Annotated in this window: 44 protein-coding genes and 2 pseudogenes (1 of these 46 running past the window's edge); 24 read left to right on the forward strand and 22 right to left on the reverse strand. The window is 45.0% G+C overall.

The features are described from left to right. A partial coding sequence (locus tag RIC07_RS02400) for an RRXRR domain-containing protein (RefSeq protein ID WP_446393117.1) occupies window positions 1-567 on the reverse strand: 567 nt, incomplete at its 3' end. A 772-nt stretch (window positions 568-1339) separates the two neighbouring features. Here RIC07_RS02400 and RIC07_RS02405 point away from each other — a divergent pair. Beyond that, on the forward strand, window positions 1340-2032 hold the full coding sequence (locus RIC07_RS02405) for a hypothetical protein (protein ID WP_446393118.1): 693 nt from the start codon (window positions 1340-1342) through the stop codon (window positions 2030-2032). A 151-nt stretch (window positions 2033-2183) separates the two neighbouring features. Here the strand turns inward: RIC07_RS02405 and RIC07_RS02410 are convergent, their stop codons facing one another. Next, window positions 2184-2393: a hypothetical protein gene (locus RIC07_RS02410; RefSeq protein ID WP_446393119.1), complete on the reverse strand. Its 210-nt coding sequence runs from the start codon at window positions 2391-2393 to the stop codon at window positions 2184-2186. 186 nt (window positions 2394-2579) lie between these two features. Here RIC07_RS02410 and RIC07_RS02415 point away from each other — a divergent pair, with 186 nt between their 5' ends. Further along, window positions 2580-2972, forward strand: coding sequence for a hypothetical protein (locus tag RIC07_RS02415; RefSeq protein WP_446381089.1), 393 nt, complete (start codon window positions 2580-2582; stop codon window positions 2970-2972). Between the two features lie 212 nt (window positions 2973-3184). Here RIC07_RS02415 and RIC07_RS02420 read toward each other — a convergent pair whose 3' ends face one another. Beyond that, window positions 3185-4078 (reverse strand): hypothetical protein, encoded by an 894-nt coding sequence (locus RIC07_RS02420; protein WP_446393120.1) that lies wholly within the window; start codon window positions 4076-4078, stop codon window positions 3185-3187. A gap of 545 nt (window positions 4079-4623) precedes the next feature. Between RIC07_RS02420 and RIC07_RS02425 the strand changes: the two genes are divergently transcribed. After that, window positions 4624-6768 (forward strand): cellulase family glycosylhydrolase, encoded by a 2145-nt coding sequence (locus tag RIC07_RS02425; protein WP_446393121.1) that lies wholly within the window; start codon window positions 4624-4626, stop codon window positions 6766-6768. A gap of 20 nt (window positions 6769-6788) precedes the next feature. Then, the gene (locus RIC07_RS02430; protein ID WP_446393122.1) at window positions 6789-6917 is read left to right on the forward strand and encodes a hypothetical protein; all 129 of its coding nucleotides are present in this window, start codon (window positions 6789-6791) and stop codon (window positions 6915-6917) included. A 327-nt stretch (window positions 6918-7244) separates the two neighbouring features. On the opposite strand, the gene RIC07_RS02435 is transcribed toward RIC07_RS02430, so the two are convergent. Continuing rightward, window positions 7245-8504 carry an FGGY-family carbohydrate kinase gene (locus RIC07_RS02435; RefSeq protein WP_446393123.1) on the reverse strand — a complete coding sequence of 420 codons (1260 nt, stop codon included), beginning with the start codon at window positions 8502-8504 and terminating at the stop codon, window positions 7245-7247. An 81-nt stretch (window positions 8505-8585) separates the two neighbouring features. Here RIC07_RS02435 and RIC07_RS02440 point away from each other — a divergent pair, with 81 nt between their 5' ends. Beyond that, the gene (locus tag RIC07_RS02440; protein WP_446393124.1) at window positions 8586-9617 is read left to right on the forward strand and encodes a PstS family phosphate ABC transporter substrate-binding protein; all 1032 of its coding nucleotides are present in this window, start codon (window positions 8586-8588) and stop codon (window positions 9615-9617) included. A gap of 229 nt (window positions 9618-9846) precedes the next feature. Further along, window positions 9847-10830, forward strand: coding sequence for a hypothetical protein (locus RIC07_RS02445; protein WP_446393125.1), 984 nt, complete (start codon window positions 9847-9849; stop codon window positions 10828-10830). Window positions 10831-10837: 7 nt separating this feature from the next. Here the strand turns inward: RIC07_RS02445 and RIC07_RS02450 are convergent, their stop codons facing one another. From RIC07_RS02450 to RIC07_RS02465, 4 genes are all read right to left on the reverse strand, one after another. Next, window positions 10838-11185: a hypothetical protein gene (locus RIC07_RS02450; RefSeq protein WP_446393126.1), complete on the reverse strand. Its 348-nt coding sequence runs from the start codon at window positions 11183-11185 to the stop codon at window positions 10838-10840. Between the two features lie 96 nt (window positions 11186-11281). After that, the gene (locus RIC07_RS02455) at window positions 11282-11413 is read right to left on the reverse strand and encodes a hypothetical protein (protein WP_446393127.1); all 132 of its coding nucleotides are present in this window, start codon (window positions 11411-11413) and stop codon (window positions 11282-11284) included. Further along, complete coding sequence (locus tag RIC07_RS02460) at window positions 11406-12602, reverse strand: helix-turn-helix domain-containing protein (RefSeq protein WP_446393128.1); 1197 nt, start codon at window positions 12600-12602, stop codon at window positions 11406-11408. Before RIC07_RS02460 ends, RIC07_RS02455 begins: the two co-directional genes overlap by 8 nt. 366 nt (window positions 12603-12968) lie before the next feature. Then, window positions 12969-13250, reverse strand: a complete 282-nt coding sequence (locus RIC07_RS02465) for a hypothetical protein (RefSeq protein WP_446381096.1) — start codon at window positions 13248-13250, stop codon at window positions 12969-12971. Between the two features lie 342 nt (window positions 13251-13592). On the opposite strand from RIC07_RS02465, the gene RIC07_RS02470 reads away from it, so the two are divergent. The 7 genes from RIC07_RS02470 to RIC07_RS02500 all read left to right on the forward strand — a co-directional run bounded on the left by RIC07_RS02470 (window position 13593) and on the right by RIC07_RS02500 (window position 24029). After that, window positions 13593-14747 (forward strand): hypothetical protein, encoded by a 1155-nt coding sequence (locus RIC07_RS02470; RefSeq protein ID WP_446393129.1) that lies wholly within the window; start codon window positions 13593-13595, stop codon window positions 14745-14747. Further along, the gene (locus tag RIC07_RS02475; RefSeq protein WP_446393130.1) at window positions 14737-15729 is read left to right on the forward strand and encodes a pentapeptide repeat-containing protein; all 993 of its coding nucleotides are present in this window, start codon (window positions 14737-14739) and stop codon (window positions 15727-15729) included. Before RIC07_RS02470 ends, RIC07_RS02475 begins: the two co-directional genes overlap by 11 nt. Before the next feature lie 131 nt (window positions 15730-15860). Continuing rightward, complete coding sequence (locus tag RIC07_RS02480) at window positions 15861-19886, forward strand: hypothetical protein (RefSeq protein ID WP_446393131.1); 4026 nt, start codon at window positions 15861-15863, stop codon at window positions 19884-19886. Window positions 19887-20094: 208 nt separating this feature from the next. Then, window positions 20095-20655, forward strand: a complete 561-nt coding sequence (locus tag RIC07_RS02485; protein WP_446393132.1) for a Uma2 family endonuclease — start codon at window positions 20095-20097, stop codon at window positions 20653-20655. Window positions 20656-20775: 120 nt separating this feature from the next. Continuing rightward, a complete protein-coding gene (locus tag RIC07_RS02490) occupies window positions 20776-21633 on the forward strand; it encodes a hypothetical protein (protein WP_446393133.1) in 858 nt (285 codons plus the stop codon). Window positions 21634-21635: 2 nt separating this feature from the next. Beyond that, window positions 21636-22904 (forward strand): ATP-binding protein, encoded by a 1269-nt coding sequence (locus RIC07_RS02495; RefSeq protein WP_446393134.1) that lies wholly within the window; start codon window positions 21636-21638, stop codon window positions 22902-22904. A 12-nt stretch (window positions 22905-22916) separates the two neighbouring features. Further along, on the forward strand, window positions 22917-24029 hold the full coding sequence (locus RIC07_RS02500; RefSeq protein WP_446393135.1) for a phosphoribosyltransferase-like protein: 1113 nt from the start codon (window positions 22917-22919) through the stop codon (window positions 24027-24029). 14 nt (window positions 24030-24043) lie between these two features. Here RIC07_RS02500 and RIC07_RS02505 read toward each other — a convergent pair whose 3' ends face one another. From RIC07_RS02505 to RIC07_RS02515, 3 genes are read right to left on the reverse strand one after another with little or no spacing between them, the layout of a single operon-like run. After that, window positions 24044-29815 (reverse strand): DEAD/DEAH box helicase, encoded by a 5772-nt coding sequence (locus RIC07_RS02505; protein WP_446393136.1) that lies wholly within the window; start codon window positions 29813-29815, stop codon window positions 24044-24046. Further along, window positions 29808-31163 (reverse strand): hypothetical protein, encoded by a 1356-nt coding sequence (locus RIC07_RS02510; RefSeq protein WP_446393137.1) that lies wholly within the window; start codon window positions 31161-31163, stop codon window positions 29808-29810. The genes RIC07_RS02505 and RIC07_RS02510 overlap by 8 nt, the downstream gene beginning before the upstream one ends. Window positions 31164-31186: 23 nt before the next feature. Then, window positions 31187-32869 (reverse strand): hypothetical protein, encoded by a 1683-nt coding sequence (locus RIC07_RS02515; protein WP_446393138.1) that lies wholly within the window; start codon window positions 32867-32869, stop codon window positions 31187-31189. A gap of 169 nt (window positions 32870-33038) precedes the next feature. Here RIC07_RS02515 and RIC07_RS02520 point away from each other — a divergent pair, with 169 nt between their 5' ends. From RIC07_RS02520 to RIC07_RS02530, 3 genes are all read left to right on the forward strand, one after another. Continuing rightward, a complete protein-coding gene (locus tag RIC07_RS02520) occupies window positions 33039-33191 on the forward strand; it encodes a hypothetical protein (RefSeq protein WP_446393139.1) in 153 nt (50 codons plus the stop codon). Window positions 33192-33395: 204 nt separating this feature from the next. Beyond that, window positions 33396-34766, forward strand: coding sequence for a GNAT family N-acetyltransferase (locus tag RIC07_RS02525; RefSeq protein ID WP_446393140.1), 1371 nt, complete (start codon window positions 33396-33398; stop codon window positions 34764-34766). A gap of 1 nt (window position 34767) precedes the next feature. Continuing rightward, window positions 34768-35601 (forward strand): hypothetical protein, encoded by an 834-nt coding sequence (locus tag RIC07_RS02530; RefSeq protein WP_446393141.1) that lies wholly within the window; start codon window positions 34768-34770, stop codon window positions 35599-35601. On the opposite strand, the gene RIC07_RS02535 is transcribed toward RIC07_RS02530, so the two are convergent. Continuing rightward, window positions 35593-35802 carry a hypothetical protein gene (locus RIC07_RS02535; RefSeq protein WP_446393142.1) on the reverse strand — a complete coding sequence of 70 codons (210 nt, stop codon included), beginning with the start codon at window positions 35800-35802 and terminating at the stop codon, window positions 35593-35595. The genes RIC07_RS02530 and RIC07_RS02535 overlap by 9 nt on opposite strands. Window positions 35803-36357: 555 nt before the next feature. Between RIC07_RS02535 and RIC07_RS02540 the strand changes: the two genes are divergently transcribed. Beyond that, complete coding sequence (locus RIC07_RS02540; protein WP_446393143.1) at window positions 36358-36993, forward strand: type I restriction endonuclease; 636 nt, start codon at window positions 36358-36360, stop codon at window positions 36991-36993. 136 nt (window positions 36994-37129) lie between these two features. On the opposite strand, the gene RIC07_RS02545 is transcribed toward RIC07_RS02540, so the two are convergent. The 3 genes from RIC07_RS02545 to RIC07_RS02555 form a co-directional block, all read right to left on the reverse strand. Then, complete coding sequence (locus RIC07_RS02545; protein WP_446393144.1) at window positions 37130-41953, reverse strand: WD40 domain-containing protein; 4824 nt, start codon at window positions 41951-41953, stop codon at window positions 37130-37132. A 99-nt stretch (window positions 41954-42052) separates the two neighbouring features. Continuing rightward, window positions 42053-43423, reverse strand: coding sequence for an ATP-binding protein (locus RIC07_RS02550; RefSeq protein WP_446393145.1), 1371 nt, complete (start codon window positions 43421-43423; stop codon window positions 42053-42055). A gap of 191 nt (window positions 43424-43614) precedes the next feature. Beyond that, entirely contained in the window at window positions 43615-43821 is a 207-nt protein-coding gene (locus RIC07_RS02555) for a hypothetical protein (RefSeq protein WP_446393146.1), read from the reverse strand. 448 nt (window positions 43822-44269) lie between these two features. On the opposite strand from RIC07_RS02555, the pseudogene RIC07_RS02560 reads away from it, so the two are divergent. Then, window positions 44270-44740, forward strand: a pseudogene (locus RIC07_RS02560) (DUF72 domain-containing protein); the annotation flags it as partial. 226 nt (window positions 44741-44966) lie between these two features. Here RIC07_RS02560 and RIC07_RS02565 read toward each other — a convergent pair. From RIC07_RS02565 to RIC07_RS02575, 3 genes are all read right to left on the reverse strand, one after another. Beyond that, entirely contained in the window at window positions 44967-45281 is a 315-nt protein-coding gene (locus tag RIC07_RS02565) for a DUF1816 domain-containing protein (RefSeq protein ID WP_446393147.1), read from the reverse strand. A 304-nt stretch (window positions 45282-45585) separates the two neighbouring features. Beyond that, window positions 45586-46158, reverse strand: a complete 573-nt coding sequence (locus RIC07_RS02570) for a ferritin-like domain-containing protein (RefSeq protein ID WP_446381101.1) — start codon at window positions 46156-46158, stop codon at window positions 45586-45588. A 186-nt stretch (window positions 46159-46344) separates the two neighbouring features. Continuing rightward, window positions 46345-46860 (reverse strand): hypothetical protein, encoded by a 516-nt coding sequence (locus tag RIC07_RS02575; RefSeq protein ID WP_446389877.1) that lies wholly within the window; start codon window positions 46858-46860, stop codon window positions 46345-46347. 322 nt (window positions 46861-47182) lie between these two features. On the opposite strand from RIC07_RS02575, the gene RIC07_RS02580 reads away from it, so the two are divergent. The 4 genes and pseudogenes from RIC07_RS02580 (at window position 47183) to RIC07_RS02595 (ending at window position 50007) form a co-directional block, all read left to right on the forward strand. Further along, entirely contained in the window at window positions 47183-47854 is a 672-nt protein-coding gene (locus RIC07_RS02580; RefSeq protein ID WP_446393148.1) for a BON domain-containing protein, read from the forward strand. 225 nt (window positions 47855-48079) lie between these two features. Then, window positions 48080-48208: pseudogene (locus RIC07_RS02585) on the forward strand (alpha/beta hydrolase); the annotation flags it as partial. 247 nt (window positions 48209-48455) lie between these two features. Next, window positions 48456-49676, forward strand: coding sequence for an L-lactate MFS transporter (locus tag RIC07_RS02590; RefSeq protein WP_446393149.1), 1221 nt, complete (start codon window positions 48456-48458; stop codon window positions 49674-49676). A gap of 28 nt (window positions 49677-49704) precedes the next feature. After that, the gene (locus RIC07_RS02595; RefSeq protein WP_446393150.1) at window positions 49705-50007 is read left to right on the forward strand and encodes a hypothetical protein; all 303 of its coding nucleotides are present in this window, start codon (window positions 49705-49707) and stop codon (window positions 50005-50007) included. 153 nt (window positions 50008-50160) lie between these two features. Here the strand turns inward: RIC07_RS02595 and RIC07_RS02600 are convergent, their stop codons facing one another. Beyond that, a complete protein-coding gene (locus RIC07_RS02600; protein ID WP_446393151.1) occupies window positions 50161-50610 on the reverse strand; it encodes a response regulator in 450 nt (149 codons plus the stop codon). A 305-nt stretch (window positions 50611-50915) separates the two neighbouring features. Between RIC07_RS02600 and RIC07_RS02605 the strand changes: the two genes are divergently transcribed. Next, window positions 50916-52109: an aminotransferase class V-fold PLP-dependent enzyme gene (locus RIC07_RS02605; RefSeq protein WP_446393152.1), complete on the forward strand. Its 1194-nt coding sequence runs from the start codon at window positions 50916-50918 to the stop codon at window positions 52107-52109. Window positions 52110-52243: 134 nt separating this feature from the next. Here the strand turns inward: RIC07_RS02605 and kaiC are convergent, their stop codons facing one another. From kaiC to RIC07_RS02620, 3 genes are all read right to left on the reverse strand, one after another. Beyond that, window positions 52244-53803 (reverse strand): circadian clock protein KaiC, encoded by a 1560-nt coding sequence (gene kaiC / locus RIC07_RS02610; RefSeq protein ID WP_446393153.1) that lies wholly within the window; start codon window positions 53801-53803, stop codon window positions 52244-52246. A gap of 93 nt (window positions 53804-53896) precedes the next feature. After that, complete coding sequence (kaiB, locus tag RIC07_RS02615; RefSeq protein ID WP_044210886.1) at window positions 53897-54211, reverse strand: circadian clock protein KaiB; 315 nt, start codon at window positions 54209-54211, stop codon at window positions 53897-53899. A gap of 117 nt (window positions 54212-54328) precedes the next feature. Further along, on the reverse strand, window positions 54329-55246 hold the full coding sequence (locus RIC07_RS02620) for a circadian clock protein KaiA (RefSeq protein ID WP_446393154.1): 918 nt from the start codon (window positions 55244-55246) through the stop codon (window positions 54329-54331). Between the two features lie 304 nt (window positions 55247-55550). Here RIC07_RS02620 and RIC07_RS02625 point away from each other — a divergent pair, with 304 nt between their 5' ends. Next, window positions 55551-57671, forward strand: partial view of an ATP-binding protein gene (locus RIC07_RS02625; protein ID WP_446393155.1) — the 5' portion only. Its footprint extends 1260 nt past the window's final position; the window shows 2121 of its 3381 coding nt (coding positions 1-2121); its start codon is at window positions 55551-55553; its stop codon lies beyond the right edge, outside the window.

Genomic DNA, 57671 nt, shown 5'->3' on the forward strand with positions numbered 1-57671 from the left:
CACCATAACTGGAGAGAATCCGACACTCCTACGAGCCGATTTACGACCACTGGTTCTATCCACATCAGCCATGACCAATTCATAGTGAATGGTACTAATGGGGAACAGCCTAAACAACTCTTTAACTACTCGTAGCTCTAACTGTCTATTGGCTCGAATTGAGGGAGGTAGTTTAGCTTGTTTCCGGTTATCAAATCGCTTTTGACGATGGCAACGTTCAGAGTAAGGTAGCTTCCGATTAATCCGTCTACCTCTCCTTGCTCGACGCATAATCCGCCGTAGTTCCATCCGTTCCTTGACCGTTTTGAATGGTAGAACTAGATGAGACATCCAGAGGGTAGTGAGGCTTGATTGAACCCCGATCCCTGAGTAGCATTTGCCTGGATCTATACCCACGGCTATAGGTTGCGCTTCCTCTCCTGTTTCAAAGGTTAGTTGAATGGCAAAGCATCCTAAGTTGTTGTGTACGATTTTGGCTTTACCGTCTCTTAGCCAACGCCTAGCACGGCTGGGTTTAGTCGGCATTAACGGCTTGCCTGATTTCGATAGAACTGGTACTCGTAGCATGGTGATAAACCTCACGAGTGAGTGTATAGTCCCTTCCCGCCATCTCGGTTAAGATGTCTTGACTTAACAACAGCCCAACAAAAGGCTTTAGATTTAATCCGGACTAGGGAAGCATCCAGGTGTCTGTACCAAACCGAGACTCTATGCGGTATTCAACGGTTTAAATTGTAATTTGTTTTACAATCCCCACGCTCCACGTTAGTAGCGTGGGGTTGTTGAACAGCCGATCTCCAGGGATTGCTCGGTTGGGTGTGATTGTAGCAATGAGGCAGTGGCGCTAGTTGGCTCTACCTAATTAATTAGGGTAGCTCAGTTCGAGCTGAATGAGGGGTTAACCGTCTAGATGACTCTCGCCAAGAGGCTGGGTTCCGTCTCAGTTGCACTAGTTTTTTTAGACAGGACTTACGCAGATACGCCATCCATAGCGGGAATGGTGGGTTACGCTGCGTTAACACACGATGGCGGCGTGACATAGCTAAAATGGTATATTATAGCGATCCTAAATTGGTTGTGGCAATTTTGAAAACTGAAACCCTTGCTATACCTGGGTTTCAAGCCGCTCACTTGTTGCATCCTATTTAGGCTTGCTATAGTAGGGGCGCACCGACGTGCGCCCAATTTAACCGATTTAATTGTCAAATCTATTCCATAATTTTAGTTGTGTCAATCCACTACTGGCGTGACCCAAAGTATTAACTTTTGTATCAATTTCCTGTTTCAACCACAGACCATCGAATAGTTATGTAAAATCTCCCTTTTAGAAAAAGGGAGAGTGTCAAAAACAAAACATCAAGAGGTAAAAATGCTATTTCATATATTTCATATTAAGAACGGATGGACTATCAAATTTTTGTTGATGGTTATATCCTTACTAACAGTTTTATCTTCTAAACCTGCTTTTGCTAATCAGGCATGTTCTATTGTTGAATTTAATGGTTCGGATGCCAAGCTTCGTTATACTAATATACAAGGTAATGCAAGTATCAGGACACTTTCCCAATCTAATTCAGTGAGAGGTTGGAGTTATAAAGGTCGTCTAGCTAGTTACGTTATCTTCAACGGTAGTGAATCAATTGTCATTGTACAGGAATTTAATCCAGACACAGGACAATTTGGTCGTAAACTAGCAACTATTAATATTTCAAATAGTGATAGCATTCGCGGATGGGATTGGGATGAGTCAAAAGGAATAGCATCATTTTTGTTCGTAAATAGCTCAGGTACTTTCGTAGCTGTACAAGAGTTTAGTTTACAAGGATTCGGTTCTCGAATAGCAACCGTAAAACTTTCTAATAGTGCTTTAAGTAAATTAGGTTCTTCTTGGACATGGAATGCTACCTTAGCTGAATACACTTTAAATGGTCGAACTAAAGTACAATATTTTGATAGTGATTCTTTTGGTTCTGTACTTCCTAACGAGAGCCGACATGTTGGGAATAATATAGTTGGAAGAAGTTGTTACTAAGAGCCTTAAAAAAGTCAGATACAGACATTGGTGAGGGTGCATGTTAACGCAAGTAGGTTGGCCCCTTGGAACGAAACAACTCCCTTGGTTAACTTGAGCATTTTGTGCCAACCTGATATGCTCCCCATTGGTGACAAGTTAAAACTGGAGTTTAGACTAATTCAACGGAACCGGAAACTTGCTTCATGGAAATAGCCTCATTGATGGACTCAACTGAAACTGCCTCTGCCTGGGCATTCGAGTAGTTTTTCAGACCACATTGTCCATAGCTTGTGCTATGAGGTATAGCAACCGCCAAGACGGTTAGGACACCATGGATTTGTAGAGACGTTCCGGCGGAACGTCTCCATACAGTGCTCATACTGTCCCATGTAGAGATATTACCGACAACGCCTCTACTCGTTGAATTTCCTGAATTTTATTTTTTGGAAAATTATCCTGTCCGCAATTATACGCTATTTGGGGTAGATAGGCTCGACAATCTTTAAGAAAATTTGATTAAATAGGACAAAAATCATCCACATCCAGATAATCAATGGGCAATCTTATGCAATCACAGGCAGCTTCCTCCCCCAATAGTCGCCCTTGGTATGAAAAAGAGGACGGTACTTGTACTATTTTAGAACCAACCCTCGTTGATATTGGAGCCAATCAACCGCCTCACCTGATGTTCCCAGTCCACTGGGCTAAATCCCTGGAAATTTTGCCCAAAGCGAAACAGATAGCAGACGAACACCAAGCCATGTTAGTTTTACTGCTCCACGGAGAGGCATCAAACAGTGAAATTATGTCGCTAGTCTTACAATTAGCCGAGACTCAAGTTTTACCGTTATGGATTGGCGAGCAAAATCGCCGGAAAGTGGGTCAAATTATTTCCATGTTGTCTAACCAGCTTCAAGGAAATCCTAACCGGGCAGAGGGGAATGCCAGTCCGTCTTAAACGGTTCTGCATTTAAACCTTAATGTCAATCATGGCGAAATCATTGTATGTAGTGCGAGCATCTTGCTCGCTACTAAAAATCTTTCTCCCTACTAATACCCAATTTAAATGCATGACGGCTTAACCGAAAGTAGCTCGCTTGCCAAGATGTTGAAGTTTTGGCGATTAACTCAAATAAGCGATAAAATCGGTGTCAAGACATTGGCGACTCCCTAGGAAATCTTTTCCACCGACCAATTTTTAATCACGCGCAGTTGGGTTGGGTGTGCTGTTCCTGAAGCATTGGGTACATCCTGCTGGGCTTGTATTGCCTTGTTGAGAAATTCCATTTGCTCTTTAATCTGTTGGAATTGACTTTGCAGTTTTTCCAAGTCTGAGGGAGTCAGTGCAGGGGTCACATTCTGCGGTTGGCTTGGGGCTTTTTTGGACGCATAAGCCATGTAAGTTTGGGCAGAAGCAAACTTGGCGGCGGCGGATTGCACGGTGGCTGGAGTAGAACTCTCAGAGGGCGTCGTCGCCAGTGAAGTATTAATTACAAAGGGAGGAGACGACGGTGCAGGTGCTGGTTTGACCTCTGGCTGGGGAGTCGGTGCAGGTTCCGGTTGAGTCACTTGGGGTCGTGACAATGCAGGTTCCGGTTGACTCTGTTCAGGTGCTGGTTCTGATGCGGATTGAGCTGGCTGCTCCTCTGGAGACGGCTGGACTCCAGTTTGGAGTTCTTCATCCAAAAAGGAGGTTAAGCCAGAGGCGGTTAGTCGAGATTCTTCGGCTTTGAGAGACTCTAATAATTCGTCTCGTTCTTTCAAGTTTTGCTCCAAACTGGAGAGTTGTGCTTCCGTCTGTGCAGATTTACGGGCAGACTGACGCCAACCGGTTATGGCGATGCTAGAGGCTCCTGCTGTCAAGCCGAGTACAGCCGCTAAACCTAGGTAAGGCATCGCCACATTAGGATCTCGAAGTTCCCCATGAAATATAGGTTCGTCTTGGAGTTGAATGGTAACTGGCTGATCCCCAAAGATAGCCAGAGGTAATGTCAAGACACCAAAGACGGCGGTCGAGATAACGGCGGGTGTAATTAAGAATCGTTGTAGTGGAGAGCCCGTCATAATTTGTAGTTCCTAGTGACAATTTCCAGTTTTCCAGTGTTCGTCGTACTGCTAATTACTATTAAACGTTGGCGAGAGAAATTCCAATTGGCAGGAGGACTTTCAGGGGGACTGTTTTAAGGTTAATCTTTGTGACAAAAAATGTCCATATAGTTTTATAAAGTTACGATTAAGAATCAGAGGCTAATTGCGTATTTTTACGTAAACTTTATAAACCTATAATCTCTTTACAATTAAAGCTCAAAGAGAGAAAATATTACAAGAGACGAGGGAACATCAGATAGAGACTTCGGGTCAAACTCGACAGGGTGAGGAACAGTCTTGACCCAAACAAAACAAGCTCTCTCCGGTGCTGACAATTTTGGGCTCATTTCTTAACTCTAAGCCAGTTGGCTATACCCCCTAGACTTTATCTAGAATACTGAGTAGACAGGAGAGCGATCGCTTGGAGGAGTCGATTGGGATAAACGTCTGTCACAACTCCCAGGAATTGCCAAGCCCAGTTTGAAATCGTCACAGTTTCTGATTCGGATATCCACAGCACTATGTTTAACGTTTTCCAAGACCTGCTCTTACCCATTAGCCACATCCCATCCCTATTGCTACGCCGGATGAGGAAGCCCTTGACCCAAGCCCAACAGCGGGCAGAAGGTAGATGGCATAAGGGATTTATCCCGATGCCAAAGGCATCAGCTTGGGCGCGATCGCCAGGAAGCAAGGATTTGTCGCCCCCACTGCAAAACAATACCCAGGAACGAAGGCGAAAAGTCCGGGGCTTACGCCGAGGGATTTGTTTCCTCTTAGCCTTCCTTTTATCACTGGTGATGGGCGTCGATTGGGCAACAGATTTACCCGTGGCGGCGACGAACAATCCCATCATTACCGTTACCTTTCCCCTTTCGACCGAGGGAGCAAAAATCGTGGATGCGACAGGTAAACCTGTCATTCTGCGAGGCGTAAACTGGTTTGGTATTGAAACCGAAATGCACGCCCCTCACGGGTTGTGGAAACGGGATTATAAGGAGATGTTGGCTCAGATTAAAGCATTAGGATACAACATGATCCGACTTCCTTATGCCGTAAAATCCCTGAGATCTCCAGAGGTGACGGGTATTGACTACAGCATTGGTGCAAATGCAGAACTGGAAGGGAAATCGCCCCTACAGGTGATGGATATGATTATCCAAGAAGCCGATCGCCAAGGGTTAATGATTCTGTTGGACTCTCACCGACTCAACGATGAACGGATTCCCGAATTGTGGTATGGTGATGGCTTCACTGAAGCCGATTGGATTGACACCTGGAACGTGTTAGCCAGACGCTACAAAAATCAATTAAACGTGATTGGGGCTGACCTGAAAAACGAACCCCATGGGCGTGCCAGTTGGGGAACTGGGGATTTGGAAACCGATTGGCGACTGGCGGCGGAACGGGCTGGGAATGCGATTCTGGAGATTAACCCGGATTGGTTAATTGTGGTTGAAGGGGTAGAAAATAACGTTCCCGGTCAACAACTGGATATTCATTGGATGGGCGCGAATCTAGAGGGTGTGGAACGCTTCCCCGTGCGATTGTCCCGTCCTAATAAAGTGGTCTATTCCCCCCATGAATATGGTCCGGGCGTCTTTGATCAACCCTGGTTTTCTGAACCGAGTTTTCCTCAAAATCTCACCCGGCGCTGGGAAATCGGCTGGAATTATATTGCCAGAAAAGGAATCGCCCCCGTCTTTATCGGGGAGTTTGGCGGACGACAAGTTGATTCCCAATCCAAGGAAGGCGTTTGGCAACAGAAACTGGTTAATTTTGTGCAGAAAGAGGATTTGGGTTTTGCCTACTGGAGTTGGAATCCCAATAGTGATGATACCGGAGGACTGCTCAAAGATGACTGGCTGACGGTGCAGGAACCGAAGCAAGATTTACTGCAAGGAGTCCTAATTGCCACTCGGTTTGCCCACAAACCCGCCATGGCATTCATTCCTGATATTAAACCTAGTCCATCCCTAGGGATGAATCCCACCCTCAAACCCCGTCCCCGTCAACCGGAATTAAAAGTCACCTCAACGATGCGATCAGATTGGCAAGATGGGTTTTGTATGAGTATCGAGGTGATCAATCCCACGGATCAGGCGGTGAGGGATTGGCAAGTGCAGTTCCAGATGAATCAGGCGACAATTAGTCAGACCTGGAATGGGAACTTTAAAGCCCAGGGTTCAGAGTATGTCGGGAAACCCGTGGACTGGGGACGTGCGATCGCACCAGGAAAAAGCCGCGAGTTAGGATTTTGCGCCAATAAGCAGGGTTCGGATTACCAACTACGAGAACTGTCAGCCGTGGCGATTAGAAGTGACGCTGAGTTTCCTCCCTCCGTCAGGATTCCCACCACTCCACCGCAATTGAAAGTCATGTCTAATCTACAATCGGATTGGCAAGAGGGATTTTGCATGAGTTTAGCGGTTATTAATCCCACGGATAACCAAGTGCGTGACTGGCAAGTGCAATTTCAGATGAATCAAGCGGCGATTAATCAGAGTTGGAATGGGAATTTTCAACAGAAAGGATCAGAATATATTGTCACACCGATGGATTGGGGACGGGTTATTGAACCGGGACAAAAGCATGATTTGGGATTTTGTGCGAATAAGCAAGGTTCCGACTACCAGCCTCAGCAACTGATGGCGTCGAGTCGATAATCAGATATCAAGCCCTGAGGGTGACAAGGGACTTGAAGGTACTACTGGGTGTCGGGTGTCGGGTGTCGGGTGTCGGGTGTCGGGTGTCGGGTGTCGGGTGTCGGGTGTCGGGTGTCGGGTGTCGGGTGTCGGGTGTCGGGAAAAATTGACGCTTCGACTCCGCTCAGCGCCAACACTGAGCGGAGTCGAGGTGTTGAACTTTACTCAGGGAGTCACCAAAAACTCTATTGTTTATTCATTTTGACCCTGAAGTCCTTCCAGTTGACGGCGTTGCCTCGCCTGGAGAGCGCTCGCTCCTTACCCTATCTCCTCTTATGGGCTTTTGTGTTCCTTACCGACAAGCCCACACCCCACACCCCACACCCCACACCCCATATCCCACACCTACCCCACACCCTATACCCCATACTCCACACCCCACACCCCATACCCCATACCCCATACCCCACACCCCACCTACCTTTGACGCGAGCTTGTCACCCCTTCAGGAATAATGCTGTACCATAAGCTGCTTCTATGTGTCTGGGGGGTTGAATGGCAACCTGTAGCTGACGTTGGCGAATCGCTGTCCATGTCGTATTTTTAGCACCTCCTCCCGCCGTATAGACACAGGTGAGGGGAGTCGCACCGAGTTGTTGTAATAATTGATAGCCTCGTGCTTCAATACGGGCAATGCTTTCGAGTAAACCGTGGAGAAATTCGACAGGGTTGGCAGGTTGAGGTTCTAATTTGGGAGACAGATGAGGGTCATTGATGGGAAAGCGATCGCCTCTTTTTAATAATGGATAATAGTCTAGGGGACTTTCCTGCTCAGGGTTGATCTGATGGCTAAGTTCTTCAAGTTCTCTGTCACTGAAAAATTGTCGCAGTACAGCACCTCCGGTATTCGATGCACCGCCGGTTAACCATAAGTTTCCCAGTCGGTGAGAATAAATCCCGTAACTCGCATTCTCGACGCGGGTATGACTTAATAACTTCAAGACTAATGTAGAACCCAGAGAGGTTACCGCTTCACCGGGATTCTTGGCACCACTGGCCAGAAACGCAGCAATACTATCGGTTGTACCCGTACAAACCTGGCAATCTTGGCGTAATCCTAACCGGGAAGCAATCTCTGGAGTGACGTCACCGACTGGCGTTCCTGGAGCTAGGACTTTGGGTAATATTGGTGTGAGTGGGAGTTGTTTCATCCAAGTGGGATACTCTAGCTTTTCTGGGTCATATCCCAGCTTTAAGGCATTGTGATAGTCGCTAATTCCAAGCTTACCGTGTAATAAAAAGGCTAACCAGTCGGCTTGATGGAGGAAGTAATAATTGTCCAGAGTGCCTGGTGTATGGTGAATCAACCACAAGAGTTTCGCCAGACTCGAGGTAGCACTGAGAACGACGGAATTAGCTGGAGCAATCTGCTGTAATTGTTCCATCACGTCTATCCCTCGCCCATCATTATAAACAAGTGGCTCGGTGATTGGAGTCCCTTGGCGATCGCATAGCAGTACCGTTGCCGATGTCCCATCAATGGCGATACGAGTAATATCCTGTCGAATCGGTGTGGGAATTTGTTCAATCAGCCGATACAGAGTGTTTTGCCAAATTGCCGTTAATTCAGCCAGGGGAGTCGCCGCAAAGGTATATTGTGCTTCAGCTTGAACTGCACCTGTGGCGTCAATCACAATCGCCCGTGCGCCAGATGTACCGAAGTCGATTCCCAGGTAAAGGATTCTCGAATCTATCATAAGCTCTCGATAAATTCTGCTTAAACTAATACTGACATGATTGAACCGTATTCTGTGTTCACATAATGGGGGACTCTACGAATGAACACAACACTCCAGCCGTTAGTGGTTCGGCTGAGTACAGGGGCGATCGCACTTAGCTTTGCTGTCGGATTGAATTCCTGTACATCAAACGTTCAGTCTCAACAACCGCAACCGATCAACATTGATGGTTCGAGTACGGTTTACCCGATTACCCAAGCCGTTGCTCAAGAGTTTAACAACACCACTGAGACTCCCGTACAAGTGTCCGTGGGCTTTTCGGGTACAGGGGGCGGATTTGGAAAGTTTTGCGCTGGGGAAACTGACATTAACAATGCTTCACGCCCCATAAACACGCAGGAAATGGAAGCCTGCAAACAAGCGGGAGTCCCTTATATTGAATTACCCGTTGGCTTTGATGCGATTACGGTAGTCGTCAATCCGGAAAATGACTGGGCTGATAGTATCACCGTGCAAGAGTTGCAAAGGATGTGGGAACCAGCGGCGCAACGACAAATCACCAACTGGAATCAGGTGCGCCAATCGTGGCCCAACCGCCCCCTGAATCTCTATGGTCCTGGGACGGATTCTGGCACGTTTGATTATTTTACAGAAGCGATTGTTGGGAAAGCGGGAGCGAGTCGCAGCGACTATACTGCCAGTGAAGATGACGACATTCTCCAGCAGGCGGTGAGTCAAGATCCCAATGCTTTAGGGTACTTTGGCTTAGCCTATTACGAAGCGAATAAAGATGACTTGAAAGCTGTAGCAGTAGAAGATGGGAATCAGCCAGTGCTTCCGTCTCCGAAAACGGTAGAACAGGCTGAATATCAACCCCTTTCCCGTCCCTTATTTATCTATATTAATGCGGACAAAACGCAAAAGAATCCAGCGTTGAGAAAATTCGTTGAGTTTTATTTAGAGCAAGCGCCAGAGGTGGTTCGTTCTGTTGGTTATGTTCCCTTACCGGAAGAGGGATATCATTTAATTGAGGTGAAATTCTATAACAGTAAAACAGGAACCGTATTTGATGGGCAATCGGAGTTCGATCTCACCATTGGCGAGTTATTACGCAAACAACCCAAGTTCTAATCAAATTACTGATCAAGAATCCCCTTTGCCAGGGCGATTGAAATCGCAGCTACACAAACAAAGTCCGCCTGCGCGGACTGGATTATAACGGGGGTAGCGTTTCCCGGATTTGGTATTATCGGTTTGTGGCTCTCATGTTATTGGTAAAACCAGCCCCTACCTTCTATATTTTTTCTGCATATTCTGATGAGCTAGATTGAAAGGAGAATCTGAAGTTTAGAATAACCTGATGAAAAAACCATTCGTCTTAGGCGCCGCCTTCTTACTGATTACTGGATGGGGAATAACGCCGCCCTCTCCCTCTGTCAATGCTCAAACACCATTGGTTGAAACCATTCCCGACTCAGCCGAAAGTGCGGCGGAAGCGAAATCAACCATAGTCTTACTTGATCCAGGCGTTCAACCTCGGCAAATTTTGCGGTTTCAACCCGCCGCCAACACCAAGCAAACCACAGTCCTGACGATGAATATGGACATGACAGGGGCGGTGGATGGTCAGGTTATGCCTGATGTCAATATGCCTGCTATGCAGATGACGATTGAGTCAGAGGTGACTCAGGTTGAGGCGAATGGAGATGCTCATATTAAAGTGACTTACACTGATGTGGATGTAGTCTCGGATACAACCGCTTCGCCGGAACTAATTCAAAACCTGCGATCGCAACTGCAACAACTCCAAGATGTAACCATTGAGTTTGTGATTAATCAGCAGGGAATCACCAAAGATGTGGACGTATCGTTACCAGCGGATCTTGATCCCAACCTCCAACAACTTTTACAGCAAATGTTGAGTTCCTTAGAGCAATTATCAGCCGCACCGTTTCCCCAAGCAGCAGTGGGAGTGGGCGCAACCTGGCAAGTCTCTAGCGCTGTACCTGTTTCTGGGTTGCCATTGGATCAAGTCCAAGTCTTATATGAGGTGGAAGATATTAAGGAAGATCAGGTGACGCTGAAAATGAGTATGCAACAGCAATCTCAAGAATCGAGCCAAATGAATCTTCCCGGAACGCCTCCCGGTGTGAATTTTAAGATTCAGTCTTTTGCGATGCAAAGCGCGGGAACAATGACCATTGGGTTTGATCAGATCATGCCGCTTCAGGGAATGATGTCTACACTTTCTAACATGGAGTTTCTGGTTACAGAACCGGAAAGTGAACAAGAAAAGCTGATGCGGATGAGTTCGTCTATGCAAATCGAGATGGATTCTCCCTAAGATCTACTTATTCGTTCAAGCGATTGAGAAAACTAGAAATGCCATTTTCATAGGGCAGTGGAGAACGGTATCCTTCATCAATCATGCGAGCATGAATCCCATCGGCATCGGACAAACTCAGGATTCCGACAGAAGTTGCTTTAACTAGAATGCCCAACGTTCCGGTCAATCTGATACTGTGTTCTTTGGCGAACCGCCTAGCGGCTCCATCATCCGAGGCAAATACCCAGCCACGGGTACGAGCGATCGCCATTGCTTCTGCCTCTCCTGCGCCAAAACGTTGACCATACTCTAGGGCAAGTTGAAGCTCCCCAATATCGTCGCCTGGATTGACCTCACTTCTAGGGATTTGCAACCAACCCTCATCCAATGCCTGATTAACGACCTGTAATCTAGTTCTACCTCGTAACCAAGGATATTTCCAACCGCTATCAATTCCTGCCTGAATCTCCTATAGAACCGCTCGACAAATAAAGGCTCTACCTTCATAGAGCTGTCGTAAGATATCAAAAGCCTGTACCAGAGCAAAATTACTCAAGACGGTGTTATCGAAAATGATGGGTGATGCTTCTGGTTCAGGCATTCTCAATGTCATTCAATAGTTCTAACTCCCCACTCACACCCAAGTCTAAAGGGGCATTCCGAGCCTCAACTTGAACTTTAGCTTCTTCAACTGGAATCTCCAGCAGTTCAGCTAGTTTATTCAAGCTGATATAACCTAAACAATATGCCTCAAATGCCATCTCTGTGTACTCTTGGGGAAATTGCTTTAACTCATCAAAGGGAGGTAAAGAACGCTCAATTCGAGCCAGTAGTTTTCCGGGTTTCTCTTGACAAAATTGCTTGTAACTCTTTTGCTCAATTAACCCAACCCCTTTGTCAGCCATACGGTATAGCATTGCTGTGTAGCTCACCCCAAAATCCAGGGCGAGATACATAACTATTTCCGCCGTGATGATGCCATCAGACTTTTCCAGGTAAGTCATCAATCGCGGCACAAGTGCCTCTTCTGGCATCAGAAAATTGGCGGCAAACCATTGAGCGAAGTATTCCTCTGGCTTGCGATAATTACCACTCGGATTACAGGTAATTCCTTTGTGCTGACGATGAATCAGGTGATGGCAGTATTCATGAGCCAGTACGAAATTGAGGTTATTTGCACTATTGTTAACTAAAACAAAAGAACCGAGAGAGGGGGAAAAGATAAAACATCCGCCTAACGTGGGAGTTTTAAAAGGCAATGACATCACCCTGACGCCTTCACTCTCTAAAATGCTCAACATATCTCTGACAGGAGTACAAGAGCGAAGTCCTAATCTGGCACGCTCTTTTCCTGCCATCCACTTAGCAGCAGCCGGAGTGGGTTTGTAGATGTTATAGAGGGGTTCAGTGGAACAAGGACTAGGAATTCGATTCAGCGTCTGAGCTAAGTTGGCAAAATTGCGGTAAAATTTGCGGAACCGCTCAATTTGGTCTCGGTCTGGCGATATGTCTACAACCTGGTTGGCATTAAAGAGAATTGGCGTCGGATCGTCCTCAAAAACATCACTGGTTTCTACTGACATAGACTCTTCATCTAAGAAGAACAGAACACTCTTGCCAACCAAGCGAGCGAATTTCTGAAGTTCCAGGCTATCTACCTTCCGCTTTCCCCCTTCAATTAAAGACACAGCAGAACGCGATAGTCCTAGATGCTGTGCAACAGCATCTTGAGACAGTAATGCATCTTCCCTGGCAAGACGAATACGGCTACCTAGTTCTGCGTAGTCCATTCTCCTCTCTCGACTGACTTGTTAGATATTCGGACACGATGTTTAATCTTAGCCCGCAATAGCAACAAATTTTTACCTTTTTCTGTGAGATTATCTAAATAAATATGTTAACATAGGTTACGATAATCTAACTATTGAAGAGTAATTTATGTCTGACAAACTCAGGAAACCTGGTGAAAGTTCCAAGTCGTTCGATTTCAGGAAGGAATCAAACTAGGGAAGCTAATCTTAGTTTCGCGGGGAATGCAATCTCAGACTATTTCCCTTTTAAATAAGACCTATGCCTATAATTGGATATTTAATGCAAAATCCCACAACCCAAAGTTGTGGGATACGTTGATTAGGGAGCCAATCAAACAGAATGGTTTAGTTTTGATAGAATTTACCTTCGATATGATCTAACTTTTCCTCAATTTCAAAATGGTTGAGTTGTTCCCAGGCATCCGCGATCGCGAGAATTTCGCCAATTACGGAATGAGCGTTTTGCGAGGGTAAAATATCGGACATTTGCCAAATGCCTTGATCGATAACCGTATCCTCCAACATGATAATGTTGTGTTCAAGTTCTCTTCTAGCATCTTGGAGTAATTGACTCAGCCGTTTGGCATTGCGTTTTTTGGCTTTGAGTTGTTGACGAGTAAGTAACATAGTGATTTAGAAGGAGTCGTAATCGACTACTGATAAGGGATTCAACTGCCACTAAAATGGGGTCAGTATTTATGATTTTCTTAGCCTGTGCCAGCCGATCAGGATAATTTCTGGGGAAGCTGGGGGAACCCATGTAGAGACGTAGCATGCTACGTCTCTACATCCGGCAGTCTTGATATCATAGAGTTGGAAATCGGTTTAATCTAGAATATTGACAAAATAAATAATGTGTGTTAATGCATCTAAGCAAGTCCATCAGTTCAAGGCATCCTGCTCAAAAACAAAATGCGGCGGATTATTTATCCATAAAAGCGATAATTTCACAATTCATCATTTAGATTAATGCCAGGGTTATTGAGTTTAGATAGAATTGTTAAAAATTTAGAAACCCACGACAATTCAACGCGGATAAAAAAGTTAATGGTTTATACCTGCCAGAGTCAGTGGGAAAACGAGTTGTCAATTCTGAATCAGTATGAGTTCTCTGATTTAATCCAACAACTTCGCGCCTCCCATTTCAGTCTGGAACAGCTTCGTTCAACGCTTTATAGCTTTGCGGAAACCTTAAACCGCCAAGCTGAATATTTAGTCGTGGCGGATACGATTGTTCATCAATTAGAACCCCTCTATAGCGAACCGGAAGAATCAACTCAAGTCGTCGCCGTCAAATCCCCGCCTAAAGCTTCGACTCAACCCCCATGGATTGTCTTAGAAACCGCCAGTGAACTGGAAGCAGATAGTAATATTCTGCGAATCAAAAAACTGATGCTTTATGTCAGTAAAAATCACTGGGAAACCGACTCGCAGATTCTAGAGCAATTAAATTTGGCGGATTTAATTCAAGATTTAAGAGAATCTTACCCTAGCATCAAGAAACTCAGTGCAGCACTCAAGCAGCAAGTGCAAACCCTTAACCGACAGGCAGACTATATTGTCGTGGCGAAAACGATTCTCAAGGTGCTGCAAAAACTCTATACTGATGATTCAGAAATTACCAGTGTTAAATCAGCAAAAGCCGCGCGATCGCAGCCACCAGCACCACCACCGACAACCTTGCCATCACAGGCAAATACAGGGAATAGGAATACGCGAAAACAGGTAGAAAAAGACAACCCGATAGAATTTAATCGCCAATCACCACTTGTTCAAGGTCAGGAAATTCGACAAAGTGCAACTCAGGCTACAACGTCACAAACCTGCCCGTATGACCCGTTTGATTTACGATTAAATGTGATGAAATATACGACACCGTTGCGGGCAAAGCTATTAATTTTTTCGGTACTTTATCATCCGATTAAGAAAACGCAACATGATTGGTTATTAATGAAAGCCAAGCCCCTAGACGATTTGTTATTTGAATTGTTCTCAACTTGTGCCACGCTTGAGGAACTCGAAACTAAGCTTTACCAGACAGCACAAGCCCTTGAGGACGCCGATGAAAACACTCAAGCCGCTGGCGCGATCGCACAATCAATGAAACGACTTTATGAACGTTAAGGAACTCCTACACCGCTATGAAGCGGGAGAAACCAAGTTTACTGGCATCAGTCTCAGCGGTGTTAATTTGTTTGGCGCGGACTTAATTGGCATTGTTCTCAATGGTGCTGATTTACATGGCGCTACGCTAATTTTTGCCTACCTGAGTCGCGCTAATTTCCGGAAAGCGAATTTAGTGGGAACGCGGTTAAGTGGCGCAAATTTAAATCAGGCGTGGCTGAGTGGGGTTAATTTAAGTAATGCCGATTTACATGGGGCAAGTTTACAAAGCGCTGACTTAAGAAGTGCCAATTTAACATTAGCCAGTTTGCTCGATGCTAACTTAATGGATGCTGATTTGCGGGGGGCTAATTTAAGTGGGGCGGATTTAACTGGGGCGTGTTTGCGGGGGGCGAATTTGCGAGAAGAGAAGCGGATGTATACTGCCAAGCTGCGGGGCGCTATCTTGCAGAACGTCGATTTACAAGGGGCAGATTTGCGGGGGGCTGATTTATTGAAAGTGAACTTAAGGGGTGCCAATTTAAGGGAAACGAATTTGCGGGAAGCGGATTTGCGGGGGGCAAATTTGAGTGGCGCCAATTTGAGTTCGGCATTTTTGACGGAAGTGAATTTGATGGGGGCAAATTTGCGTGGCGCTATTCTGAAGAATGTGAAATTGGAACGGGCAATTTTAAGTGAGGCAGATTTAACTGGCGTGAATTTACAGGGGGCTGTAATGCCAGATGTCAGATTAAGTAAAGCCCAAGTGAGTCGGGGAAATCTGAGTTTTGCGCGATTAAATCGGGCAGATTTGAGTCGGACAAATTTACGGGAAGCGAATTTGAGTGAGTCTGATTTAATTGAGGCATATTTGGCAAGAACAAACCTGATGGGGGCGAATTTGAGTAATGCTAATCTGACACGGGCAGAATTGAGTACCACGAATTTAATGGGGGCAAATTTGCAGGGGGCGACAATGCCTGATGGTAGAATTCATGAGTAATATTAAGTTAGGTAGGTAGGGGAAAAGGATCGAAGGGAAGAAGGGAAAAACACAAATTAGTTGGTTATGTACTAAAAGGTGGTTTATTGGTTTATCATCGGATAATGACTCTTTCTGTACTGGCTACATCTATGAAACGGCTATTAGAACAACTGGATGCGATCGCGGCAATTGTCGATACGGTTAATCCATCCCAGATAGAAGATGACCCTCAAGGTGTAGCCAATCGTTATCGGTTGTATGCTAGTAGCTACGACCCTCTCTTACGGGTAAAGACGCTGCGCGATCGCTTAATTGCTGAAATTTGCCAGGGGAAGCCTGTCAATGGCTATCTGAGTGCTGACTATGGCTATGGTAAGACGGCGACACTGGTTTATTTGTGGCATCAGTGTCAGCAACATCAGATTGTGGCGGTGCCACCATTCAAGTTTAAGGAATTGGACAATTTGATGGTTGCCACGTATGGTTGGATTAAGACTTGTGTGCCACCTGAACGTATTCCAGAAATTGAGGCACTGTACGTTAAATATGGCAAACAGTCTCGGGTATCGCAAGCCGCAGAACTAGCCCGGAAGTACAGGCTATCTGAAGACAAAGCCCTGAAAATTGTTCAAGACTTAAAGACTGATATTACTAACACCGATAGTGTGTTGAGTTTTTGGCAAGAGAGTATTCCGATTCTCCAGCAAGGGGGAATGAAAGGATTAGCTATATTCGCTGATGAAAGCCAAGAATTTTTGCGGACGGAAGAAGGATCGAGCGCCCGAATTCAGATTTTGAGTAATTTAGTTAAAGGGATGCGAGCGTTAGGAAATACGCCTGTGGCGTTAATTTTTAGTATGCCGACAGATCCCACGGAATCGGCGATTGAGGAACAAGCGGGTGATATTATCCACCGGATGAAGCAGCAGCACGTTTTCCTCCGACTCGCAGATGCTTATAGTTCTGAGTTTCCTGAACAACTTTGGCATTCGTTGTGTAATAAGTTTTTGGATGATGGAGTTAAGCCGGAACAAGTCGCACATCCAGCGACAATTGAGAGTTTAGGACAGTTGTGCGATCGCAAAGATTTCAGTAATGGTCCGCGCACGGTTATTGAAGTCTATAAACGCTTGGTTGGTTTTGCCCGAGATCATAATCGTCCTTACACTCCCCTAGATTTAATTAATGATTATTTAGCCGGACGAGTGCAGTTTTATGGGGCGAGTCAACACCGGATTAATCATGCGATTAACACCTTAGAACAGCTAGAACCTGTGCAAAGGCATTCTCAAGGACGAGAGGTGATTCGGCTTCTGGCTATTTTTCCGGGGGGACTTTCTGAATCGGTGGCGCAGGAATTTGGATTGGAAACCAGTCTTAGGGAATTAGCTGATGATGATCAGTTGTATGGTGTACATATTATCCAACTTAGCCACAATCGCTATGCATTGGTGGCATTAAGTCAGCCAAATACTCCCACCGTTGTTGATAAAATATTGAATCGGTTTCGCCAGCGTTGGTTTCGGGATTGGCATGATGGGCAAAAAGAAGAGATGGCTGCCAATATTTTTCGTTCCGATATTCTGCCTTTGCTATTTCCGGTTAAGCGAGTCGGTCAAAAAGGGAATTGGAATTGGCGCTATCCTCAAGCCTGGAATGTGGATCGATTTGGCTCCTATACTTTTCTCAATGGTGCGCCAGAACGATATAATCCGGAATTTCCCAACCGTTCTTTAGTCATTAGTGTCGGGAGTCTCGATTCTGGCTTAATGAGATTTATTCCGCCGGAAAACAGTCATTTAGATTGGCGATTTTACCTAAGTTATGAGCGGAAAGCGCCTGAGAGTCAGCAAAAAATAACTGCGATCGCGGGAACTGGTCAGGTTGATTTTCATATTCAGCTTAGTCGCCGTTTTGAAGGGGGATATCCCACGGTTTTTGGTTTATTGAAAAAAGTTATCCCGGCTGAACAGTGTTCTGCTTGTACGCTGCTTACTCTCTCTGATTATATTCAAGATTGGCTATTGAATAATCCGGAAGTGAGTAAGGCAGATCGGGCGAGATTGGAACACCATCGTCAGGAATGTCATCAGTATGCCCTGCGATTGTTATTTCCAGAGGTTCGACCTGATAGTTGGGCAATTGAGGGGCTAGAGAAGGTGAAAGGTGCGGAAACGAAACTAATTGAGTCAGTGTTTTATCTGAAGTGTAAAGCGCTCTTTCCTAACTATCAGTCTTTCTACAACAACTTGCGTCCTACCTTGCTTAAATATAAAGTGATGCTAGAGAAAGTGCCTCTTGCTGTTCGTCGGGGGCGTCAGTTGTATCAAGTTTCCAAAGCAGATTTTGAACGGTTATTTGAGACAACGGGTTCAGGGCTGCCGAGTGTTTTGGCAATTTTTCAGAAGCATGGTTTGATTGCTGATTATAAGATTGCTAGCAAGAAGGGAGAAATTTCTCAAGTCCAATTTACGTTACATTCTCTGGAAGAATTTATTGTTCAAGCTTTGAAATTAACCGGAAGAACGCAAGTCATTGAGACGCGACAAGGACAAGAAGATAGTAAAGCGTTAGACTATCGAGAATTATGGCAAGAGGTGAAGCGGTTGGGCTATCTGCAAGATGAGTTTGAGGAAGCGATTGAATGGTTGCGACTGCGACGCTATATTGAGTGGGAGCGACAAAAGGGGATTGTTCGTCAAGCTGTAGCGGAACTAGAACCTGATGATTTAAGGGGTCAGTTACATGAACTTCGCCACCGGGTTTCTGAGTGGCGAGGCGCTTTTGATGAGGCGATGCTCCATGACGTTGAACAAGGTTTAGATGAAGCTGAAAAAACTCTGAGTTGGGTAGTTGATGCATTGGCAAGAGACGATGATACGGCACAATTAAATCTTTTTGAACCAACTGTATTTGAGTCAGGGAAGCCACAATCTATATCTGATGACAAAGCGGGGGATTTGGGGGAAGCGACGGTAGTTCTCGATCAACTTCAGAGAACGATACAAGGAATGGGTGAGCAAGTTGAAGAATTTCGCCAGGAGAAACACTCGGCGCTTGAGCAAGAACTGGGTGAGATGAAACGGCGGTTAGAAAATTTTGCCAGAGAGTTGATTAACTCTAAATTGAGTCAGCTTATTATTGGCAACAGTGGTTTAGAACCCTGCCTCAATGACTACCGGACGAATTTGGAACGGCAAGTTAAACAGCTCGATAAAGATTGCCAGAAAACCAGTCATTCGATTGGTTTAGAGGACGCCAATCTTTTGAGTTTATATCGTCAAAGAGAGCAGTGTTTTCAGTCGTTGAGAAGTTACGAAAATAGGAAAAGAACGCTTCAGGATTTGGTGGCGGGTTTGGAACAGTGGCGAATTATTTTGACTCGCGCTGAGGTGTTGCGAGAGAATTTGGTGAATGACTCTCAAAAGCTAAGGCGTTATGATGATGAATTTGTTGACCGAGTGGTTACCTATTTTGCAACTCACAAAATAGAGGGGTTTAGGGAGTATGAGCAGTTACAGCGCCCTTTAGTTGAACTTGAACAAGAGGTTAAGCGAGATCGGCGATCGCGGCGGGAGGCTTTTGAGCAGCGACTCAGCCAGTATCAATCCCTGTTGGCGCGGATTGCAGACAATAAATCTTGTCTCAGTCGTCTCTGTCGGTTTGATGATGAAGACGAGAAGGGTTCTTACCAAACCCTGAGACAGGTATTTTTAGATAAGCTGCAAAATTGGTGCGATCGCAAAATTTGCCAATGGGAAAAGCTGGAACAAGATTTATCGTTTCTGGCTCAAGAACGTAATCAAGATGTGCAAGACTTATTGAGTCAAGTGAGTCGTTTTAAACGTAGCTTAGATGAACAAAGCCAGGAATTATTCGAATTGATAGAAGCTGGAGGAGCCGGAGAGGAACCAATCAGGCAACTGCAAGCTATTGCTGAAGTAGAAAAGAACTTACAGGCTGAATGGGTGACACTTGAGTTCGATAAGGATGAGAATCTTCAGGCGGAGGAGAGACAGCTTTTAGAGGCGATTGACTCTTTGGGTGATGAAGTCTCGATTGCTAAACTTCGGCAACAGATTTCAGAGGATAAGGAGCTGTGGAAACAGTTGAAGTTATTGTATCAGAAGGGACATTTAGAGATTACCTTGCACCGCCGAAACTTTAAGCCCTGAACTAAAGTTCGGGCTAAAAGCTCAAGTCAGCTAAAGCTGACTGGATATGGATTTTAGTCCACCAAGCTTGGACTTGAGCAACTCGCTGTGAAACTAAGCTAGGTTTGGAGTTGCGTAAATACCTGCATCGCTTACTACAAAACCCTAAAATCAGTGCCATTTACGTTAAGATAGAGACAGTACCTTTTTTTAGGTCATCGCGATCGCTATGATAACCACAGAACAAGTTCGCTGGACTGTTGGTGATTTAGAACTCTTTCCAGAAGACGGAAAACGGTATGAAATCATTGATGGAGAACTGATTGTGACGAGAGCGCCTCATTGGAAGCATCAGGAGGTTACTGGAAATGTGTATGCTCAGTTACAGACTTGGTCGCGTCAGACAGGTTTAGGAAGAGCCGCGATCGCGCCGGGTATTATTTTCTCAGCTACCGATAGCGTCATCCCTGATGTAGTTTGGGCAAGTAATCAGCGATTAGAGGAATGCTTGGATGAGTCTGGACACTTAACTGATGCGCCTGAGTTGATTGTTGAGGTGCTATCAAAAGGGAGTAAAGATAGACAACGGGATTTAGAGTTAAAGCTCAAACTTTATTCCACCCAGGGAGTGCAAGACTATTGGATTCTCGATCGCCAGAAGCAGGAGATTAAAGTTTATCGTCGTGAACAGGCGATGCTGAAATTAGTAGTAACATTGTTTGCTCAAGATGTATTGGAAACTCCGCTTCTGCCTGGGTTTAGTTGTATAGTGGGAGAACTATTTAACTAAACAAGTGTAGGTGAGAGTTATGCCCAAAATTATTACAAAAATTTACTCGGTAATATATGTTTTATAAAAGGCTTGAAGGTTAGAGTTTACTAATGCGCCCAGGATGTGAAGAAAACTGTTATGTCTAAAATCATTCCGATTTTTCACTTACCCAAGGAGTATCCAGAGGACATGAGGATACTGGCAAAAGGGCTGGTTGCCAATAATGGTCAAACCTTAAAGACAACTTTGTCTTGGTTGGAAGGAAAGCTGGTTACTCATAAAGCGCATAGAGGTAAGCCAGCAGGAACACCCATGTCTGGTACGACGATTAAAAATTATTTAACGGGTTTTTACGTTTTAGATCTCTTCAAAGCGGCTGGTAAGCTCTATTCAGAAACAACCCCTCGTCCAAGAGCCTCAGTTTCTGTTAATGCTAAGATAGAGGTCAGTAAACCGCTAGAAATTGTTTTGCAAAATTCATCTGTTGAAGTATTTGAGGAAAACTTGACTCGGACTTGTTCTCAGTATTCCCAGGTGGTTATAGACTATAACTCTAATCGCTGGCTACTTCAAGAAAAATACCACATTAACGACAATTGCCCCCCTGCTCAACTTAAGGAATTGCTGACAAAATACTGCGAATATAGTTACGTTGGTCATCCTGGTGTGGGTTATCTCGAAATATTCTATAATGAGAAAATCCAAATTGATAACTATTTAAATCTTTTTGATTTTATTGTTAAAAATTATGGTGATATAGCAGAGAAAAGCCTCGGATTAATTCCGCTTGCTAATATACTCAATCATCTTCGGCAAGTATCAGATTATACGGATGAAGATTTCAAGAAACATTTGATTCAGTTACAACTGACTCATCGAATTGAATTAAGGACGACTAAATCCCAGTTAGCTCGGAATATGGGAATTGATTTGGTTGATATCCGAGGCGTTAAGTATGGATTTATTAAAATTTTAGAACCGGCTATTGCAGTTTGACTATGCCCTACCAAGACGTTAAAGGAAATCCTATAGCACCTGCCCAAAATCCTTATGTTGTTTCTGGTGCGGCTGCATCAGTAGTCAATCAGGAGTACAGTCCAAGACTTGTCCGAACAAAATTTATTAATGACCTCCTTGATGAAGTTAAACAATCTATCAAAATCCGCAGACCCATCAAGCTATTTTTTGTGGGAGAGTATGGATATGGGAAAACAACGTTACTCAATTTGATCGCCCAAGAATTTAATCATAACGACGGCGTGTGTGTGCCAATTAAGTTTCAAGAAATAGTCACGCCAGTTGCAGCATCCAGCCAGCCAGAAAAACACTTTGAAAGTCTTTTGGGCGCTATTTTGCTTAAGTTATACAATGTTTTGCTTCGGGAAGGTCTTTTAACAAAATCAGACAAAAGAATATTTGAAGAAACAGAGTACATAAATCTCTTCGATGTTTTTTTTGAACTTCTTAAATGTACCCAAAAAGTATATATTTTAATTGCTTTTGATGAAGTTGAGGCACTGTTTTCAACTCTCAGTATAGAACCTTCATATTTCCTGAGTTTTTTGCATAGTTTGTCAGAAAAATTTTCCCCTAGACCGGGTTGGTCATTATGTGTCAGTGTAACGCAAGAATACTATACCCAAATTATTTCAGAAGCTCGTCAGTTACAAGAAGCAAGGTTTAATTTTAAAATACTCAAGCCTCTGCTTCCACAAGAAGTAAAAGAGTATATAGAAGAAAAAAATAGTTCCGTAACTTTCATGACTAATAATAAGATATATCCTTTTGAAGAGGACGTTATTGAGTTTGTTGCAGTCGTGTCTGGAGGAATTCCCCGATTTGTAGAAACGATCTGCCAGTTGATTTGGGCTGAAGCTGAATCATCCCATACGTCTGTTAGTTTGGAAACGGCTCGAAGAATTTTTAGTAATAGTTATCGGGTTTATGCCGAGGCGTATTTTTCAGAATTACGGAGTAGTTATGCTCTGTCTGAGGAAGCAGAGGCTTTCCTGAATATTCTATTTTTTAGTGGTGGGAGAAGACAGTCTATTCAAAACCTTTTGCGTTGGAAAGATGTTTGTCAGATTGCCTATTTTGATGGACTATCCGATCAGCAAGCTAAATATAGGTTAGATAAAGCCAGTAGAGAACTCAGAAGTAAATCTGACTTTGAGCAATATATTGATATTTTTGGTCAAAATCCTTATCGGTATACTCTTACAAATTTGGTATTTAAGGATATATTCAAAAATCGGGAAAGACTTTAATCTCAGATCTCTATGTCAGCAGAAAACTTTGAACAAAATTATTTATCGATGAACCCTAAGAATGTTGGCGCTGAAATTAATCAACTCCAAAGAACCTTAGAGATAATTGTGCAACCGTACCAAAGACCAATTGCTTCTATTTTACCTGAAGAAAGACGATTGGAAATTTCTTTGTTATTTGACGATACGGATATCGAAGATTGCTATGATAGGTTTTCAAGTTGGGAAGGTTCTTTATCAAAGCAAAAAGTTCGAGACTGGCTTAATCAATTTGAAACTAATCTTGACAAAAACATAGCCTATTTACTAATCAGTAAGTTTCAATTTTTCTCAAAAAATGATATTGAAGCTGCTACACAAAATTTGCAATCCAAGCTAATTAATTTTTTGCTTGACAAAGAACATCTACGAGAAGCATTTTATTCAGATCCGAAAGCACCTATTAAAAATGAGGCTGAGTTGCAAAAGTGGCTGCGAAATAAAGTTATCCGATATGCAAGATTGCCTTCTCCTCCAAATACATCTGTTGAAAGCCAAGATAGACTTTGGGGAACCTATGAAAGGTCTGCTCTAACTGGAACTAGCGCCCCTGACGGGAAAAAACTTAGACCATTGAAAGAATACTTTGAATCTACTTCTGGCAACCCAGAAACTTCAGTATTTGTCTTTATGGACTACACTAATGGTTCTGGAAATCAACTCGGTAAATGTATTAAACAAATTAATACGTTAATTCAAGATTATCCGATATGGCAAGATTCAATTTTTATTTTCATGTACATTGTTCAGTCAGAATCATTTTCCCTTGGGACTATAGAATCTGCTTCTGCCAATAGTCAAACGCTTTTTTCTGATAAAATGCTTTATTACAAAGATCTAGAAATTATGGAGCTTATGGCAGCGAATCAAATTACTGAAGCTGAATATGATGCCTTTATTGAAAAATACTGCTTGCGTTCATCTGGAAAACCTGCCGTAGGATATCGTCAATCAGGTTCCTTGACTTGTCACCACTATAGCTGTCCTAATAATACATTACCCTTTTTTCATAAACCTGCTAAAAATTGGACACCATTATTTAGGAATAGTCAAACTCCAAGTGCAACTTCTTATAAACGCAAATGAATTAACCGTTAGAATCAAACATAATCCGCAGGACGTCGCAAAATCTTAAACGGATTAGCCGACTTCACCTCAAAACTAGGATATCGCTCTTGAGCCACCTCTACAGCACGTTGCCACTCAGGATGCTGATCAGTCCAGAGGGGATGACGGATAATCAAAACCCGCGATCGCACTCTCCCTTTTCCCTGAGGAACATATCCCTGTAAACTGCCAAATAACTCGGAAGAACGATACCCCAAACTCCTGATAATTCTGGGAATTGAAGCATTTTCCCCATCCAGAAGATTGAGCCAAGGATTTCTTAGCTCATGCCAAGCCGAACTCAGATCAACCCGATTAGTGGATGATAACGCAATTCTCGCCATATCCAAAGCCAATCGCCAATCGAGTAAACCATGATAGGGAAGATTGCTAAAATCCCGTAGACAGAGATTACAGGAGGTATCGCACTTGCTACCGTGAGGTTGTGACCCCTGGGGATCAAGCTTAGAATCAATCCATTCCCAGGCAATCCCATCCTGATTTGTTGGTTGTGCCAAATTCATTAAAGCCGCAAACTCTTGGGGTTGCGCCAATAATCGACAATAACCTGCACCATTTTCCAGTTGATCGCACAAGAACGCTTGACCAATTGGCTTATCATCCTTACCCGGAAGGGAACGAAATCCCGCCTGTAGTTCCAAGGCATCCACATCTAAACGATAACCCGCCGCAATCCGTAACCAAAAAGCAAAGGAGTACCAAGCCGCTCGTCCTTCTACAGTGGTTGGGTCAGCAAAGACTCCTGGAGACCATTGTTCAATATTAACCAGTAAAACATCTGTCTTGCGCCGTGAAATTAAAGCAACTCGGTGACAATTTCCTGATGCTGCAACCGCGCCGTCTTCCTCCTCTGTGGCTCCAAGTTTGACTGCATAAGCTCCGCGCTTGGGGACTTTACCGTAAATCTTCACACGGGTGTAAAAGTCAAACCCACCGTTACCCCCATTATCATTCACCGAGAGAATGCGATCGCTCAAATTCATCACGGTACAGTTACCAACCGTCGCCGCATCCGCATTTTCAGTCTGAATACTCAGAGACGGACGAGTTGAGCGCGGTTGCCATTCAAACTGTCCCTCAAAATCCTCTGGCTCTAAATTGGTGAAAAATCCCTTCGGTTCCCGTACATCCAAGGGTTTGAGTGAGGGTTGATCATAATGACAAACCGGACAAGTTTGCTTCTGTGGCTCTTGACTACCCGGTAAAGGGTCTGATAAAGAGGGTAAAGGGACAACGGCTTGACAATGTTCACAGAGTCCAATTGGGTGAGGATTGCCCTCAGACAGGGGCGGATACAATCCAGGTTCAGAACGGACGATTCCTCCCGCTGGTTTGAGCGAGACAACGCCCACAGCCGTATGCACCGCCTTATCCTTGACGGTTTGCGAACCCGGGGCAAATTGACTCAGCGCCACATCTAAATTGCGGTCAATCACGCCATCGGTGGGGGGCCATTGGGATGAACGATGGGGAAAGCGAGTATATAAGGCTCTGACGCGAGTGGGAAAGCCAAACATCGGCAACAGCCCTGCATTCGCCAAACGCTCACTTAAGGCATCCTGGGTATAGGAGTGATCCTCGACAATTTCACGGATTTCCGGAATCAAGCGATCGCGTAAATACTCCAGCATTTCTCTCTCAAACCCTTCACCCCCAGAACCCGCCCAAGGGGTTTCTTGACTCAGTGCTTGCATAATGGAGCGAATCGTGGCTTCTTGGTTCGGATCGTGCAACCATTCAGCGATATCTGATTCGTAATCCTGCCACTGCTCAATCGTGCCAAACTCCCCATGAACATTATCACCCTTACTTTCCTGGGCTAAACTCGTTGTATCGGCAAACCCTTGGCGCAACACTTCCTTAATCAGCACTCGCTTAAAAATAGCCTCTCGTCGCATATCCACATAAGGGGGAGGTGGCGAATCTCCGGTCATGCTTTCTGGTCGCTGATAATAGAAATCATCATGACTCCTGCCTCGACAAAACGTCACCGCCAGGGAAACCCCACTAGCACGTCTTCCCGCACGTCCCACCCGTTGCTGATAGTTAAACCGTCGCGGTGGCATATTTGCCATCATCACCGCATTGAGAGCGCCAATATCAACACCGGCTTCCATGGTGGTGGTGACACTCAACAGGTCAACCCCGTAGACTTTTTTCTTGGCTAATTCCTGGGAAACAAACACCTCTTGAAACCAACGCTGTCGCTTCGGGCGCTCTTCGCTATTGGTTTGACCGGTTAACTCTTCACAGTTCATCCGGAAACAGGTAGCATCGGCTCTATCCGTTAGTTCTGTGTAATAATCAAAATCTGTAGTCATTGGGTCAGGCACCACAGAAATAGTGGGTTCGCCCTGCTTATACTTACTGTTACACTCTGGGCAATTACCAACATTGTGTAGGAAAAAGGCATTGCACTGGGGACAACGGTAGCCCGTGAGCGGATTCTCTGGAGTTGGCACAATCGTTAAGTTATCGGGATTTAGCACCAGTCCACTGGCTGAAGGGATAGCTGCACCTGATTGTTTGAGTTGCTGCTTAATCTCCATATCATCCAGTCCACAACTTTTGATGTAATTGAGAATAGAACGGCGCAGCTTTTCCTCACTTCCAGGAATAAAGGTAGGGTAGGGCATATAACGATGCTGACGCTTAACCCCCAACTGACGAATGACAGCTTCAGTGACATCAATGGTCTTTGGTGATGGATTATTATAGGGTCGATAGCTAACCCAGCCTTGACCCAACCCTTCTAGGGTTCTGGCGATGTGGGGGAAAAGGGCATAAATGACTTCCTCAACTAAAAGGGCTTCCATGCGAGAGATATGTACCCGTTGTCTTTCACTAGGATTGACCAACTGACAGGGTTCAATATCATCCCAGTCATAGCAGTTAAACCATTGCTCCCAATGACCTTCAGCAGACTTATAGTTCTTAGCTTTGAAGGTAGAACCACCAGGACAGATTCCTTGTCTAAGTAAGGCATCAAAAATAGTGCCTCGCAAGTTAGCAATGGGTATACGCCCTGGATAAAGTTGAAGTAACTCTATCCATTCTGTACGCGCTTTTTGATTGGATGGTTGTCTTCCCCTTGACCAACGCAGAGATTCTTTGATGATCTCGTCTGGCATGGCGGCATCAAAACGGTCATGGGCGAGTATGTCGTCATCCGTTTCTTGCGTTGGTTCTGTTACTTTTGAGTGTAAAGCAGGATTTAAAGAAAGCAGTATATTCAAAGCTGCTGAGTTCGGATCAATTTCTCGCAAATAGGGAGCTAAGTCATTCCAGTATTGCCGAAAGGCTTGAATCATAGTGAGGCGTGCCATATCCCGGTAATGATCTCGCTCTATGCCTGCTGCCAGCTTGGCGGCGTCTTGGCGACTATCGGAGAAAATCACCAGTTTTCGGGATGAGACACCTGCACCACTTGAACTCATTTCTCGCAACGTCGCACTTGCCAACACCTGACAGGCTTTTTGGAATCCAGTTCGATGACTCCGCAAGGGAGTTTTGAACGTTCTCCGACGGCTGTAGTCTGCATCGCATCGAGGACATTTAGTTGGCATGGAAGACTGTTGCTCGGCTCCCTTCCCCATTACCTGATAAAGCCAACCCGGTATTTCATCGGGCTGACAAGGTGTCTTATCCATCTTCAGCAAACCGGTTATGCGATTGAGTTTGGCTTTAACCCATCTCCGTTTAATCTTGTCTACTGTCCACTCTAAGTCTTGAGGTTCTAGTGTTTGATGATAGGGCAGAGACCAAAACACAGCATATTGTCCATATCGCTGTCCCAGATTCACTCGATCTGGCATATTTTCCAAGTCAGGCTGATCGGCACTCAAGACAAAACCCTTGCCCACCGGATGCTTGTAACCGCCCAGAAAAACATCGCCACAGACTTCACAGACAATGAAATCGAGAACCCGAGCACCGCAGTCACAGGAAATTCGATGAGTATCGTGGATGGCGCCAACCGTCGGTTTTTGAGTCGAAGCTGCATCCAGACGAGCCTGACGCGCCTGATCCGTCAACGTTGTACAGTCTGGATTGCAGCAAGCCCAGAGATTTTGTAAGTTATGGAAGAATAGATGTCCCCGTACAGGCTGAGGCGATCGCCCATTGCTTCCTTGAGACATTCCCAATGCTAGCAATAAACCTCGCATCGCCTTAGACGCGATTGCGCTCCGCGCAGTGGCAAAGCCAATCGCATCCTCTAATTTACTGCCTCCCGGAAATAACTGCTCATCTAAGTCCTGAATCTGAGTTGGTCGAACCGTTCCATTAACAGCTTGACAAGCATCCCGCAGTGCATCGGGGGCTTGAATCCGGGCTAAGGCGTCTCCTAATCGTTGCTTGGCACTCATCCCTCCTTGTCGAGGTTGTCCTAACTGAGTGGCTAACTGGCTGATTTGACTGTCGCTGTTTTCCCGATCAGGAGAACCTGCTAACCAATCCGGTTGCACACTTTGGGCAAATTCTGCAAAGGCATGGCGATACGGTAAAAGAAATGTCCGCGAACCGGCTACTGGCTCGATTTGTTCACCACTAATGAATTCAAATTGATCTCTGCCAAAAAACTCTCGCAGAAATCGTCTCCCTTCCGGGTTATCCTCCAAACTGGCTGTTGTTGTCAGAATTCGCAGCTTGGGCGAGTCGGGTGTGAGACCGAGGCGATAGAGTAATAAGCGGAGAATATAAGCCACCTCTGTTCCTGGCGTCCCTCGGTAAGCATGAAGTTCGTCAATAATTAGGAAAAACTCTCGCTCTGGATGTCCGGGTGCGGCTAACCAGGCTTTAGTTTGCTCAAAAATACTGTCCTCAATACTCCGCATCATCATAATGTTGAGCATGGAGTAATTAGTAATTAAAATATCTGGGGGTGTTTCCTGCATATCCCAACGTGACCACATCTCACCCCCATCAAGCCTAGGGAAATAGTATTGCAGTTCGCGATCGCGTTCCGGATCGGTTTGTAGTGCATTCAGTACATCTTGGCGCTGTTCCTGCATCTGGAGCAAGTTTTGGCGTAACCGTTCCCGGTTTTGGTCTGTTTCGATTCCGGAAACTGGTGTTAATCCGGTATAGCGTCCAAATGTAATCCGATTCCCTTTTCTGTGTCGATCGAGCCATTGATGAACGGTATCATCATCCAGTGCCATTCTCAACCTTCGCAGTTGATCTTCGACTAGAGCATTCAGAGGATAGAGGATAATCCCTCGCATAGCATGGGGGCGCTTGGTATGCGTCCATTGGGAAATACGTCCTTTAGATTTTGCATTCCACCAATATCGGTCAGAATCCGTTGTTTCTACAACATCCCAGGTGGCAGATTCTCGCGCGAGTTGGGCAAAAAGTGGCAGCAAAAAACACTCGGTTTTTCCAGAACCTGTACCCGTCGTGACGACAATATCCCGATGGTTGCGGATGGCGGCGTCAATACTCTGCCACTGATGGCGATAAAGCTCAAGATTAGCTGGGAAGAGTTTTTTCCCTAATTCAGCTAAATCCCTATACTCCGGACATTCTGAGGACAAACCCTGTGCCACCTTCAGCAGATTTAACCCAGAAGATGGATAAACGGGAACAGTCTCTACCAATGGAGGTTGACTCAACACTCCCCGACGATTAAGAATTGTATCCCGCTCTTGACTAAGAACCCGCGATCGCAGGGGAAAGGCACTTTTAATATACAGCCGATAAAGGCGGTCAAGCCGTTGATATGCTCCGATTAAATCATGCATTCGTTATTCCCTCTTCCCAAGTTACCTGAAGTTTTTGAGTTAGCTGCTGCACCAGTTCTCGCCCCACATTTTCATAAATTAGCCACAAGCTTTGCTCTGTTTTTTGATAATTTGGAAGCTGTCCAGATGCCAACACTAACGCTCGTTCATACAGTTGGGGCCATCGTTGGCTGTAGGGAACAGCTAAACGTGCTTTTACCTGATCATAACGGGCAATGCAGGGTTGATCACGATGCTGCAATGCCAGAAATCGCAAACCATACCAATCCCCCTGTCGCCAACTGTTCGTTGCGGCGTCATAAAACAGAGTTAAACGAGAGCGATCGCCGCCATCTAAATCCCACATCTCGTACAGTCCCGTCTGTTGGGAAAACACGCATTCAGTAAAGTCATCACCATCGAAGCGTTTCCAGCGATAGAGACTGGGTACAATTCCTGGTAGGTTCCGCAGTTTTAACGTCCATTCTTTGAGTTCAGGTAAGATTTTGGCTAGTTGTTTGGCGACATTTCCTCGATTTTGGATTGATAAACCCAAAGACGTTTTCACCTGCTCAATCATGGGATTGATCGAGGTTGAATCGGGTAACTGAATTTGAAGACCATCCGGTGCATGACCTCTTGAGTGGTGAATCACATTAACCGGGGCGTACTGTTTTAACACAGATAACAGGTGTCCAGTTTGTTGACCACAGAGAATAAATTTTGCTGTTTCCGACTGAGACTCAATTTGAACGAGACTGGTTGGTGCTGCTGACCAGTGTCTTCCATCCGCAGAAGACTCAATATGTCCTAACAATTTGAGTCGCCGCAAAATGCGCCCAGGGGCTTCAATTTCCATCGCCTGACAAGCTTTTTTAAATAATTTCCACGTACCCTTCCCCGTAGCCGATAGCCAGTAGAGCAGTTGTTGATATCGTTGAGAAATTGCTTCCGTATCTGGTACTTCCTGAGTTGTCGATGTTGGTATTATCTGGAAAGGATCGTCATTTGAGTCAGATTCAACTATTTGATAGGGAATGGGATTCGTGTAATCATGAACATCATGAGCCGCACCAACCATCGGCTTAATTTCGTCATAGCGGAAACTGGATCGACCTTTAATCGGAGATTTAAAGAACGGTAGTGGCATTAAATAAGACTGCACCGGTTCAGGTAAATCTCCAGGTTGAGGCGTTTCTACCGCGATAAAAAAATAGAAGCTCCGACGTTTAGCTCCTTTTTCAATTCGCACCAGTGGCACAAACTGACTCAGGTTATGCTCTAAAACCTTTTCCGAAATTTTATCCACCAGTTGTTTAACATTGCCCCTGTACGAGAAACCAGCATACCATCGTTGAACATTTGCCATAGCCTTTTTATCGTTTAGATTAATCAAGGAATGGGCAGAATCATACTGCCACAAATGGAATATTTATCTCCAATATTCATAAATTCCCGACGTTCTGGTTCAGAAATTTCCAGACTGTTCCAGTCCAAAATTCTCACCAATCGCTCTGCTGACTCCTTCCCATAAGTCGCTCTAACTAAATACAATCCCGTTCCTGGTAACTCCAAAGATAGGGGGTGGTTCGTTTTCTGCGATCGCGTCAAGACGACTTGCTCATCCAGCAAGCTTTTCACCTCAAGTTCAACCCTTGGAGCAAAGCCAAAAACGGTAACATGAGGAGGATGTCCCGCCAACCATCCGCGTTGATTGGGAACCCGCAAACCACCAGAGAAGCTAATAGATAACCGGACATTCGGCTGCAACGCATCTTTGAGGGTTTGGTTATCAATAAACACCCCATCATAGGCTTGAGATGTAACCAAACATTGAATCAGTTCTACCCAATTTGAATTCTCCGCAATCGGTTCAGGTTCACCACTCCATGCCAACAAACGCTCATCCCGCAAACGGTAAATATCGTTCAACAGTTCCTGCTTACAAAGTAAGATAAAAGGTGTACCCAATTCTGGCGTTCCCCAAGACGCATAAACGCCGGAGTCGGGATTTTCGGCATCAGGAATCAGTAGCCAAAAATCACGAGCGGGAAGGATAAGTTGATCGAGTTCAGGCGGAGAAACCACTGAACACCTGAGTCCCTGTTCTAAGTCATCTACCCTGAGCGGATTACCGATAGGTAAGTACCATCCGGGACGCTCTTCACTTAAGGCTTGAGTCCTGTTTTCATACTCAACCTGTACCAATTCTAATTGTCGCCCTCGTTGTTGCTTGGGATAAAGATAATAGTCAACTTGACCCAAGAAAGGGTCTTCGGTGCGATACAATCCAGCAAAAAGATTGGGACTCCAGGTACGACCAACCTTATTCGGTGTTGCGGGACACCCTTGAACTTGCCACTGCTGATACACCTCATGAATGACTTCGGCAACGATTTCCGTCCGTTGTTTATTTTCCATTACCAATTCCCGTAAATGATGGGAAAGGGATTCACGACGAATCTGAGTCAACAGTGTCTGAGCATCCCACGGAACCGTCCATTGTTTGGTGGCAAATAAAACTTGCAGCTTATCTTTGTCAGCCTGTCGCAGTAAACATTGAGAGATAGGATAGTTAATATATTTTTGTGGTCCCCTTCCTGGGTAAGCAGAAGGCTGAAATCCCTGCTCCCATAGCCAATAATTCCAAGCTTTCCACAGGGGTTCTTCTGCCTCTTTACCCGATTTCATGCCCTGTGGACGCAGAGAACCTGGGAGAGGCAAAATTTCTCGCAGTCGTTTGAAGTAATTCAATTGAGAAATTTCTTCTTCATTCGCCATTCGGTAGGCGGTTAAAACGCAGGCTCCGAGAAAAGCCACACAATTAGGACTATCGTTTTCATCTCGTCCTTGGATAGGATTCAGATTAACCTGTTTGTCAACAATAACGGCTTTTCTGATCGCCTCCTGAAAGTCATCACTCCAATTATCCGAGCCAGAAAGGGTTAAAAAAAAGCCTTGACCCATTCGAGCAAGTACATCGTCATCAACGCTCAGATAAATCTTGCTTCCCCGTGGCACCCCTTTGAGGAAGTAAGATATTAACGCTTGGTTCCATTCAGTGTAATTTGCCATAACTGATTGTCCCTATTGACTTGCCCAAGGCGGGTTACTCTTAATCACGGTAGAGTCCTACCCCAAGCAATAATCAAATGGTTCACCGTCTGGTGATCAAACTGGTACACGAATCATGGGTATAAGCCTCTCGTGTGAGTTGTCTGTCCCCTCGACCACCGTCAACAGAATGTCCTCTCTTAAAGCGCTTAAACAAGTAAGCTTACATGGAACCCAAACTGGGGAAGTATTTGGGGGTGTGTATCAGTTGACGGCTCGGTGGTCTATTCAACGCTTACGTCGCCAGTCCTGTACCTGGCAATCCCTGATTTCAACGAAGTAAATCAGGGTCGTTGAACTCTGTTAACTCATGGGGACGGCAAAAATCAGAGTCTAGTTGTTTCTATTATGAATTCTAGCTCAAGATTTGAACAACGATAACACCGAATTTTTTGGCGAAGACAGCGCAACGACGAACCCAGCGTGTTAAATTGACATAGCAGCAACGGCTAAATTTGCCCAATTCTGTTGTTTACGTGAGGTAGGCGTGCCGACTAAATCCCTAGAGTCAATGGTTGGATTGGCGAAAGTAGAAGACTTGCCCCGGATTAAAGCCCTGGCAGATGCCCATCGGCAAGAACTAGGCTTTGTCAATCGGGCAACTCTAGCGGCTGCGATCAACTCCGATGAAATTCTCTGTTGTCTTCAGGGGTTTTTGCACTTTCATCATCGGCGCGATAATATTTCTACGCTTTATCATCTTTGTGTTTCCCCGGAATATCGCCGACAAGGGGTGGGGCGTTCTCTGGTTACTCTGTGGGAGGAACATAGCCGCACCTGTAGTATGGAAACATTGCGCCTTAAATGTCCCCTCGATTCAGAGGCGAATGGTTTTTACTGGCGATTAGGCTTCACTCGAGTGGCGATCGAACCCGGTAAGCATCGCCCTCTAGTTGTTTGGGAAAAGAAACTGCCAGAGGCGACACCAAGCCATCCTAAATTTGTCGCATCTCTGAGTGCTGGAGGTTCCGATATAAAGCGTCTTTTTGAACTTTGGGATATCGGTGGTGATCCGCGTAATCCATTTCAAGACGTTCTCACTTCACCCCTAGCTTGTCCAGCTTCGACAATGACGTATTTGCGCCACGAAAAAGACAAGGGGCGAATTCAAGAAATCTGGCTTGATTGTGGCGCTTATCAGGTGCAGCAAGGGAAAATAACTTATGAGAAATTATTAGATCAATTAGACAAATTGTATCGCGATAATCAGTGGGCAGATGGATATGTATTGCCAGACATTGTACCGATCTCAACGGATTCCGATCAGATTGTGGAATACAAAGTCCGAGAAACACTCTACCATTGCACTCGATTTTTCCAGGCAATGCCCGCATACATCCAAGAACGCGCGATCGCACCTGTACATGGACGTACACCAGAGCAAATCAACCGTTGTCTGGAAACATATAACCAGACAGGCATTACGACAGTCGGCTTTGGCTCTTGGGGAACCTCTGGTCCGAACAGCAGTGTGAATATGCTCTCCCAAGAAAGTTTAGCCATCTTCTCAACGGTTCTCGATATCGCTAGTGAACATAGAATGAACGTTCACTGTTTTGGCATCGGTGGTCCAAGTAGTTTTAATCGTCTCCGCTCCCATAAACTAATCCCCCATACATTAGATAGTACAACCTGGTGGAAAGCCGGAGGGTTTGGTGCCGTATTTTTCCCCAATACCGCTCAAATCCAACTGACTAAAAGACGTGGCTTTGAGACGACAAAAATTGGCTTAGAACAGATCAAAAACTTGACCAATCATTCGTGTTATTTTTGTCAAAGGATTGAAGAATTAAGAACAAGCCGTAACTGCCGAATCATGCACAATCTTACGGCGTGGTTAGACACATTGGCAGGCTAAAATGGGAAAGAGATTAACGTTACACCTCCAACAGAATACAACCTTAGAAAGAGTAGCGGCAATTCTTGAGTTTTTTAACCATCAGGAAAATGATATCGAAGAATTAGCGGCAACCTGTAACATAGGAGTTACCGTGTTAAAAAAACTCATCTTCCCCTTCTTGCGGAACCTTTCCATCCTTTCTAAAACCAATCCACCTGAATTAACCCCATTCGGCAAAATCGCAGCTCATATCCAACAGTCAAATCCTGACCTACTGGGTGATTTTTTTCATTTACAACTTTATCACCTACATCGAGAAAAACCTGACAAACGATTCTCCTATGCTTATGCGACTATTGTGCAGCAACTCTGGTTGCGAAAAGAAGTTGTGTTATCACCTACGGAGAAAAAATCCTTAGTTGGAGAAGTGATTGCAGCCGCTGCCCATAAATTTGAACTGCCTGCTAGTGAAATCGCCTTTAGTGACAGTAGTGTCACCGGTGTACTCAACTGGTTACGCGGCTTATCACCAACGGTAATCGCATCAGAAGGAAAATCTGAACACTTTAGCCGTCGCTACTTCTGCGCCGCTCCTTTATTGCTCAAGGCAGTAGACAAAACCTATCAACAACTGCAACGAACCTATGGTTCTAAGATTTTCTTGCGACCAGAAATTCAAGAACAGCTTTGTCAAATGTTGGTGTTAGATCCGAGTGGATTAGATAGCACTCTAGATAATACTAAACGTACCTATGATTACGATCAAGGCGGTTTCTTTGACTATGGCTATGAAGGCGGTTACGGGCAATGGGTGATGTTGACTCAATCTCCGGAATGGAGTCAATTACTTTAATTGGGACTTTGGACGAATCAGAGCCTGCCCAAGAGCGATCGCACTCCTGGCGATAACGACTTTCACGACATCCCACTTTGCCCTTTCTGTATCCTTTACTACTGACATTTCCTTAGCTTGACTCAATGTCGTTTCGGCTAAATTTGTCAAGTTATGATAATTCAAACTATTCTTTCCCCCATAACGGTTTAATTTTTCCAATCAGATTCCCATCGCAACAAAACGTCATAATTGCTCGTTTTTTGCCCCAGTTCCGAAATAATCTACGAATTTTCAAGGGTTACGGCGATTGTGAGGTGATTGTACGATTTTCAGGTATACTATCTATGGTGGGTATTTTGTAGGCTAAATTAATTTAGGCGTCGCTAAACCCCTTGAATTTTCGTGGAACTTTGTATAATTCATGGTTTTCACCTCATGCCCAATGTCCCCTTGGACATAAGTATTTTGTTAAACTTATAATAAAAATCATTACCAAGCCTTGACAAAAACACAGATTACACAGAAGGGATGGCTGTTTCGAGAACACTGAATACTGAGGGACACAGATTGACACAGAAAACTAAATAATCTCCCCAACCATCGAATCATCTTTATCATCCTTTGCCAGCCAGAACTAACCTGTCTGTGAAATCAGTGTGACTAACCTGCCACTCCCCACCTCTAACGTTCCTCTAAATCCGTGCAATCAGTGTTTTAGGAATAGGGAATTGCTATATAATTTGACATTAACCCTAACCATGAATTTGGATAGTTATGGCACAAGTCATCCAAGCCAGCGAACTAACCTTACACGATGTCAAAGCCAAATTTAACCTTCAGCAAGTGGAGGATGAACAGTTCTTTCCAGAATGGCAGGATGATTTACCCCAAGCCACTGATGCTGAAAAGCAATGGCTTGATCGGGTTAAGGCGAATTTTCTCTATTTGGCAGAGTATCCCATGCATGAAGAGATTGTGAAAATGGTGGTACTGTCTCCATTGCTATCCGTCGCTAACTTTTATAGCTATCCGTTTCGTCCTGTGGCAGAAAAGCCAGTGGAAATCGTGTTTGAGGATGAGGCAGAAACCCTCTGGGGAAGGATTGATGTGCTGGTTTTACATCAAACGTTATGGGTTACAGTTATTGAGGCGAAGCGCAAGCAGCTTAATGTTTTAGAGGGAATTCCCCAAGCGTTGTTCTATATGATGAATAGTCCGATTATCAGGGAACCTCTATTTGGATTTATCACCAATGGCAGTGAATTTGTGTATCTCAAACTCATGCAGCCAGACTCGCCGCGATATGGTTTGTCCCGGCTTTTCTCGCTGATTAATCCCGGAAATGATTTATATACGGTGTTAGGTGTCTTGAAGCGGTTAGGGGAAGTCGTGAACAGTACTAAGCTGTGAAATGGCAAAAGAAGGTTTCAGGTTCGTGCGATCGCACCTGATTGTACTAAATCCGGGTTAGCTACCCTGGTTATAACCTAGTCCTTACCTTGCGGACTTTGTTTGTGTAGCAGCGATTTCAATCGCCTCCTCTTGCTTATTGACAATAAATGTCATCACACAGATTTCTATCGCTCTCACTGACATTAGGATTAGTTGTGAGATAATCACGCAACCAGTTACAACCCTGTCTGAGTAAATCATCTAGCGCCAAATTCCAAGTCATCACCTTTACTGTTCCATCACGGCTAGCAGAGGCAATGGTTTGACCATCGGGACTAAAACTAACACTGTACACCCAATTGCCATGTCCTTGAAACGTTTGTAGTTCGATACCATCTATCCGCCATAATTTTACCGTACCATCACCACTGGCTGAAGCAATGGTTTGACCATCGGGGCTAAAGCTGACACTATTCACCCAATTGCCATGTCCCTGAAACGTTTGCATCAGTGTGCCATCTAAACGCCAGAGTTTCACAGTGCCATCCCCGTTTGCCGAAGCAATGATTTGACCATTGGGACTAAAACTAGCGCTATTTACCCAATTGCCCTGGCGTTCAAACTCTTGCACAATTGTGCCGTCAGTACGCCAACGTTTCATCGTACCGTCACGACTGGCGGAAACCAGGGTTTGACCATCCGGACTAAAGCTGACGCTATTGACTCCACCGCTATGTCCTGCAAAGATTTGCATCACTTTGCCATCTCGACGCCAAACTTGGACGGTACAGTCGGTGCTAGCAGAGGCAAGGGTTTGACCATCGGCGCTAAAACTAACACTCTTAACCAAACCACTATGTCCTTTAAACGTTTGAACCACTCTGCCATCTAAACCCCAGAGTTTTACCGTACCATCATGACTCGCCGAAGCCAGCATCTGACCATCGGGACTGAAACTGACACTACTCACCCAATCCCTGTGTCCCGCAAAGGTTTGTACGTCTGTGTCATCTAAATGCCGGAGTTTTACCGTGCCATCACCGCTAGCTGAGGCAATCCGTTGACCATCGGGACTGAAACTAACACTATTGACGCCATCACTATGGTCGTGAAACGTTTGAACAACAGTGCTATTTGTGCGCCAAAGTTTCACTGTACCATCCGTACTAGCTGAGGCAAGGGTACGATTATCAGGACTAAAACTAATACTCCACAACCAACTGCTATACCCTTGAAAGGTTTGCACAATCGTACCATCAAGACGCCAGAGTTTCACGGTGCCGTCGCTGCTAGCTGAGGTGAGTATTTGACCATCGGGACTGAAATTAACACTATAAACCCCATCACTATGTTCCTGGAACGTTTGCACCGTTGTGCCATCTAAACGCCACACGTTAACGGTACGGTCATGACTCGCTGAGGCAATCAGTTGACCATCGGGACTGAAACTAATGCTATTAATCCCGCCGTTGTGTTTTTTAAAGGTTTGAATCACGCTGCCATCTAAACGCCAAAGTTTAACGGTGCGGTCATGACTGGTTGAGACAATCAGTTGACCATCGGGGCTAAAATTAACGCTATTGACCCAATCCGTATGCCCGTTCAATGTGCGGATAAGTTTGCCATCAATACCCCATAATTTTACCGTCCCGTCACCACTGGCTGAGGCAATTAGCTGACCATCGGGACTAAACGTGACACTCCTCACCCAATCACGATGCCCCTCAAACGTGTGCAGGATTGTACCATCAAGACGCCAAAGTTTTACGGTTCCATCTGTACTGGCTGAAGCAAGGGTTTGACCATTGGGACTAAAACTGACACTCCTCACCATACCGCGATGCCCCTCAAACGTGTGCAGAATTGTACCATCAAGACGCCAAAGTTTGACGGTTCCATCCGTGCTGGCTGAAGCAAGGGTTTGACCATCGGGACTAAAGCTAACACTCCAAACCCCACCGCTATGTCCCTGGAAGCGATTACATTCTTTCATGGAGTAGATGACGTGCCAGAGTGTACACAAGGTTCGCGTTTTTATCGTCCCTGGCGCATTGATATACTTTAACTTTTGACCTGCCTTGACGCTGGTGACTAATGCCCCCAGTTGGTCATGGCACAGAAACATGGCTTGAGCCAACGAACTTAGGGTTTCAATTTCGGCAATTTCTGTCCGCCTACGTGCCTGTTGTTCGTGAGTTAATGCCTCTTCTTTCTCTTTGAGTGCCTGCCTGAGTTGGGCTTCGGTTAACTTTTGCTTCTCTTTTGCCTCAGCTAATTCGGCTAATAAGCCGGGGGCTTGCTTCTGGCGAATGAAGTCAACTAAATAATCGTGAAATAACTGATAACGATTGACGGGGTAATCGGGGACTAAAAAGACTATCCCTGAACCGACTAAAATATGTAACACCAAATTTAGTTGCTGGATTCCGGCTGGAAATCCCCAGGCGTCTAAATCGGCTGCCAACTCAGCGCGGGTTTTGAGGGGACGTGTGCCATTTTCATAGGTGAGTAAATACAAAATCAGTTGGGCAAGTTGTTCATTCTTCGCCCCACAATCCACAACCACTTCTTCCAGAAAACGCTGGGCTAGGGTTTCTTTGGGATGATCCAAAAGTTGGCGATATTGATGTAACTTTGTGATGTTATAGGTTTGCAGTTGCGCCCCCACCACCTGCAACTCAATCGGACGAACTTTCCCCACATCACCGGCTAAATCTTGGACAACTTCATCGATGAGGGCGGGTTCTAAATAAAACTGCGATCGCTCGGTTAATTCCCGAATCACAGATTTTGCTCGTTCGGGTGAAAAGTCACCGAGGTAATAGCGGATATTTTTATCCAGAATATTCTGCTGAAACTCCTCTAAATTCGCTAATCGTTCAAATTCTAGGAGATAATGTAAATAATCTTCCCGTAAAGCAATAATGATTTTCAGATAGGGGATAGTTAGACAAACTTCTAAGAACTTATAAAACTCTTGCCGAGTAGCTATATGATTACAATTAAAGAAGAATTCTTCAAATTGGTCAAAAATTAACACCGTAATCAGATGGCGATCGCCATTTTTGCCCAAGGTTTCCAGAATCACATCGAGTGTCTTTACTGATTCTCCGGATTTCCTGGAAAAAGATAGGCTTTCATCAGATAAACCTCTTGCTTCAATTCCCCTTTCTTTTAATGCCTCCGCTAACTTAATCCCCAATTCATTGACCCAATTGGTGTAAACTCGTAGCGTCACAGGTAAGGCATGGCGATCGCCCACTGGATGCTGTTTCAAATCGGGGACTAATCCCGCCGATAATAGTGAACTTTTGCCCACGCCTGATTGACCATGCATGACCGTCAATTTATGGCAGGGTTCACTCAGCCTTGTCCTTAATTCTTGCAGATCTTGACGCCGCCCCGATGCAGTAATTCGGTCTTGGGTTCTGACTTGGGGATAAATGGAATCAATAGACGAATTAATCACTCCTTTGATCGGTTTTAAACGTCCAGCACCAACAAACGGACGGAACCCATACTGCGCTTCAATCGAACGTTGCTCTAATTTGAGGGCAAAGGATTTCAGATAATCATCCCGTTCAAAGTAGAGTCCGCGCAATTCTTTTAAGATATCAATATAAAGTTGGGGGTCATAGTCGGGTAGACTCTGGTTTTTAGCCGTCTCTAGATTTTGAATCGCTTCAGCCGTCTCGTCAAGATGACGTTGGGCTTTTGCCAGTAACAATAAATATAAACTTTGATAGTGTTGCCATGCCCAAGCCCAATGGGTGTGATTATGCTGGGAAGCTAAGTCAATAACGGATTGCTGATTATTCGTTTGTCGGGCTGATTCAGCATACTCTTTGGCATCACTCCAAGCGCCTCTGGCGAGGGCGACTTCAGCTAAAAGGGCATCAGCATACCCGGCATACAGATGAGTGCTATCTAAATAGTTTTGATGCAGATTAACGGCGGTTTGGGCAACCTCTTCTAATTCCTGCCACTCCTGCAACCGAATTAACACTTCTCCCAAGGGATTAATAAACCGGGCGGCTAAATCCGGACGATTCCCCTGTTGAAACACACGCACACAGCGCTGAAAATAATCCTTTGCCCGATAACACGATCGCCCATAGTCAGCCCGATGCAAAACCGCATAACACCGCCACCATAAGCCCAGATAAAATAATAAACAGCCCTGTTGTTCCGGGTAATCCCCCTGTTGCCAAAATGCCAGACTTTGTTGATAATACTGACGGGCTTTTTCCATGTCCTGATTAGCCGGAGCATCTCTACCCAGGAGAAAGTGCAGTTTTGCCTCAACGTCTGGTGTCAAGGGTTCGCCCCGACGGTGCAAATCATTCAGCGCCGATTCTAATTCACAACCCCGACGGGAACCCACAGCGATCGTAAACACAGCGTTATCCAGAAATCGACCCGCCCCTGCATTTAAAACCTCAGTAAAGATTGTATCAGCCGTTTGGTGAATTCTATCGATTAGATCTTGGGTCGCGATCGCAAACTCGACTTGGGTTGCCCAACTTTCAAAATCGGGGACTAACCGAATCAGTTTTCGCCGTAGGTTATCGGTTACCCACAGGATTAAGGGAAAGGGCAATTTACGAAATTCTTCCCGAATTTGGTTGGTGGTGGTTAGCAGTTGATCCAGATGGGTTATAGAGTCTAACCCGAGTACAACAAGAGCATTAGGGTATCGCTTATCAGTTGCAGACGAGATCCCCGACTTCTTCAAGAAGTCGGGGATCTGAACCGTTGAATTTGAATAGGAAATATGTTCAGTAATGGTTGAGTAAAGTCGGGTGACGGATGGCTGGAGAATTAGTTCTTGAATATCAAGAGGACATTGTTCTTGCAACTGCTGTGTGATCTGCTTTTGCCCGGTGAAATAATTACAACGCGCTAGAATGAGTGAGAATTCACCTTGAGACAATTGGATGGCACGAATCAGCGTTTTTAAGGATTTGTCATTTGTCATTTGTCATTTGTCATTTGTCATTTGTCATTTGTCATTTGTCATTTGTCATTTGTCATTTGTCATTTGTCATTTGTCATTTGTCATTTGTCATTCCCGCCCCTACAATTCCAAACCATGTCCTAGAGCGAAGCGATCGGCTAAGATGGGGTTAATGTCAAACCAACACCCTTGCTGATCTCGATATTCAAATACAAACAAACTCCGCAGGAGGACTTGATATCCATTCTCACCTCTAACGGTTTTGTTTTGTTCAACTTGTTGCAGTAATTCCCACTCATCGGGGGTAATTGCCAAACATAAATCATTCCGTCGCTGACAAATTACATTTTCTAAACAATCCTTACTGATAGGGGGGTCATCTTTTTGGATACAGGCAAATAATAAAACCAGCAAGTTTCGCACATGACCGCCACTGACTAAACAGAGACGGTCTAAGGTTTCCGAACAATCAAATACGTCTGCAATCAAACTCAATCGCTCTTGGGGTTCAACCTCTGGAAATGCCCTCGCTAATACCATCTGTCGCAGCAATGCCATTCCCTCCTGGCAAACTGTTGTACCATCCCTTTGTTTCACCCGCACCATCGGCAATATTTTCGGCTCAACGCCAAAACGATTCGTTAATCGTCCTAAGGCATTGGAAAAGGCTAAAACTAAGGGAATAGTATAGACAACATGACAGTTTAATTGATTTAACTGTTCGCCTCGGTCTACAAATAAATATTCTGGTTGCAGTTGTCCTCCCGGCTTTTGTTTATTGTCGATGCGGTCAAGATTATCGACAATGACGACTAATCCTTGTTTCCCCTGCTGCTTTAACTGCTGGATAGCGGGTTCAATTAATTCCTTGTTAATCGCGTCTAAAATGCCATTGACTCGTGGTTCTAAATGTTGGCGCAATAAAGAACGCACTTCTGGACTATTCTTCGCTTGAGCGGTAATTTCACCAATACCCAGCGCCAAGGAAAACTCGCCCTCTTTTTTAGTTGTCATCCCTACATCCCCAACCTTAGGGACTTTAACGTTTACTCCCTTAACTTCCGCCTGCAAAATCTGAGTTGCACCTTGGAGTAACTGTTGAAAACGGCTAGGCTGTACGTTGAGGTGACTGGCTTCGAGACTGTTACTCACCTGACGTGCGATCGCAAGTAGAATATCGCTAATATCCACATCTGCCATATCCAAGTCCTGGGAGGACTCAAAGTAAACGACATGAAAGCCTTGCTGTTCGAGTTCGGTTTTCAGGCGCAGTAATTCTGTGGATTTGCCACAGCCAATATGTCCGGTAAAGAGTTGACAGGTTGGTTCATCGGGAGATAATCGGCTAATCGTGCGTCCCAGTTCCTTGATGATATTATTTCCTCGCACGGAAGAAAAATCAATATAATACTGTCGATCCTCAGACTGACTTAGATCGAGGGTTTTGCTAGGGTTGGATGCGCGGTAAAATTTGGCTAAATTCAGTGTCATGGTTTGCCTGACTCTCCAGCCTATTCCTAGTGTTGACTCTGTTTGTTCTAGCCCTGAGTAATTGTCTTCACTGAAGTGTAGCACTACAATCTGTCAGTTGCTGGGCAATACCAGAATCAGGCGGTAGAGATGGAGTCGGCTAGGTCTGGCGGCTGTTTTGACCGAAAATTTTGGTCACAAGCCTCCCCCTTCTACACAACTCTAAAGATGACTACATCAGAGTGCGATCGCGCCAAATTCACTCGCTCAAATCGGGTGGCTCTTGCCTCAATTCTCTGGCGCCAAACCACATGGCATCCTGTCTGTCTGATGGGAACAACTTTGATATGACGGGTGAATAATTGCATTCCCATTCCCTTTTGAGCCGGAAAAGATGCATGAAACGGCTTTTTTGTCAAATCTGCCTCTGCATGAGTCCATCAAACTGGGTAATGGAACATGATTGTAGTATTTCAATTTTCCCGGCGCTAGGGAGAACCCAATAACGCAGTATCAAGGCATTTTAGGAATAGTTGGTTAAAAATGGTTATAAAAATAACCCAATACAGCATAACAATAACGTTATACTACACCCTCAAACCCAGGTCAAATCAGGATTTGCCCGGGGCATTTTCTGCCCGCCCGAATTTCGATGATCTTTAAACTATTAAAACATAAACGTCAAACCTAAAAGTTTTACTTATATAAATGGGCTTTGTCGTCAACCCAACCTACAACCTTACTTTTCACGGGTTCCGGAAAACCTCTCTCCAAACCTCTCTCCTGCAAGGAGAGAGGCTTTGAATTCTCCCCCGTGGAACAAAAAGCGAAGCAACATCTGGTCTCCCCCATGCTTATCCCCAAGAATTGGCGAAGAAAGACTGGTTACCCTATTATGCTCAACATTTTCATACCGTTGAAATTAATAACTCTTTCTATAAGCTACCTTCACCAGAAACATTGCAGCAGTGGCGAGATACCGTTCCCGATGACTTTGTATTTAGTTTGAAAGCCAGTCAATATATCACCCATAAGAAAAAGTTGAACGATGCTCAAGCAACGGTGTCGAATCTGCTGGAACGAGTGAATGGATTAGGGGAACAATTAGACATAATTCTGTTTCCGTTACCTCCCCGATGGCATTGTAATTGCCAACGACTGCGCGATTGTCTGGCGGCGCTTGATCCAGAGTATCGGTATGCCTTTGAATTCCGCGATCGCACTTGGCATAATTCCCAAGTCTACGACATCTTAGCCGAACACGGGATAGCCTTTTGTATCTATGACTTAGGCGGTTATCTTTCTCCAAAAGAAGTAACGGCAGATTTCGTCTATTTGCGACTCCATGTACCCCAACCCCACTTTGGAGTCGGTTTCGTGAACCTGTTTAAACGGCTGATACGGACAGATCGTGCTAATTTCCAACACATGATGACCCTCTGGTGCCATTCCGGGTTCCCTCGATTTCATCGTGGGACAGGAGAGAAAAATCCAGGGCTTCTCAAAGTTATCTTCGATTGGTTAAAAGTCTTTGAAGGAAAATTATTGATTTGCTGGAATCGGACTAAGAAAAACGTTTTGAATTATAGACAAAATCAAAAATGCCGCTCTTAAAATTATTGGCGGGTTCATTTTCTGAAAGGGTAAGTAATTTGGGTTGACCTTGCTTTAGTTCAGTTACTCGGATTTGACTGCCTTCCTCTTTTAAATCCTCGATATAGCCGGGTTGGTGAAGTTTGGCTTGCTTGCCACTGCCAAACGGTCCGAAATAGTAAGTATAATGGGGGTTATCTGTGACGATTTTCAGCCACCAAGCTAAACCCAAACGCTCTAAGGAAGCAAGAAATGTATTTTGATGTTTTTTCCAAAAACCAGTCATCTTTTTTTGGTAAGTCTGTTACTGGATCTGTAGATACCCTGTTAATCATGGATGGCATTCTTCAAGATTGCCATCTCTACGCTATACGCTAGAGCTTTTGGGTTTCCAGAGGTTAAGATTATCAATGTTAGTGAGGCAATTTCTTCTATCTAAAGAATGAATATTGAGTTAAGTTAGCTTGTAACGCTGAATACAAAACTATTTTGGGAATCAGGGAAAATCCCGCACCCAGTTGGGGTTCTGGTAGCACGGGATACTTTTTACCTGAAAGTGGCGCGATCGCACGCCCAATAGAACCAATTAATTAGCTGGGTTTATTTCTGGGATCGATAGCCGCTAACAGATCAGCAAGTTCACTGGCGTGATCTTCTTCATCTTCGAGAATGCTTTCAACGATATGACGAGTTGTGGGATCAGCATGACCAAAAAAGCCAACTAACTTGCGGTAAACTTCAATCGCAATCCGCTCGGCGACTAAATCCTCTTTGATCAATTGAGTCAACTCAATATTGGCACCCGTGCTACCATACTCCGTAGATGAGCGCTCCATGATTGTCGCCGGATTAAAATCGGGATCACCCCCAAGCTGATCAATCCGCTCGGCGAGCATCATCGTATGTTCTTGTTCTTGCTCGGCGTGTTCAGCAAACTCCGCCGCAACCTGAGGATAATTAATTCCCTTAGCAATAACCTGATGGTGACGGTAGCGCATTACACATAGAATTTCCGTGGCTAGCGCTTCATTGAGGTACTGGCAAGCTTGTTCGCGATCTAGGGGATAATCTTCAGTAACGGCTCCCTCTTCAATAGATTGACGCGCCTGCTGACGGATCTTATCAATATCATAAAGTTGATTTTTTGTTTGTGTGGCTGTCATACGTGTTCATCCTTCTCATTATCAATTCAGGGATACTCACCGATGCACCAACGATAAGTCGTTGGTTCTCGGCGTTAATTGAGTAACCCAAATCTTTATTACTGAACTTAACTTTAAACAAAGAGCCGAAAATGTGCTTCTGTCGTAGGGGAGAACTATGATGTCTAACTTCCGAACTATTTCGACTTAGGCGGAAGTCGGCTCTTGATACCCCTGAATCGCTTCGGGTTCAAATTGGCGCAGCACAGACGTAGCTTGGCGGATTAAATCCTCCGAGGCTTTTACCGCAATCAAATATTTACCTGCATTGAGGCGATTGCGATACGTCAGAGCATCACCCCCACCAATGGCGATACCTACGCCACCGCCAACCAAAAGAGCGCCCAGCGCTCCAGCAATAGCGCCGAGAATTCCCGCGATAATGTGATTGAGTAGGCGACTCGCGCCGGGAAAAATGGCGATACCCGTGAGGACATTGAAGACATAGCCAGCCACAAATCCAAAGGGAATCAGCCAATAAGCTAAGCGGATAATTTGTTGAGTCGCCTGTTGATTGGGTTCAACTAATCCAAATTCATCTGCACTTTGATAGCCTTCGCCCAGGATACTAATCTGAGTCGTTGATAGACCATTTTTAACTAAGGCAGAGGAAGCCGCTTCTGCTTGGGTACGATTGGGCAATACGGCAATCAGATAAGACATAATCCGATAGTTTATGATATCTACAAGTTGAACAAAATAATAGAGTTAGGGGAGTTTACGATAATCTTAAAGAATCGAACCCGGCAATAACGTCAGTCTTGAGACGGAATACATCTCCAATACCTTTACCTTGATCTGACCCCACCCTAACCCTCCCCTTGGCAAGGGGAGGAAACTTTCCCCGCCTACTTTGAGAATCATATCTACCCCTTTAGAAAGAGGAAAGCCAAGGGGAACAAATACCAAGATGAAGTGGGGGTGTCGGCTATTTCAATATGAGTTAGATTCCGTTAAAACCAAATGGTGATTTGAGGTGATAGGTATGGTTTTCATGACAGACCAAGAACTTGGCACTAGAGTTAAAGATCAAATCCGCTGGGATGGGCGTGTGCCAGCAGCAGATATTGAGATTACGATTGAAGATAGTAAGGCAATCTTGAGAGGCAATGTACCCAGTTACCGCGCCAAAATGGCAGCCGCAGAAGACGCTTGGGTGGTATCGGGAATTCAGAAAGTGGATAACCATCTCCAGGTAAAATATCCACCTGCGGTAACGGTTCCCCCAGATAGCGAAATTGCATCGAGTGTAAACGCTGTCTTAGTTTGGGAACCTGATATTGATTCGGCGAACATAGAAGTCAGTGTTACATCGGGAGTTGTTACTCTCCGAGGTACTGTGGATGCTTATTGGAAGAAATATCAAGCGGAACAGGATGCTTATGGGATTGCGGGTGTCATCGATGTAATTAACGAACTTGGGGTGGTTCTGACCGATAAACTGCTTGATCAGGTAATCGCTAGAGATATTGAAGCCGCCCTAGCCAGAAATTCTCATGTCAATGTTGAGGATGTGACGGTGGCTGTAGACAATGGCACTGTCATCTTAGGGGGTAATGTTCCCAATTGGGCGGCATGGCGATCTGCCTATAATGCGGCTATCTATACTACTGGCGTGATCGATGTCGTCGATCAACTTAACATCGTTTATTCCTAGGTATGTAGAGACGTAGCATGCTACGTCTCTACGTTAGGGCTGGTTTAGTTGCATCTGGGTGAGGTAAGAAACGTTAATAGTGAAACCCGTCCCTACACACTCAAAAATTAACCAATACTGAAAATAAAACTACTGAGACTAAAACCATGACTAAAACATCAGCATTAAACGTAGAACAAAAACCTGTCCAAATCCCATCGGGTCGAGTTAACCTGGAAGGCAATTGAAAAGAAATTAGAAATTGTTCCCGGGGCTACCCATTTGTTTGAGGAACCTGGTGCCTTGGAAAATGTGGCAGAACTCGCTTGTGATTGGTTTGAGCGCTGTCTGGCTGGGAAAAGTAGGGGCGAGTAACAATCGGGTAATAATATTGTTCGGTTAAGAGAGGGAGCAGGGGAAGCTGAGGCAGCATGTCAGAGAAAGCAGACAATTGTTCAGCTACCTGCTAAGTTGGCTTATTCTTCGAGAAGGCTCTACCTACGTACCTCAACGCAATCGACAAAGGGGATCATAGAGCCGAAAATTAGCTTGATCCAGTTAGCTGATCAGATTCTATTCAGGTGGTATCCTCTTGGATGATCAGCTATGTGTAGGAGATTCTATGGATAACTGGCAATCTGTTCGCGTTTTTGGCTTGCCAGCAGAGAAAGGCAGATGGTTTTTAATCCCGTTAGGCTCGCTTGTCCTACTGTGTTTAGGCACAGTCTATTCTTGGAGTATCTTCCGTAAACCGCTAGAGGACTTATTTGGCATCAGCGCCACTCAAAGTTTATTACCGTTCACAGTTTTATTAGTCCTCTATGCCCTGTTGATGCCCATTACGGGATTCTACATTGATAAGATTGGTGTAAGCAAAATTACCGCGATTGGTGGCGTGGTGACGGGAATAGGTTATATCCTTTCCAGTTTCGCCACGAATATCATCCTCTTAACGATTACCTATGGGGTAATCGCTGGGGCGGGAGTTGGCATTGCCTATGGTGTTCCCCTAGCCGTTTCCGCTAAATGGTTTCCCGATCGCAAAGGCTTGGCAGTGGGATTGACGGCGATCGGGTTTGGACTGTCTCCCTTGGTGACAGCACCGCTAGCCAAGGGCTTAATTGCAGCGTTTGGGGTTCTTCCTAGCTTTGCAATTCTGGGGATTAGCTTGACGGGAATTATTCTCGTTATCTCAATCACGCTCAAATTACCCCCAGTCGGATGGAAACCCCAAACCTGGACGCCAAAACAGATCGAAACAAGCAAAAATCAGCGACGACAACTCTTGCGATCGCCGTCTTTTTATGCGCTCTGGTTTTGCTATACCATTGGCACGTTTGTCGGACTCTCGGCGATCGGTATTTCTAGCCCTGTGGCACAGGAAATTATTCAACTCGATGCGACTACCGCCGCGATTACGGTTTCTATCTTTGCTGTCTTCAATGGCATCGGGCGTCCTCTATTTGGTTGGTTAACGGATCGCCTACAGCCCAAGGGAGCGGCGATTATTTCCTATGTGTTAATTCTGATCGCTTCGATTTTGATGCTCAGTGCGGGAGAGGGGCAAGCTTTGACCTATCTGGTTGCCTTTTCTCTGTTCTGGCTTTGCTTAGGAGGATGGTTAGCGATCGCACCAACAGCAACCCTGATTTTGTTTCCGCCGGAGGACTATGCTAAGAACTATGGAATTGTCTTCACCGCCTATGGCGCTGGCGCATTATTAGGGACTCTCGCCATCGGTCAACTCCGGGATTTGTTTGGCAGTTATACCTACGCTTTCTATCCCACCGCCATTTTAGCCATTATCGGCATTATTATCGCCCAATTTAAGCTTCGCGCTTAAGTATTGGACTTTGGACAAAAAAATAAATTTGCGTAATTTATTCGCCAAGGCATTTGGGGCAGAAAAATTAGATGTAGGGGCGGATTTAGGGATAAATGTAGGGGCGGGTTTAGGGATAAATGTAGGGGCGGGTTTAGGGACTCAATTCAAACATCCACCAATAACGGAACAACAAAACCCGCCCTCCTCACCAATAACGGAACAACAAAACCCACCCATTCCCCCACCGAAAGGCAATCGATTAATCCAAAACTGGACAACCCAACCCACCTTATTCTCAACCGCGATCGCAGTGAAAGATTGGGGCAGGGCGGGTTTTGTAGAAAGGTGATTGGTGGCTTCATTAATTTTGTCCCTAAACCCGCCCCTACATTGGGTTTTATGTCCCGATATCATATTTTAATATTAACCTGAAACCCGAGCAAAAAACACCAGATTTCCAACCGCGATCGCACTTTGTTTGTCCAAAGTCCAGTAAATCCGATTAACCAACATTTGCCAGGGGTTTCCCTTCAAGGGGATAGAGTTCAATTAATTCGCACAGTCTATACTGTTGATAATTTTTCGGCGAACTGAGACGGGCTTTATTAATAGTCCGAACCAGTTGATCGCGAGAAAACGGTTTACTTAAGTGAGCAATAGCCCCCTGTTTCATGCCCCAAATTCGGTCAATTTTATGATTTTGACGCGAACATATAACAATGGGAATGTTCTGAGTATCTGGATGTTTTTTGAGCTGACGACACACCTCAAACCCATTCATTTCCGGCATCATTAAGTCAGTGACAATGACATGGGGTTTATACAAAACTGCCTTATTTAGCGCTTCTTTTGGGTTGGTTAGATTGATGATCGTATGACCGCTATCGCGCAGGTAAAGATTCATCAATGCTAACTGGGTGATACTATCCTCAATCAATAAAATCTTACTCATAGGAAGATTAGCCTGAAAGTTTCAATCTGCTGGGACGCAATAAAAATAGGAAATTGCTTTTAGATGTCTATGCTACCTACCAGAATACCTTTACTTCCTGTAACAAAAAATCCGTTGATTCGCTGAATCATCCTACGTAGAATGGCTGAGTTTAAGGAAATGAATCAGTATATATGCTTATCGGATTGATAAAATTGGGATTATTGAGATTATCATGACGCATTTCTGAGATACAGTAAAAACTTGCCAATAGAGTTCTGAGAAGGGAGGATTGTAGTAAGACTCTATCCATCAGCAACTTTTCCATGACAGGCATATCGGGTGCATCAACTCATCTGCAACACCATCGACAGCAGTTTCCGGCTTTAGCCAACAAAGCCTATTTCAACTTTGGCGGTCAAGGGACTCTCCCCGCCAGGTCATTAACGGCGATTCAACAGGCTTATGAGTATACTCAGGAGCATGGACCGTTTTCGGGTAAGGTCTATGGATGGGTGGTGGAACAAACCCAGCACATCCGAAGCGCGATCGCGTCTGAGTTGAGAACGCCTCCCGAAACGATTACCCTCACCGAAAATGTCACCGTTGGCTGTAATATTGCCTTCTGGGGAATGGACTGGCAAATTGGCGATCGCATCCTGCTGACGGATTGTGAACATCCGGGTATTGTGGCTACAGCAGAAGAGATTGGACGGCGATTTGGCGTAGAGGTGGCTACCTGTCCAATTATGGCGACGCTGAACCAAGGTGATCCTACCGCCGTGATCCAACAACACCTGACACCGCGTACCCGGTTAGTGGTTCTCAGTCATATACTCTGGAATACGGGTCAAGTTTTGCCCTTAAAAGAAATTGTGGAAACCTGTCGTAATACGGCGACAGAAAACACCCCGATCCGAATCTTAGTCGATGCGGCTCAATCGGTTGGTTCTTTACCCTTAAATTTAAGCGAACTTGGGGTAGACTTTTATGCCTTTACGGGTCATAAATGGTGGTGTGGACCTGCTGGGGTTGGCGGTTTATACGTGAAACCTGATGCGTTAGAACACCTGCATCCGACGTTTATTGGTTGGCGCGGTATTCTCATGGACAAAACCGCTAAACCCATCGGCTGGAAACCGGATGGACAACGCTTTGAAGTCGCGACATCCGCCTATCCTCTCTACGTCGGATTGCGAGAGGCGATCGCGACTCATCAGCAATGGGGAACGGATCAAAGCCGCTATGAACAAATTTGTCAGCGTAGTCAGTATCTTTGGCAACGCCTATCTGAATTAAACTCGGTACGTTGCTTGTTGAACTCTCCCCCCCAAGCGGGTTTAGTGTCCTTTATCTTAACCGATAGTACCCCCTCTTCCCAACTCGTCAACCAATTAGCAGACAAGGGGTTCCTGCTTCGCACCCTGCGCGATCCCGACTGCATTCGCGCCTGCGTTCATTACTTTACAGACTATGAGGAAATGGATCGGTTAGTAGACGCGATCGCGAATCAATTGTAGAGGCGGATGTAGGGATAATTGTAGGGGCGGGTTTAGGGACTCAATTCAAATATCCACCAATAACGGAACAACAAAACCCGCCCTACCACCAAATCCTGGCATAAGACAAATGACAAATGACATAAGACCAATAACTATTCCGTTGACTTTTGCCGCACACCTTGGACAATCCGCGAGAGTTCACTCTTTTCGTCAACCGTAATCCGACTGGGGGAACCACTGATAATCCGCTCGTAATTGCGGAATGAATCTTTAATGTCTGCCCCATCTTTGCTAATCATATACTCTCGAATTCCGGTATCGTGCCAAGATCCCCGCATTTTAAATACATTAAGTGCCCGGGACATTTGCCCGCGAATTTCTACGTATTGCAACATTAAAATTGTATCAGTAATCGTAGAAATATGGGAATCTGTAATTGAATTCGATCCCATAAATTGATCCGTTGTATTGGTGAAAAACCCGGTAATTTCTTCTTGCTTGGCGTAACCCGTCACACCAATCACGAACTGACGGAATGCATTATTGCTCACTCCCCGCGCTAACGCCGAAAGCGAATCAATGGCAATGCGAGACGGTTTAAACTCCTGAATTTGGGTTTGAATAATTTGCAAATGATCTTCTAATCCTGCCGATTCTGGATAGGAACAAAGAATTTTTAATAATCCTTTTTCCTCCATTTCCTCAAAATCGATTCCCCAGGATAAGCCGTTTCGCGTAAGCTGCGCTCTAGATTCTTCGTAAGCGAAGAGGATCGCCCGTTCTTCATTTAAACAAGCATCATGAATAAACTTACTAACTAATAAAGTTTTTCCCGTTCCCGTAGCTCCCGTTGCTAGAATAATGGAATCTTTAAAGAAGCCACCGCCACACATTTCATCCAGGGTTTTAATTCCAGAGGATACCCGAACATTAGATGAACGCTGAGTTAATTGCATGGCACCTAAGGGGAAAATATTAAATCCTTGATTGCTTAGGGTAAACGGGTATTCCCCTTTCATGTGGGTTGTACCCCGTAACTTAAGTATTTCAATCGTGCGGCGTCGCCGTTCTCCTTCCAAAACATTGCGAACAATTACCACATTATCGGAGACAAACTCTTCCACACCAAACCGGGCTACGGGTCCATATTCTTCAACACGCTCTGTTGTCATCACCGTCGTCACGCCAATTTGCTTGAGGCGAGCGACTAAGCGAAAAATTTCTCGCCGCACCACTGAAGCGGCATCATATTGTTGAAATATGGCGGTGATGGAATCAACAGAAACCCGCTTGGCTTTGTACTTGCGAATCGCGTATTGAATCCGCTCAATTAACGCGGACAGATCAAAGTTGCCGACAACTTCTTGTCCTTCGGGATCAGGAGAAGCATCCAGAATAAACAGTTTGCCGTCATCAATTAACTTTTGCAGATCCCAGCCTAAACTATGGGAATTTTTAATAATATCATTAGGAGATTCTTCAAAGGTAACGAAGACACCCGGATCATCAAATTGAGTGATCCCGTTATAGAGGAACTGAACCGCAAACAAGGTTTTACCCGTACCAGACGTGCCACTCACCAATGTGGTTCGAGCCACGGGTAACCCCCCATGGCTGATATCATCGAACCCTTCAATCATCGTCCGGATTTTATGGACTCCTGGGGTGGTAAATTCATCGGGTCTTTGCTCATCTAGATTAAATGGACTCATATTTTTTCGTCAAATTTAAACATATAACTAAAATCGCCGTCATCTGAGAATAGATCTCGAATTTGCTATTATCTCATAAAATCTGAACCTGCCCTAAAAATCTATGTCTCCATCCCGAAGTTCTTCATACAGCAGATCCAATCCGATTAAGACTTTTTCGCGATCAGACAGATCCCCAATAATTTTTCGCACCGGAGGCGGTAAAACTTTCGCTAGAGTTGGCGTTGCCAAAATTTTATCTTCCTCGGCAAGTTGAGGACTTTTGAGAACATCAATCACTTTCAGGGCGTAAACCCCTTGAAATTCCTGTTCCAGGATATTTTTGAGGGTTTTCAATGCTGTAACTGAGTGGGGAGTATTCCCAGCCACATAAAGCTTGAGGACATAAGTTTTTTTTAAGGGACTCATAGGGTTAGCCATTACTAATAAGCGAAGGATAGTTGCCAATTTAAAAGTAACCCGGAAGAAATTCGTTCACCGTTGACTTGATGGGTCGGGAGCGAATTGCTAATACCACAATTATAATTATAACTCTCTGGGAATCGAGCGACGATACATTTCACCTAAATGAGCAATTACATCGATCAGCGTTAGGCGATAGTCTGTGAGAATATCTTCATTGCGACCCTCTAGCTTGAGTTGTTGTGCAAAATCATCCATCAAATCCATGTGAATTTCTACAATCTTAGAAACGGATATATCGGCAAAAAATGCTTCATTTACCAAATTATCAATTAACTGGTTAATCGTGGTGTCTTGACTGAAGTACATTAAAACAATGTCACGATAATCACTCTTAAGCTGTTCGATCAGTTTACTTTTTTCATTTTGCGATAAATAGCGAAAGAAAAACTGAGGATTTCGTTTATAGTAAACACCGAGATATCCCAGTCGCTCTTTGAGTTTTTCAGATAACCGATACTGCTGCTTCATTAAAGAACCCCGATGAATTTCCTCGGTTTTCTTGTCCGCGTTAGCCAGAAGAGTGGGCAAGTTGCAGTTCGGAGAAAGGGAAAGGAACTGGGTAATTGCCTGTTCCAGGGAATGTTCTATGTCAGAGACTTGGCTACTATCGAGTCGAACTTCAGCGGCGTGAAACAAATAATGCACCTCCCCTGGAGTACAACGAACGGTTGTCTGAATTGGGTTTGGCTGAGCATTTGTGACAACAACAGAATCATTGTTTTTTGATTCTTTGGGAAAAATAACTAGAGGAAGTAGGATTCCTTGTTCGTACAACTGATTAATAACGGGTGGTAAGGTGTCGTCATCTTGAAGCACTAAACAATCGATATGCTGCTGTTTTTGTTCCACGAACTCCAGAAACTCAGAGGCTGAGTTCGCGATCAATAACAGATAGCGATCGCCACTTAAAACCTGGCTCAGTGACTGCGCCAGGGCTGGGGAACGAACAAAAATACCAATTGACAGTTGAGGATGCAAAACGATAGAACTTTAATGTTGAAAAACAACCTTACCAATTGCCGAGTTAAATTTCTCGACTGTAACGTATTTTAACAAAATTTTTCTAAAGTTAATTAACATTACCTTAAGTACTCTAAGAATTGTAAGTAATTGTAAGCATTTTGCCCTTTCCCCCCCCCATCCAGCGCAATAATTGAACTAGAGCGGTGGTTGTGCTGGTCAGCGGAGCAAGTCCCTGGCGCTATTCGGCTTATGGGCAACTTAATAATTTATAGCCTGCGACCTAGCCGCTTCCCCTGATTTGAGCTAATTGGTCATATCCATGTCAACTCCCAGTTTAAAAGAATGTGCTGCTCCTGTTCCGATTTGTTCCCAAACCACTGATCTAACTGCCCTACTGGAGATTTTTCACGCATCAGGGAGTGACTCGATTGTTGTGGTCAGTGAGCAGCACTATCCTCTGGGAGTCGTGAATCTGCGACAGCTTATGCCCCATCTCCTGACCGGGGCGACGTCAGCCGCAACTCTAGGAACAACCGCAACGAGAGATTTCTCTCAACGGCTCTCGGAATTGGAACCCTCTGTAATTGAACCCCTAGAGATTCTACCAGCATCGTTGACAATCAGCCAGTTCTGGACTATCTTAACTGACTTGGGTAGGGGAAGACCAGACACACCATTCGATACATCCACCATTCCCTACCCGGAAGGTTCCAGACAATGGGCATTAGTCGAACCCAATGGTAGATTTTTGGGACTGCTCAATAGCTGGCAATTATTGAAATTCTTAGCACCATTACCCCAAACTGAAGATGTAGAGACGTTGCATGCAACGTCTCTACGTCAGGGCGGGTGTGGCACAAACGTGATTATCAATAACCAACAGCACGTTCCTAAATCCACCCCGACAAACCCTTCCCTGGAGAGTCGCGAAGGGTTCCCCAATCCCCAATCACCCTTAATCCAACTCCTCGAACAACTACCACTCCCCCTGAGTTTACAAACCGCAACCGGGCAAATCTTGTCCGAAAATCGGGCTTGGCGTCAGCAGATAGGGTTATCTTGGGAGCATCCAACTGGGATAGAATCAACCTCGGTTGAATCACCCTCCAACCTAGGCATCCTCAGCCATAACACTCAGCCCGACTCAACCCGCTACTGTGCCAATGGGCAGACAAATCCTCAGGTAACAGAACCATTAGCGGTAGCTGAGAACCCCACCCATAAAAAGCTCAACAATAGGGAGAAGCCAGTGGCTTGGGGTGTTGGTGATCAAACTCAGCCAACATTCACGTCCCCTAGAGCGATGGGTTATGACTGTGCAGGCGATCGCACCCACTTCATGGCAACCCATGCTCAACATCCAGAACTTGAGTCTACCGCGACATCTCAGTATCCTCAAGACTCACACAGGGATGGGAAAACGCTAGAAATGACGAAAAAAATCCAGGATCGCCAGTTTGTGTTGACAAAAATGCCTCTACCTCCCTCGTTGTTCCCCGAATTGACAACTGAGGACTGGAAAGGCACACCATGGAAAGACGCACCATGGCACAAAAATACCCTCAATCCCCCTAATTCACCGCTTTGGTTAGTCATGGCGCAAGACACGACGGATCAACAGCAAGTCGCTCAAGAACTGACTGCCAAAAATGCGGATTTAGTCCAACTCAACCGCCTGAAAGACGAGTTTTTAGCCTGTATTAGCCATGAACTGAAGACACCACTCACCGCCGTTTTAGGATTATCAACTCTGCTCAAAGACCAGTTATTAGGTGAACTCAATGAGCGTCAAGCGCGTTATGCTCGGTTGATTTACCAGAATGGGCGTCAACTGATGGCAGTGGTCAATGATATTCTGGATCTAACGCGCATGGAAACAGGTCAGCTTGAACTGACGTTAGAACCAGTGCAGATTCAAAGCCTGTGCGATCGCGCTTATCAACAAGCCCTACAAGTCTACTCAGACAACAATCCCAACCACGAAGGCGCAATCCCCGACATTTCCTTTGTTTTAGACATCGAACCCGGTCTAGACACCATCATTGCCGACGAACTACGGCTGCGGCAAATGCTGGCACATCTACTATCCAATGCACTCAAATTTACCGATAGCCAAAACACCGTAGGTTTAAAGGTTAACCATCAAGATGGTTGGATTGCCTTTAAAATCTGGGATACCGGAATTGGTATTCCCGAAAACAAGCAGCACTTAATTTTCCAGAAATTCCAACAGTTGGAAGAACCGCTCACTCGTCAGTTTGAGGGGACAGGATTAGGATTAGTCTTAACCCAACGCTTGGCTCGCTTGCATGGAGGAGATATCTCGTTTATCTCAAAAAGCGGTGATGGTAGCGAGTTTACCCTGCTCCTTCCCCCCTGTCCACCTTCTGGTAAGGATTTGGCGGAAACGGAAAACTGGGAACAGGTAAGCACCAACCTC

It is taken from the genome of Coleofasciculus sp. E1-EBD-02 (genome assembly GCF_040218245.1).
Taxonomy (GTDB): domain Bacteria; phylum Cyanobacteriota; class Cyanobacteriia; order Cyanobacteriales; family Coleofasciculaceae; genus Coleofasciculus.

Bases quoted from the DNA above. Each gene is read 5' to 3' on its own strand.
- RIC07_RS02410 (WP_446393119.1), bottom strand. From the start codon at position 2,393: ATGAGCACTGTATGGAGACGTTCCGCCGGAACGTCTCTACAAATCCAT.
- RIC07_RS02415 (WP_446381089.1), top strand. From the start codon at position 2,580: ATGCAATCACAGGCAGCTTCCTCCCCCAATAGTCGCCCTTGGTATGAA.
- RIC07_RS02420 (WP_446393120.1), bottom strand. From the start codon at position 4,078: ATGACGGGCTCTCCACTACAACGATTCTTAATTACACCCGCCGTTATC.
- RIC07_RS02425 (WP_446393121.1), top strand. From the start codon at position 4,624: ATGTTTAACGTTTTCCAAGACCTGCTCTTACCCATTAGCCACATCCCA.
- RIC07_RS02435 (WP_446393123.1), bottom strand. From the start codon at position 8,504: ATGATAGATTCGAGAATCCTTTACCTGGGAATCGACTTCGGTACATCT.
- RIC07_RS02440 (WP_446393124.1), top strand. From the start codon at position 8,586: ATGAACACAACACTCCAGCCGTTAGTGGTTCGGCTGAGTACAGGGGCG.
- RIC07_RS02445 (WP_446393125.1), top strand. From the start codon at position 9,847: ATGAAAAAACCATTCGTCTTAGGCGCCGCCTTCTTACTGATTACTGGA.
- RIC07_RS02455 (WP_446393127.1), bottom strand. From the start codon at position 11,413: ATGCCTGAACCAGAAGCATCACCCATCATTTTCGATAACACCGTCTTG.
- RIC07_RS02460 (WP_446393128.1), bottom strand. From the start codon at position 12,602: ATGGACTACGCAGAACTAGGTAGCCGTATTCGTCTTGCCAGGGAAGAT.
- RIC07_RS02465 (WP_446381096.1), bottom strand. From the start codon at position 13,250: ATGTTACTTACTCGTCAACAACTCAAAGCCAAAAAACGCAATGCCAAA.
- RIC07_RS02470 (WP_446393129.1), top strand. From the start codon at position 13,593: ATGCCAGGGTTATTGAGTTTAGATAGAATTGTTAAAAATTTAGAAACC.
- RIC07_RS02475 (WP_446393130.1), top strand. From the start codon at position 14,737: ATGAACGTTAAGGAACTCCTACACCGCTATGAAGCGGGAGAAACCAAG.
- RIC07_RS02480 (WP_446393131.1), top strand. From the start codon at position 15,861: ATGAAACGGCTATTAGAACAACTGGATGCGATCGCGGCAATTGTCGAT.
- RIC07_RS02485 (WP_446393132.1), top strand. From the start codon at position 20,095: ATGATAACCACAGAACAAGTTCGCTGGACTGTTGGTGATTTAGAACTC.
- RIC07_RS02490 (WP_446393133.1), top strand. From the start codon at position 20,776: ATGTCTAAAATCATTCCGATTTTTCACTTACCCAAGGAGTATCCAGAG.
- RIC07_RS02495 (WP_446393134.1), top strand. From the start codon at position 21,636: ATGCCCTACCAAGACGTTAAAGGAAATCCTATAGCACCTGCCCAAAAT.
- RIC07_RS02500 (WP_446393135.1), top strand. From the start codon at position 22,917: ATGTCAGCAGAAAACTTTGAACAAAATTATTTATCGATGAACCCTAAG.
- RIC07_RS02505 (WP_446393136.1), bottom strand. From the start codon at position 29,815: ATGCATGATTTAATCGGAGCATATCAACGGCTTGACCGCCTTTATCGG.
- RIC07_RS02510 (WP_446393137.1), bottom strand. From the start codon at position 31,163: ATGGCAAATGTTCAACGATGGTATGCTGGTTTCTCGTACAGGGGCAAT.
- RIC07_RS02515 (WP_446393138.1), bottom strand. From the start codon at position 32,869: ATGGCAAATTACACTGAATGGAACCAAGCGTTAATATCTTACTTCCTC.
- RIC07_RS02520 (WP_446393139.1), top strand. From the start codon at position 33,039: ATGTCCTCTCTTAAAGCGCTTAAACAAGTAAGCTTACATGGAACCCAA.
- RIC07_RS02530 (WP_446393141.1), top strand. From the start codon at position 34,768: ATGGGAAAGAGATTAACGTTACACCTCCAACAGAATACAACCTTAGAA.
- RIC07_RS02540 (WP_446393143.1), top strand. From the start codon at position 36,358: ATGGCACAAGTCATCCAAGCCAGCGAACTAACCTTACACGATGTCAAA.
- RIC07_RS02545 (WP_446393144.1), bottom strand. From the start codon at position 41,953: ATGACAAATGACAAATCCTTAAAAACGCTGATTCGTGCCATCCAATTG.
- RIC07_RS02550 (WP_446393145.1), bottom strand. From the start codon at position 43,423: ATGACACTGAATTTAGCCAAATTTTACCGCGCATCCAACCCTAGCAAA.
- RIC07_RS02565 (WP_446393147.1), bottom strand. From the start codon at position 45,281: ATGACTGGTTTTTGGAAAAAACATCAAAATACATTTCTTGCTTCCTTA.
- RIC07_RS02570 (WP_446381101.1), bottom strand. From the start codon at position 46,158: ATGACAGCCACACAAACAAAAAATCAACTTTATGATATTGATAAGATC.
- RIC07_RS02575 (WP_446389877.1), bottom strand. From the start codon at position 46,860: ATGTCTTATCTGATTGCCGTATTGCCCAATCGTACCCAAGCAGAAGCG.
- RIC07_RS02580 (WP_446393148.1), top strand. From the start codon at position 47,183: ATGGTTTTCATGACAGACCAAGAACTTGGCACTAGAGTTAAAGATCAA.
- RIC07_RS02590 (WP_446393149.1), top strand. From the start codon at position 48,456: ATGGATAACTGGCAATCTGTTCGCGTTTTTGGCTTGCCAGCAGAGAAA.
- RIC07_RS02600 (WP_446393151.1), bottom strand. From the start codon at position 50,610: ATGAGTAAGATTTTATTGATTGAGGATAGTATCACCCAGTTAGCATTG.
- RIC07_RS02605 (WP_446393152.1), top strand. From the start codon at position 50,916: ATGACAGGCATATCGGGTGCATCAACTCATCTGCAACACCATCGACAG.
- kaiC (WP_446393153.1), bottom strand. From the start codon at position 53,803: ATGAGTCCATTTAATCTAGATGAGCAAAGACCCGATGAATTTACCACC.
- kaiB (WP_044210886.1), bottom strand. From the start codon at position 54,211: ATGAGTCCCTTAAAAAAAACTTATGTCCTCAAGCTTTATGTGGCTGGG.